The 46,947-nt window shown below is 74.0% G+C and carries 39 protein-coding genes, 1 tRNA gene and 2 pseudogenes; 18 read left to right on the plus strand and 24 right to left on the minus strand.

All coding sequences use genetic code 11. The features are described from left to right. The coding region (locus ACFY0I_RS38620) for a hypothetical protein (RefSeq protein ID WP_388904404.1) at positions 1 to 2,129 on the plus strand (2,129 nt) is incomplete at its 5' end. An 11-nt stretch (positions 2,130 to 2,140) separates the two neighbouring features. After that, complete coding sequence (locus ACFY0I_RS38625) at positions 2,141 to 3,001, plus strand: immunity 49 family protein (RefSeq protein ID WP_388904406.1); 861 nt, start codon at positions 2,141 to 2,143, stop codon at positions 2,999 to 3,001. 25 nt (positions 3,002 to 3,026) lie between these two features. Here the strand turns inward: ACFY0I_RS38625 and ACFY0I_RS38630 are convergent, their stop codons facing one another. From ACFY0I_RS38630 to zapE, 3 genes are all read right to left on the minus strand, one after another. After that, a complete protein-coding gene (locus tag ACFY0I_RS38630; protein ID WP_388904407.1) occupies positions 3,027 to 4,400 on the minus strand; it encodes an alkaline phosphatase PhoX in 1,374 nt (457 codons plus the stop codon). A 219-nt stretch (positions 4,401 to 4,619) separates the two neighbouring features. Beyond that, positions 4,620 to 5,045: an OsmC family protein gene (locus ACFY0I_RS38635; RefSeq protein WP_388904409.1), complete on the minus strand. Its 426-nt coding sequence runs from the start codon at positions 5,043 to 5,045 to the stop codon at positions 4,620 to 4,622. 61 nt (positions 5,046 to 5,106) lie between these two features. Further along, positions 5,107 to 6,210 (minus strand): cell division protein ZapE, encoded by a 1,104-nt coding sequence (gene zapE / locus ACFY0I_RS38640; RefSeq protein WP_388904411.1) that lies wholly within the window; start codon positions 6,208 to 6,210, stop codon positions 5,107 to 5,109. A 36-nt stretch (positions 6,211 to 6,246) separates the two neighbouring features. Between zapE and ACFY0I_RS38645 the strand changes: the two genes are divergently transcribed. From ACFY0I_RS38645 to msrB, 4 genes are all read left to right on the plus strand, one after another. Next, positions 6,247 to 7,029 (plus strand): pyrimidine reductase family protein, encoded by a 783-nt coding sequence (locus ACFY0I_RS38645; RefSeq protein ID WP_388904412.1) that lies wholly within the window; start codon positions 6,247 to 6,249, stop codon positions 7,027 to 7,029. Between the two features lie 149 nt (positions 7,030 to 7,178). Next, positions 7,179 to 7,646, plus strand: coding sequence for an indole-3-glycerol phosphate synthase (locus tag ACFY0I_RS38650; protein WP_388904414.1), 468 nt, complete (start codon positions 7,179 to 7,181; stop codon positions 7,644 to 7,646). Between the two features lie 69 nt (positions 7,647 to 7,715). Continuing rightward, positions 7,716 to 9,125 carry a UDP-N-acetylmuramate--L-alanine ligase gene (gene murC, locus ACFY0I_RS38655; RefSeq protein ID WP_388904415.1) on the plus strand — a complete coding sequence of 470 codons (1,410 nt, stop codon included), beginning with the start codon at positions 7,716 to 7,718 and terminating at the stop codon, positions 9,123 to 9,125. 15 nt (positions 9,126 to 9,140) lie between these two features. After that, the gene (gene msrB, locus ACFY0I_RS38660) at positions 9,141 to 9,557 is read left to right on the plus strand and encodes a peptide-methionine (R)-S-oxide reductase MsrB (protein ID WP_388904416.1); all 417 of its coding nucleotides are present in this window, start codon (positions 9,141 to 9,143) and stop codon (positions 9,555 to 9,557) included. Here msrB and ACFY0I_RS38665 read toward each other — a convergent pair. The 8 genes from ACFY0I_RS38665 to ACFY0I_RS38700 form a co-directional block, all read right to left on the minus strand. Next, the gene (locus ACFY0I_RS38665; protein ID WP_388904418.1) at positions 9,529 to 10,440 is read right to left on the minus strand and encodes an NAD-dependent epimerase/dehydratase family protein; all 912 of its coding nucleotides are present in this window, start codon (positions 10,438 to 10,440) and stop codon (positions 9,529 to 9,531) included. The genes msrB and ACFY0I_RS38665 overlap by 29 nt on opposite strands. Before the next feature lie 2 nt (positions 10,441 to 10,442). After that, positions 10,443 to 11,546 carry a cytochrome P450 gene (locus ACFY0I_RS38670; RefSeq protein WP_388904420.1) on the minus strand — a complete coding sequence of 368 codons (1,104 nt, stop codon included), beginning with the start codon at positions 11,544 to 11,546 and terminating at the stop codon, positions 10,443 to 10,445. Beyond that, positions 11,543 to 12,298 (minus strand): glycosyltransferase family 2 protein, encoded by a 756-nt coding sequence (locus ACFY0I_RS38675; RefSeq protein WP_388904421.1) that lies wholly within the window; start codon positions 12,296 to 12,298, stop codon positions 11,543 to 11,545. The genes ACFY0I_RS38670 and ACFY0I_RS38675 overlap by 4 nt, the downstream gene beginning before the upstream one ends. 121 nt (positions 12,299 to 12,419) lie before the next feature. Continuing rightward, positions 12,420 to 13,910 (minus strand): AMP-binding protein, encoded by a 1,491-nt coding sequence (locus tag ACFY0I_RS38680; RefSeq protein ID WP_388904422.1) that lies wholly within the window; start codon positions 13,908 to 13,910, stop codon positions 12,420 to 12,422. Then, positions 13,910 to 14,656 carry a glycosyltransferase family 2 protein gene (locus ACFY0I_RS38685; protein WP_388904423.1) on the minus strand — a complete coding sequence of 249 codons (747 nt, stop codon included), beginning with the start codon at positions 14,654 to 14,656 and terminating at the stop codon, positions 13,910 to 13,912. Before ACFY0I_RS38685 ends, ACFY0I_RS38680 begins: the two co-directional genes overlap by 1 nt. Further along, entirely contained in the window at positions 14,653 to 15,675 is a 1,023-nt protein-coding gene (locus tag ACFY0I_RS38690) for a 3-oxoacyl-ACP synthase III family protein (protein WP_388904424.1), read from the minus strand. The genes ACFY0I_RS38685 and ACFY0I_RS38690 overlap by 4 nt, the downstream gene beginning before the upstream one ends. Positions 15,676 to 15,778: 103 nt before the next feature. Beyond that, positions 15,779 to 16,249, minus strand: coding sequence for a pyridoxamine 5'-phosphate oxidase family protein (locus tag ACFY0I_RS38695; RefSeq protein ID WP_388904425.1), 471 nt, complete (start codon positions 16,247 to 16,249; stop codon positions 15,779 to 15,781). Positions 16,250 to 16,469: 220 nt separating this feature from the next. After that, complete coding sequence (locus ACFY0I_RS38700; RefSeq protein ID WP_388904426.1) at positions 16,470 to 19,193, minus strand: GTPase-associated protein 1-related protein; 2,724 nt, start codon at positions 19,191 to 19,193, stop codon at positions 16,470 to 16,472. 471 nt (positions 19,194 to 19,664) lie between these two features. Here ACFY0I_RS38700 and ACFY0I_RS38705 point away from each other — a divergent pair, with 471 nt between their 5' ends. Together ACFY0I_RS38705 and ACFY0I_RS38710 are read left to right on the plus strand one after the other, a co-directional pair. After that, positions 19,665 to 21,728, plus strand: coding sequence for a phosphocholine-specific phospholipase C (locus tag ACFY0I_RS38705; RefSeq protein WP_388904427.1), 2,064 nt, complete (start codon positions 19,665 to 19,667; stop codon positions 21,726 to 21,728). A gap of 179 nt (positions 21,729 to 21,907) precedes the next feature. Beyond that, a complete protein-coding gene (locus tag ACFY0I_RS38710) occupies positions 21,908 to 22,663 on the plus strand; it encodes an alpha/beta fold hydrolase (RefSeq protein ID WP_388904428.1) in 756 nt (251 codons plus the stop codon). 79 nt (positions 22,664 to 22,742) lie between these two features. On the opposite strand, the gene ACFY0I_RS38715 is transcribed toward ACFY0I_RS38710, so the two are convergent. Both ACFY0I_RS38715 and treZ read right to left on the minus strand, forming a co-directional pair. Beyond that, a tRNA-His gene (locus ACFY0I_RS38715) sits at positions 22,743 to 22,815 on the minus strand. A gap of 275 nt (positions 22,816 to 23,090) precedes the next feature. Beyond that, positions 23,091 to 24,842, minus strand: coding sequence for a malto-oligosyltrehalose trehalohydrolase (gene treZ, locus ACFY0I_RS38720; RefSeq protein WP_388904429.1), 1,752 nt, complete (start codon positions 24,840 to 24,842; stop codon positions 23,091 to 23,093). A gap of 110 nt (positions 24,843 to 24,952) precedes the next feature. Here treZ and ACFY0I_RS38725 point away from each other — a divergent pair, with 110 nt between their 5' ends. Both ACFY0I_RS38725 and ACFY0I_RS38730 read left to right on the plus strand, forming a co-directional pair. Further along, entirely contained in the window at positions 24,953 to 25,516 is a 564-nt protein-coding gene (locus tag ACFY0I_RS38725) for an FHA domain-containing protein (protein ID WP_388904430.1), read from the plus strand. Between the two features lie 70 nt (positions 25,517 to 25,586). Further along, entirely contained in the window at positions 25,587 to 26,048 is a 462-nt protein-coding gene (locus tag ACFY0I_RS38730; protein ID WP_388904431.1) for a GNAT family N-acetyltransferase, read from the plus strand. Here ACFY0I_RS38730 and ACFY0I_RS38735 read toward each other — a convergent pair. Together ACFY0I_RS38735 and treY are read right to left on the minus strand one after the other, a co-directional pair. Next, a complete protein-coding gene (locus ACFY0I_RS38735; protein ID WP_388904432.1) occupies positions 26,030 to 27,355 on the minus strand; it encodes a M14 family zinc carboxypeptidase in 1,326 nt (441 codons plus the stop codon). The two genes, ACFY0I_RS38730 and ACFY0I_RS38735, sit on opposite strands and share 19 nt — an antisense overlap. Positions 27,356 to 27,562: 207 nt before the next feature. After that, positions 27,563 to 29,854 (minus strand): malto-oligosyltrehalose synthase, encoded by a 2,292-nt coding sequence (gene treY, locus ACFY0I_RS38740; protein WP_388904434.1) that lies wholly within the window; start codon positions 29,852 to 29,854, stop codon positions 27,563 to 27,565. A gap of 82 nt (positions 29,855 to 29,936) precedes the next feature. Here treY and ACFY0I_RS38745 point away from each other — a divergent pair, with 82 nt between their 5' ends. Beyond that, positions 29,937 to 31,223 carry an MFS transporter gene (locus ACFY0I_RS38745; RefSeq protein WP_388904435.1) on the plus strand — a complete coding sequence of 429 codons (1,287 nt, stop codon included), beginning with the start codon at positions 29,937 to 29,939 and terminating at the stop codon, positions 31,221 to 31,223. Here ACFY0I_RS38745 and glgX read toward each other — a convergent pair. Then, entirely contained in the window at positions 31,208 to 33,322 is a 2,115-nt protein-coding gene (gene glgX, locus ACFY0I_RS38750; RefSeq protein ID WP_388904436.1) for a glycogen debranching protein GlgX, read from the minus strand. The genes ACFY0I_RS38745 and glgX overlap by 16 nt on opposite strands. Positions 33,323 to 33,628: 306 nt before the next feature. Between glgX and ACFY0I_RS38755 the strand changes: the two genes are divergently transcribed. The 3 genes from ACFY0I_RS38755 to ACFY0I_RS38765 all read left to right on the plus strand — a co-directional run bounded on the left by ACFY0I_RS38755 (position 33,629) and on the right by ACFY0I_RS38765 (position 35,900). Further along, positions 33,629 to 34,888, plus strand: a complete 1,260-nt coding sequence (locus ACFY0I_RS38755; protein WP_388904437.1) for an SAV2148 family HEPN domain-containing protein — start codon at positions 33,629 to 33,631, stop codon at positions 34,886 to 34,888. Positions 34,889 to 35,001: 113 nt separating this feature from the next. Further along, positions 35,002 to 35,187, plus strand: coding sequence for a hypothetical protein (locus ACFY0I_RS38760; RefSeq protein WP_388904438.1), 186 nt, complete (start codon positions 35,002 to 35,004; stop codon positions 35,185 to 35,187). After that, positions 35,187 to 35,900: a 3'-5' exonuclease gene (locus tag ACFY0I_RS38765; RefSeq protein ID WP_388904439.1), complete on the plus strand. Its 714-nt coding sequence runs from the start codon at positions 35,187 to 35,189 to the stop codon at positions 35,898 to 35,900. Before ACFY0I_RS38760 ends, ACFY0I_RS38765 begins: the two co-directional genes overlap by 1 nt. Positions 35,901 to 35,925: 25 nt before the next feature. On the opposite strand, the gene ACFY0I_RS38770 is transcribed toward ACFY0I_RS38765, so the two are convergent. Continuing rightward, a complete protein-coding gene (locus tag ACFY0I_RS38770; RefSeq protein WP_388904440.1) occupies positions 35,926 to 37,008 on the minus strand; it encodes an RNA-binding protein in 1,083 nt (360 codons plus the stop codon). A 140-nt stretch (positions 37,009 to 37,148) separates the two neighbouring features. Beyond that, positions 37,149 to 38,003, minus strand: coding sequence for a phosphotransferase enzyme family protein (locus ACFY0I_RS38775; RefSeq protein ID WP_388904441.1), 855 nt, complete (start codon positions 38,001 to 38,003; stop codon positions 37,149 to 37,151). Positions 38,004 to 38,249: 246 nt separating this feature from the next. Between ACFY0I_RS38775 and ACFY0I_RS38780 the strand changes: the two genes are divergently transcribed. Then, entirely contained in the window at positions 38,250 to 39,125 is an 876-nt protein-coding gene (locus tag ACFY0I_RS38780; RefSeq protein WP_388904443.1) for a helix-turn-helix domain-containing protein, read from the plus strand. A gap of 82 nt (positions 39,126 to 39,207) precedes the next feature. Here ACFY0I_RS38780 and ACFY0I_RS38785 read toward each other — a convergent pair whose 3' ends face one another. Then, positions 39,208 to 40,479, minus strand: a complete 1,272-nt coding sequence (locus ACFY0I_RS38785; RefSeq protein ID WP_388904444.1) for an MAB_1171c family putative transporter — start codon at positions 40,477 to 40,479, stop codon at positions 39,208 to 39,210. Then, the gene (locus tag ACFY0I_RS38790; protein WP_388904445.1) at positions 40,472 to 41,143 is read right to left on the minus strand and encodes a hypothetical protein; all 672 of its coding nucleotides are present in this window, start codon (positions 41,141 to 41,143) and stop codon (positions 40,472 to 40,474) included. Before ACFY0I_RS38790 ends, ACFY0I_RS38785 begins: the two co-directional genes overlap by 8 nt. A gap of 145 nt (positions 41,144 to 41,288) precedes the next feature. Here ACFY0I_RS38790 and mgt point away from each other — a divergent pair. After that, positions 41,289 to 42,559: pseudogene (gene mgt / locus ACFY0I_RS38795) on the plus strand (macrolide-inactivating glycosyltransferase). Positions 42,560 to 42,654: 95 nt separating this feature from the next. Further along, positions 42,655 to 43,230 (plus strand): DUF1697 domain-containing protein, encoded by a 576-nt coding sequence (locus ACFY0I_RS38800; protein ID WP_388904446.1) that lies wholly within the window; start codon positions 42,655 to 42,657, stop codon positions 43,228 to 43,230. Between the two features lie 36 nt (positions 43,231 to 43,266). On the opposite strand, the gene ACFY0I_RS38805 is transcribed toward ACFY0I_RS38800, so the two are convergent. Then, positions 43,267 to 44,115: an aldo/keto reductase gene (locus ACFY0I_RS38805; protein ID WP_388904447.1), complete on the minus strand. Its 849-nt coding sequence runs from the start codon at positions 44,113 to 44,115 to the stop codon at positions 43,267 to 43,269. 44 nt (positions 44,116 to 44,159) lie between these two features. On the opposite strand from ACFY0I_RS38805, the gene ACFY0I_RS38810 reads away from it, so the two are divergent. Continuing rightward, positions 44,160 to 45,161, plus strand: coding sequence for a ketopantoate reductase family protein (locus ACFY0I_RS38810; protein WP_388904448.1), 1,002 nt, complete (start codon positions 44,160 to 44,162; stop codon positions 45,159 to 45,161). Positions 45,162 to 45,179: 18 nt separating this feature from the next. Here the strand turns inward: ACFY0I_RS38810 and ACFY0I_RS38815 are convergent, their stop codons facing one another. The 3 genes and pseudogenes from ACFY0I_RS38815 to ACFY0I_RS38825 all read right to left on the minus strand — a co-directional run. Then, a complete protein-coding gene (locus tag ACFY0I_RS38815; protein WP_388904449.1) occupies positions 45,180 to 45,950 on the minus strand; it encodes a sirohydrochlorin chelatase in 771 nt (256 codons plus the stop codon). Positions 45,951 to 45,955: 5 nt separating this feature from the next. Next, entirely contained in the window at positions 45,956 to 46,858 is a 903-nt protein-coding gene (locus ACFY0I_RS38820; protein ID WP_388904450.1) for an ABC transporter permease, read from the minus strand. After that, a pseudogene (locus ACFY0I_RS38825) lies at positions 46,845 to 46,947 on the minus strand (ABC transporter ATP-binding protein); the annotation flags it as partial. The pseudogene ACFY0I_RS38825 and the gene ACFY0I_RS38820, both read right to left, overlap by 14 nt.

The raw sequence follows: 46,947 nt of genomic DNA on the forward strand, positions 1-46,947 counted from the left end.
GGTACAAGGGGGAGGACCTCAACAACGCGCAGGATCTGCCGTGGGGTTCGCAGTTGGAGGAGACCCACCGGGCGTGGGAGATCGGGTACTGGGTCCAGTCGTTCGTGTGGGACGGCCTGATCGTCGACGGTGTGTGGGGCACGATCAAGGGCCTGGGCACGCTGGTCGGTTTCGGCGGTCTGGACGCGATGGGTCAGGCCTGGACGGGACTGGCGAAGCTCGCGACGGGTCTGGCCCTGAGCATCAATCCGGGTACGGCCATTCAGTTCTGGACGGCCGACGAGGCGTCGTTGTCGTCCTGGGAGCGCGACTCGCGTAACGCAATGAAGGAGACCGGCAAGGCGCTGGTCGCGTGGGACGAGTGGGGCAAGAACCCGGCCCGTGCGGCGGGTGCGGTGACGTTCAACGTGCTGACGACGGTGTTCACCGGTGGCGCGGGTGCGGTGGCGAAGACGGGCAGTGTCGCGAAGGTGATCTCCGCGGCGGGCAAGGCCGGTCGGCTGATCGACCCGATCACGTACATCGGCAAGGCCGGCTCGTTGGCGAAGTTGAAGGTCGGCGATCTGTTCGCGAACTTCGGCAAGATGGACGGGGCGTTCCCGAAGGTCGATGACGTGGTGTGGAAGGACCTCCCCAAGGCCGAGGCGCCCGGGGGCGTCACCTTCCCGCATCCGGATGCCACGGTTCGTCTCCCCGACGACGCGTTGGGTCGCCCGCAGTACTACGACAGGACCACCCACCAGCTCCTGGACCACAAGGGCGTTCCGAAGCAGGACCTCACCTCGGTCCCCAAGGGCCCCGACCACCCCCTGGCGGAGGTTCCGGCCCGCCAGGAAGCCCCGGTCGGCGTGGGCGCCCACACCCCGGGCGGCGTCAAGACCCACACCCCCGGTGGAGCGGCGACGCACACCCCGGGCGGAGCGGCGACCCATGCCCCGGGAGGGGCCGCGGACAACACGATCCGCAACGGCCACACCGAACCGGGCGGTGGCGGAGCCGCCGGCGCAGGCCGGGACGCGACCCCCACGGGTGGTGCCGGGCACCACTCCGACGGCCCTTCCACGGGTGCTCACGGTGACGGGGTTCCGCACCAGGGCGCCGGCGCGGGAGGCGGTATCCCCCGGCAGGGTGGCGGAGGGAACCCGGACAACCTCGGCCACGAGCCGGGCGGCGGCGCGGGTCACGGCACCGACGGCACCGGGCCGGCGAGGCCCGGCCACGGCGAGCGGCCGCCGCTCCCGCCCCACCGGGACAACCCGCACGACTACACGATCGCCGAACGCAAGCAGATCATGGAGTACCAGGTCCACCGGGTGAACGACCCGACCGACGGGTACCGCCAGCAGTACCTGAACAAGCTCGGACACCGGCTTCGGCTCGTCCCGGACCACACCGGACTGGTCCCGCCGCAGATGATCGAGGTCACCCCGGGCCACTGGGTGCCGAAGTCGGAACTGCCGCCGCCGGTCCCCCCGAACTACCTGGATGACGCCAAGATGGTGGAGCACGACCACCCCACGGTCACCAAGGAGATGACCGAGTCCCTCGACCGTGCGGCGAAGGATCGCCACGACGCGATGGTGGCGGACCGCAAGCCGCACACGGACTACGCGGACGCCAAGGCGGCGCACAAGGCCGCCGGTACGGACGAGACCCTGGCCGCGATGGAACAGGCCAAGGCCCGCCACAGTCCCTTCCACCGCGAGCTCTCGGAGAGGAGCGAGGCATTCGGCGAAGCCGTCGCCCGGGAGCACGCGATACCGAAGGAGTTCCCGGGCGCCAAGGAGGAGCCGGTCTTCGGCCCGGCCAACGGCAAGGACCAGTTCGACCAGGTCTACCTGCACGGTGACCGTTACGTGGTGGTCGAGGCCAAGGGCAACGTCCGCACCGAGCTCGGGGAGCGGCGCGTCGGGGGCGACCGGGTGTCTCAGGGCACCCGTGCGTACTTCAAGGACATTCTTGAGCAGATGGAGAAGCGCGCCAGGAAGGACCCGCGGGAGCAGCCGCTCTACGACAAACTTTACGCCGCGTTCCAGGCTGGCAAGATCGACTACGTGGTGGTCAAGGGCGCCGACAACGCCGGTACGTACACCGGCCATACGATTCAGCGGTTCGACATCAGCAAGTGACAGGGGAAAACATGACGGTCATCGTGGAGAGTCATGCCGCTCCCGAGCCCGCGAGCGCGGACTGGGTGCGGAGGCAGGACGACCGGCTGGTCCGGAGTATCGAGCAGCTCGCCGAGCGCCCGGTCAACCTCGACCTTGTCTGGTCACAGGTCAACCTGCACGTGCAGTCGCGCACCCTCGTGGATCCGAGCGCGACCGAACTGACCACGTGGGAGACGGTGGTCGACGCCGCCCAGTTGGGTTCGGCGCTCTTCCGTACGGCGGGGATGACCGAGGGCACCACGCAGTGCCGCATCCACCACGCGATGCGGACCCTGCCCGCGACGGGTCCGAACCACGAGGCCCGCCCGTCGTCGTGGCTGCGCGCGTTCTGGTACGCGATCATCACGCGCGACCAGCCGCGGATGACGGAGCTGTGCGAGCTGCCCCTCGACGTGCTGCGGGCTTCGGGCGCGGACCACGACGACTACCTGTACCACTGGGTGGCGACGCTCCAGGCGTACTGGCTGAAGCGGCCGGAGCTGGTGGAGGAGCTGACGGCCACGTTCGACAGGTCGCACCCGGACGTCGCGGTGATCGCGGGCCGGGAGTACATCCAGCATCTGGCCTATCCGCCGATCAACCTCTTCTACAAGTTCCTGCGCAAGGACGAAGATGGATTCCACACGGCCCTCGTCGAGGCCCTGGAACTCCACAAGCAGTACTGGACGACCACGCCCGAGCGGACCGAGGACATCGATGGCCGGGTGCCCGTCGCGATCCTCGCCGTCGCCTGCCTGGCATACGACGGCGGCATCCCGGTCCGGGTGGAGTCCGCGTACCTGCCCGAGCACCTGCTCCGGCGTTCCTGGGTCGGGGAGTTCGAGGTCTGACGGGCCGGGCCGCGCGGGGTTCCGTTCAGCGCCAGGGGCCGGTCACCGCGAACGTCGTGCCCGGGGTGTAGGCGTTCACGAACATGGTGCGGCCGTCGGGGGAGAAGGTGACTCCCGCGAACTCCCCCCACTGCGGGTCGCCGGGCGGGCCCACGTCGTCCGCGTTGCGGGCCACCGGGTGGACCGCCCCGCCGGGGGTGACGCCGAAGACGTACTGCTCCCCGCCGCCGTCCTCGCACACCATCAGGCCGCCGTCCGGGGCCAGGCAGATGTTGTCGGGGGAGTCACCGGGCAGGTGCGTCCCGGCCGACGGGCCGAACAGGACGTCCAGCCGGAGCCGACGGCGCAGCGGGTCGTAGAACCACACCTGCCCCTGGTGATCGGCCGCGGAGCCCTCCCGACTGCGGGCGTAACTGGAGACGAAGTACACGCCGGTCCCGCCCCAGTAGCAGCCCTCCAGCTTCTGCGCGTGGGTGATGCCGCGCGGCCCGAAGTCCTGGAGCCGGACGGGCGTCACGCGGGCCGACGGATCCGGTACGGGCACCCACTCCACCGGGAACTCGGCCCCGGTCCGGTCCACCCGCGAAAGGTCGTCGAGCCCGGGCACGCGCAGCGCCTCCAGCACGCCGCCCGCGCGCAGTGAGCCGGGTCCGCGGAGGGGCCGGGCGGGCAGGAACCGGTAGAACAGGCCGAAGGGTTCGACGAAGGCGTCCTCGGTCTCGTAGACGACGCCCCGGTACGGGTCCACGGCGACGGCCTCGTGGGCGAAGCGCCCCAGCGCGGTCAGCGGCACCGCGCCGAGGCGGTGCGGGTCGACGGGGTCGACCTCGAAGACGTACCCGTGGTCGCGGGCGTATCCGGAGTCACCGGCCCGGTCCTCGGTCTCCTCGCAGCTCAGCCAGGTGTTCCATGGGGTCCGCCCGCCCGCGCAGTTGACCGCGGTACCGGCGAGGGCGACGCGCTCGGCGGTGACTCCGCCCGCCGGGTCCAGTTCCAGGAGGGTGCAGCCGCCCAGGGCCGCCGGGTCGTAGGTCAGGCCGTCGACGGCCGGGACGCGCAGCGCGGCGGTGGTGCGGTTCTCGTGGTTGCGGACCAGCCGGACGGATCCTGCATCCGCGCCGGCCCCCGCGCCGAAGGCGGCCATGCCGTCGCAGTTGGCCGGCGTCGTGCCCTCGCCGGAGCGCAGCGGCTGCCCGGCGCGCGAGAGGACCCGGTAGGAGAACCCGGCCGGCAGGTCGAGCAGCCCGTCCGGATCGGGCAGGAGCGGCCCGTAGCCGGGGGACACGGCGGGGCCGGCCGCGGCAGGGCCGGCCGAGGCACCGGTGGCGAACAGCGCGCCCATGGCCCCGGTGAAGGAGACCGCGCCTGCCGCCAGCAGGCTGCGTCGGGTGACGGACATCGGCAACTCCCCGCTGTTCCGCTGGAGATGTGACCGGCCCGTGGTACCACGCGGCGCCCGCCCGCGCCCGGCGGCGCGGGCGCCCGCGCGGGCCCGTCACCCCACCGGGCCCGTCACCCCACCGGGCCCGTCACCCCACCGGGCCCGTCACCCCACCGGGCCCGACGCGCGGGCGGGTCCCGGCCGGTGGGGCCGGACGGGACCCGGGTACGACGGGGATCAGACGAGCTCGGCGCTCAGGGTGATCGTCGTGCCGGTCAGCGCCTGGCTGACGGGGCAGTTCTTCTTGGCGTCCTCGGCGGCGGCGGCGAAGCCGTCCGCGTCCAGGCCGGGGACCTCGGCGCGCACGCTCAGGTGGATGCCGGTGATGCCCTCACCGGGCTGGAAGGTGACGTCGGCCTTGGTCTCCAGGCGGGTGGGCGGGGTGCCCGCGCCCGCGAGGCCGTGGGAGAGCGCCATCGAGTAGCAGCTGGAGTGCGCGGCGGCGATCAGCTCCTCCGGGCTGGTCTTGCCGTTCGCGGCCTCGGCGCGGGAGGGCCAGGAGACGTCGTACGAGCCGAGGCCCGAGGAGTCGAGGGTGACGACACCCTTGCCCTCCAGCAGGTTGCCTTCCCAGACGGTGTGCGCGTGACGCGTGGTGGCCATGGTGATCCCTTCGCAGATGTGGAAACGGCCGGGCCACGAAAGCGTCCCGGCCGTGCCAAACCTACTGGGAGACCAGGGGCTTCGCGTCGCGGGCGAGGGCGGTGAGCCGCGATATGGCTCGGAAGTATTTCTTCCGATAACCGCCGTTGAGCATTTCTTCACTGAACAACCGGTCGAAGGGCACCCCGGAGGCGAGGACCGGGACCTCCCGGTCGTACAGCCGGTCCGCCAGGACCACCAGGCGCAGCGCGGTCGACTGGTCCGGCACCGGGCCGACGTCGGTCAGGCAGACCGCGGCTATGCCGTCCGTGAGCGCGCCGTAGCGGCTCGGGTGGACCTTCGCCAGGTGGTCGAGCAGGCCGGGGAAGTCGTCCAGGCTCGCGCCCGGGGTCGCGTACGCGGCCTTGGCGACCTGCTCGTCCGAGAACGGGGCGGGGGCGTCGGGCAGGCCGCGGTGGCGGTAGTCCTGGCCGTCGATCCGCAGCGGTCGGAAGTGCGCCGACAACCCCTGGATCTCGCGCAGGAAGTCGGCGGCCGCGAACCGGCCCTCGCCGAGCTTGCCGGGCAGCGTGTTGGAGGTGGCGGCGAGCGCCACGCCCTGCTCGACCAGGCGGCTGAGCAGCGAGGACACCAGGACGGTGTCGCCCGGGTCGTCCAGTTCGAATTCGTCGATGCACAGCAGCCGGTGCCCGCCGAGGGTCTGCACGGTCTGCTGGAAGCCGAGCGCGCCGACCAGGTTGGTCAGCTCCACGAAGGTGCCGAACGCCTTCAGCGCGGGCTCCGCCGGGGTGGCGTGCCACAGGGAGGCCAGCAGGTGGGTCTTGCCGACGCCGTAGCCGCCGTCGAGGTAGACGCCGCGCGGGCCGGCGGGGGCCGCCTTCGGGGCCTTGGAGAACCAGCGGCGCTTGCCGGAGCCGCTCGCGTGCGCGCCCCCGAGGCCCGCGGCGAAGCCGCTGAGCACGGTGACGGCCTCGGTCTGGCTCGGCTGGGCGGGGTCGGGTTCGTAGGTGTCGAAGCGCACCGAGTCGAAGCGTGGGGGCGGCACCATCTCGGCCACCAGCCGTTCGGCGGGCACGCGCGGTTCGCGGGCGCACAGGGCCGACGGGCCGGCGTCGGCCGTCGGGTGCCCGGGGGCAGAACCGGAGGTGGAGAGAGATGTTGACACAGCTCTTAACTCTACGGGGCGTGGCACACTGCACCGATGCGACGCCTGTTCCCTGTGACCGATCAGACACCAGCCCCGTCCCAGGACCCGGCCGACCGCGAGTGGTCGCTCGACGAGCTCGCGGACGCCTACGCCTACCCGGAGCTGGCACCCGACGCGCACTGGCTGCGGGCGAACATGGTCTCCACCCTGGACGGGGCCGCCCAGCACGAAGGGCGCTCGCAGCCCATCTCGGGCGAGACCGACATGCGCATCTTCGGCACCCTGCGGGCGCTGGCCGACGTGGTGGTCGTCGGCGCGGAAACGGTTCGCCAGGAGGGGTACCGCCCGGCCCGGGCCCGCGAGGTCTTCGCGGCCCGCCGCGCGGCCGCCGGCCAGGGCTCCGCGCCCGCCATCGCGGTGATCACCGCGAGCATGGAGCTGGACTTCGACCTGCCGCTCTTCACCTCCCCGTTGGAGCCGACCCTGGTGATCACGGGAGCGGCGGCGCCCGCCGAACGGGTGGCCGCCGCCCGCAAGGCCGGCGCCGAGGTGATCATCGCGGGCGACGGGTCCGCCGTGGACCCCGTCCGGGCGGTACGGGAGCTGGCCGGGCGCGGGCTGCGCCGTCAGCTCACCGAGGGCGGGCCGCGGCTGCTGGGTCAGTTCGTGGCCGCCGACGTCCTGGACGAGCTGTGCCTGACGATCTCCCCCACGCTCACGGCCGGCGACGCCCAGCGGATCGCGGGCGGGCCCTCCGTCACGGTTCCGCACCGGCTCTCACCGGCCCGGGTACTGGAGGAGGCCGGGTTCCTCTTCACCAGCTACCGTCGGATCTGACAAAGAGGCGGAATTTGTCGTTCCGCTTTGCTTCCGCCGGGCACATACCTGGGCACACATATCTGCGCACGGCCCCGCGTGACAGCGGGGCAGGATGGTTTCCGCAGGGGCCGGCCGACCGGCCCCGGCCCATGAAGGAGAGGGCGTCCGTGTTCACGAGCGTATTGATGATCGAGCAGCCGCTGACCGCGGTGGACGTGGACTTCGTCACCACCCTGCACGGAGACGACCAGGTCTCCTTCGTCGTCCTCATGCAACCCCGGGGCGACCAGGACCGACTGCTCCGCGCCATCGACGACGTAGCGCTCGGTGAGCTCCCCGAAGCCCTCCACGAGGGCGACGAACCCGAGGGGGACCAGGCCAGGGGACCCGCCGAGACGGCCCTCGAACACTCCCTCGTCGCCCTGCGCACGAAGGGGGCCACCGCCGTCGGACAGATCATCGAGGACCATCCCCTCGACAAGCTGAAGGCCGTCGTCGACGAGACCGGCGCGGACGAGGTGATCGTCCTGACCGCCCCGCACTTCGTCGAGGAGTTCTTCCACCGCGACTGGGCCTCCCGGGCCCGGCACAAGGTCGGGGTTCCGGTGCTCAAGCTCTTCGCCCACAACGAATAGGCTGGTGCGGTCACACCGCACAGCCCGCCGCAGTCAGCTGCACCCGCACACGATCCAGGAGCGACCTGAATGAAGCCCGGCCTGCCGACCGCCATGGAACGGCCCCACTTCATCGGCATCGGCGGCGCCGGCATGTCCGGCATCGCGAAGATCCTCGCGCAGCGCGGCGCGAAGGTGGCCGGCAGCGACTCCCGCGACTCCGAGACCGCCCAGGCGCTGCGCGCCCACGGCGCGACCGTCCACATCGGGCACGCCGCCGACCACCTCGCCGACGACTCCTCCTGCGTGGTCGTCTCCAGCGCCATCCGCGCCGACAACCCCGAGCTCGCCCGGGCCGCCGAACTCGGCATCCCCGTCGTGCACCGCTCGGACGCCCTCGCCGGCGTGATGGAGGGCCTGCGCCCCATCGCCGTCGCCGGTACGCACGGCAAGACCACCACCACCTCGATGCTGGCGGTCTCCCTGTCGGCGCTCGGCCTGGACCCCTCGTACGCCATCGGCGGCGACCTGGACGCCCCCGGCTCCAACGCCCACCACGGCGAGGGCGACATCTTCGTGGCCGAGGCGGACGAAAGCGACCGCAGCTTCCACAAGTACACCCCGCAGGTCGCGATCATCCTCAACGCGGAACTCGACCACCACGCGAACTACGCGTCGATGGAAGAGATCTACGAGTCCTTCGAGACCTTCGTCGCCAAGATCGTGCCCGGCGGCACCCTCGTCGTCGCCCACGGCCAGGCGGGCGCCGCAGAGATCGCCGCCCGGGTCGCCGGCAACCCCGACCTCCACGTCGTCACGTACGGCGAGGAGGCCGACGCCGACGTCCGCATCACCAAGATCACCCCGCGCGGTCTGAGCAGCGAGGTCACCGTCGTCCTCCAGGGCCGGATGCTCACCTTCACCGTGTCCGTGCCCGGCCGCCACTACGCGCACAACGCCGTCGCCGCCCTCGCGGCCGGTGTCGCGCTCGGCATCCCGGCGCACAACCTGGCCTCCGCCCTCGGCAAGTACACCGGCGTCAAGCGCCGCCTCCAGCTCAAGGGCGAAGCGGCCGGCGTGCAGGTCATCGACTCGTACGCGCACCACCCGACCGAGATGACCGCCGACCTGGAAGCGATCCGCGGCGCCGCGGGCGACTCCCGCATCCTGGTCGTCTTCCAGCCCCACCTCTTCTCCCGCACCCAGGAGCTCGGCAAGGAGATGGGCCAGGCCCTGGCCCTCGCCGACGCCTCCGTGGTCCTCGACATCTACCCGGCCCGCGAGGACCCGATCCCCGGGATCACCAGCGAGATCATCATCACCGCGGCCCGCGCCGCGGGCGCCGACGTCACCGCCGAGCACTCCAAGGAGGCCGTCGCCGACGTCATCGCGGGAATGGCCAAGCCCGGTGATCTCGTTCTCACGATGGGAGCGGGCGACGTCACGGATCTGGGACCGCAGATCCTGGAAGCAATCGGCCTCGCCCGCCCGTCGAACTGAGGGAGCGGGAACGTCATGGAGTACGAGGTCCACAAGACGGACGAGCAGTGGCAGGCGGAGCTGACACCGTCCGAGTACCAGGTGCTGCGCCTGGCGGGCACCGAGCCGGCCTTCCGCGGTGAGTACACCGACACGAAGACGGAGGGCGTCTACTCCTGTCGCGGCTGCGGGTCCGAGCTGTTCCGTTCCACGGAGAAGTTCGAGTCGCACTGCGGCTGGCCGTCCTTCTTCGACCCGAAGGACACCGAGGCCGTCGAGCTGATCGCCGACACCACCCACGGCATGGTCCGCACCGAGGTCCGCTGCGCGACCTGCGGCTCCCACCTGGGGCACGTCTTCGACGGTGAGGGCTACCCGACCCCCACCGACCAGCGGTACTGCATCAACAGCATCTCCCTGCGCCTCACGCCGAAGGAGGCCGCAGGGAACTGAGGTGGTCCTCCAGGGTCCGGCGCGGGGTCCACCCCCGCGACCGGGCCCTGCTCACGTCCAGCACCACCGGACGCGAGAGCTGGTCCACCGCGTACCGGCTGAGGAACGGCTCGGAGCCCGTCAGCAGGGCCGCCGCCCGCGCCGCCCCGGCCGCCGCCAGGGCCACCGGCAACGGCAGGTGCCGGATCCGGGCCCGCACCCCGTGCGCCCGCAGCACCGCCCCGATCGCCGCGTCCCGCCCGTACGGCCGCGCGTCCGCGATGTTGTACGCCCCCGGCGGCCAGCCCGCCGCCGCCAGGCAGGCGTCCGCCAGGTTCTCCACCGCCGTCAGGCTCAGCCGCACGTCCGGACCGGGCAGCAGCAGCGTCCCCGCCCGGACCCGGGACAGCAGCCGGGGCAGCAGCTGCGTGTCGCCCGGCCCGTACACCGCCCTCGGTCGCAGCACCACGGCGCCCCCGGCCAGTGCCAGCGCCTCGCCCGCCGCCTTCGTCCGGCCGTACGCGTTCAGGTGACCCGCCCGCGGATGGTCCTCGTCGACCCGCTCCCGCGCACACCGCGGGTCGTACACGCTGGCGCTGCTCACCCACACCACCGGCCGCCCCGCGGCGGCCCGCAGCAGCCGCGCCGTCCCCGCCACGTTGACCGCCCGCATCGCCGCCTCCGCCCGCCGGCCGGGCGCCGGATCGCCCACGGCCGCCGCGCAGTGCACCACGAAGTCAGCCCCCGCCAGATCCGGCTCGCCCCGGGCCGCGTCCCAGAACCGGTGTTCCCCCACCGGCCCCGGCCGGCGGCCCACGCACACCACCGATGCCCCGGCCTCCGCCGCCGTCCGGGCCACCCGCCCGCCGCAGAACCCGCTCGCCCCCGTCACCGCGATCCGCATCCTCACACCCCCGCCCGCACCATCAGCGACCGCCAGCCCGGCAACGCCGCCCGCCGGTCCACCCGCGCCCGCGTCACCACCGGCCGGTACGGAGCGAGCTCCTCCAGAACGTCGCCCAGCAGGACGGAGGCCAGCCGCGCCCCCGGGCACGCGTGCGGTCCCGCGCCGAACACCAGCCGCGCCACCTCCGGGCCGGCCGGATCCCCCGCGTCCGGGTCGCGCCGGTGCGCCCCCGCCGCGTGCCGGGCCACCAGCACCAGCCGGTCCCCGCCGCGCACCGGACAGCCGCCCACCGACCCGGCCGCCGCCGCCACCCGGGGCAGCACCGGCGAGGCCGCCGTGACCCGCAGCAGCTCCGCCACCAGCCGCGGCCGCAGCTCCGCGTCCGCGGCCTGCTCCCACAGCCCCGCGTCCGCGCACCAGGCCACCGCCCGCGGCACCGCCGCCACGGTGGTGTTCACCGCGGCCACCGCCACCATCGAGGACAGCGCGTCCCCGGCCCCGGCCAGCTCGCGCAGCCCGGCCGCGGCGCGGGCCGCGGCGGCCGCCGCGCCGGGCCTGGGCGGGCCCGGCAGGTGGCTGCGCACGGACGTGGCCGCCGCCCGCGCCGCGGCCCGCGCCAACGCCGGCGGATCCGCGTCCGACCCCAGCAGGGCGCCCGCCACCCGCCCCGCCACCTCGCGCGCCAGCTCCACCACGTCGACCTCCCCGCCCCCGGCCGGCGGAGCGGACCAGCGCACCGGCAACGGCCGCCACAGCGACCGGAGTTCCTCCACCCCGGCCGACCCCAGCCGGCCCGCCAGGGACCGGCGGTCCGCCCGGTGCCCCGTACCCTCCTGATCGAACAACACGTCCCCGTCACCGCCCAGCGCGGCCCGCGCCGCCCCGCCCGTCGTCCCCGCCGCCGTACGGTCCAGCGGCAGTCGGGTCAGCGCCTCCCGGTACGCGTCGGCGTCGTGCACCAGCATCGTCCCGCCCAGCCGGCGCACGCCCCGCCCGCGCGTCGCGGCCAGCAGGGCGAACAACAGGGGATGGGCGCCCAGGTAGACCCGACGGTCGCGGCGCCGGGCCTTCGCGTGGGCGGGGTCCAGCATTCCACCGGTCATCGGACGTGGACCTCTTTCGTGTCGGCGGGCCGGTATCGCCGGTCCGCGTACCAGAGAAGGGTGCGGCGGGCGCCCCAGGACCGCAGCCGCCGCAGACTGTTCCCCACCACCAGCCGCTCGACCCGGACGATCCGCGCACTGTGCTCCCGGGCCCGATTGAGCAGCTCCACGTCCTCCGAACCCGCCTCCAGCGGCTCCCGCACCGTCCCGCCGCAGCGCACGTACAGGTCGGCGGTGATCCCGAGGTTGTGGCCGTGGCACAGCACGTACGGGGCCAGGAAGCGGGGATCGCGGTGCGCGGCCCGCCACCGCCCGTACAGCGACAGCAGCCGGACCAGCGCGGGCAGCAGCCGGGCCTCGGCGAAACCCGGGCGCTCGTCGGCGCGCGGCACGCTGCGCCCGCACAGCATCTCGGCGCCGCGCCCGAACTCCGCCCGGGCGACGGCCGTCCAGTCACGGGCGGGCAGACAGTCCGCGTCCGTACGCAGCAGCAGCCCCGCGCCGGCGCCCACCGCGTACCGGAACCCGGTGTCGGCTGCGGTCCCGGCGCCGGGCTCCGGCTCGGTCACCAGCGCCACCGGGAAGGGCGCCGTGCGCGCGAACTCCGCGACGATCCGCGCCGTCCCGTCCGTGGAGGCGTTGTCGACGACGACCAGCGAGAAGCCGGTGTCGTCCTGGCCGGCGAGCGCGGCCAGGGTGGCCCCGATCGACAGCTCCTCGTCGTACGCGGGCACGATCACCCACAGGCTCACCGAAGTTCCTTCCTTGCCGGGCATGGCGAACATGCCGAGGTCGCCCCGGCTCGCCGGGCGTGCTGAGGTTCCGAGCTCTCCGAGTCGTACGTCGCGGCCCGCCCGCCCGGCGGCGAGGGCGTCAGCGCCGCCGGCGGGCCGCGCCGGCCAGGCGGGTCGCCGCCAGGGCCGAGGCCGCCGCGCGGTCCGGTTTGCGGGAGCGGCCCGACAGCGGGATCCGGGCGAACAGCAGCGCGTCCGGCCGGGCCGTGCCCATTCGGCGCAGCGGCACCGACAGGGCGGCGCGCAGGGCCGCTTCGGGGACACCGCGCCCCGGCTGCACCAGCGCCACGAGCCGTTCGTCGCCGTCCCCCGCCGGGACCCCGACGAGCACGCCCAGCTCCACCCCCGGCACGTGCAGCGCCGGCTCGTACAGGCCCGGGTAGATGTTCTCCGCGCGCCGCAGCACCATGTCCTTGCAGCGTCCCTCCAGCACGATCCGCCCCGCCGGGTCCAGCCGCGCCCGGTCCCCCGTACGCACCCACGGATCGGGTTCCTCCCCCAGGTAGCGGTGCCGGGCCGCGGGCCCGGCCAGCAGCAGCTCGCCGGTGGCGTCCCGTACGGCCCGCACCCCGGGCAGCGGGGCGCCGACCAGGTCCCCGGCCCCGTCGAAGGCGGCCTTCTCCCGGGACTCCACCGCGGCCGCCGGGAACAGTTCGGTCAGCGCGTACACCCCCCACGCCCGCTCCGCGCCCGCCTCCCGGACCCGACCCAGCAGATCGGCGCTCGCCGGAGCCGAACCCGTCCACACCCGGCCCGTGAACCGGGCGCCCGCGTCGAGGGCGTCCCGCAACTGCGGCGGCGTCAGGTAGGTGTCCCGCGGACGCAGCCGGTCCAGTTGCCGGGCCAGCGCCCGTGGCCGGCGGGCCGGCAGGGCCACCGGGGTCCCGCGCGTCAGGGAGGGCACGAGCACGAAGAAGGTGCCGCCCAGCACGGGAGCGCCGTCGTCACCGGCGTCGAACAGCGAGGCGACCGTCCCCATGCCGGCGGCGAGGCCGGCCCGGGTGTGCACGACCGCACGCGGCCGGGACGTGGTCCCCGAGGTGAACACGATCACCGCGTCGCCGTCCTCGTCCCGGCCGGCCGGCACCCCGACCCGGGACGCGCCCGTCCCCAGGGCGGGCGCGCACCCCGGCAGCCGGGGCCCGACCGTCGCCACCGGCCCCAGCCCGGACAGCTCCGGCAGCTCCAACCCGGACCGGCGGGCCAGCGGCCCGGCCCATCCCGCGACCGCCTGCGCGGCGGCGTCGGCCAGCACCAGCGCCGGCCGGGCCAGCGCGAGCCGGGCCCGCAGCACTTCGGCGCCGGCCCCCGGGTCCAGGACGGCGCCGCGCAGCCCGAGCCGCCACAGCGCCAGCAGCACCGCGAGCGCGCGCGGCCCGGGCCGCACCGCCACCCCGACGGTGTCCCCGGCCCGCAGGCCGCGCGCGTGCAGCGCGGCGGCGTAGGCGTCCGCCAGGTCGGCGAGTTCACCGCGGGTGACGCGGATCCGGGTGGCTCCCGTACGGGTCGCCGTCAGTACGGCCGGCCGCTCGGGCCGGGAACGCAGCGCGTCCGCGAGTCGGTCCAGCATCAGCGCGGGTCCGTTCCGTGCGCGCCGCTGCCCTGGTCGAGGTACCAGCGGGCCGTCCCGGCGAGGCCGTACGCCCGCAGCCGGCGCGTGGAGTTCTCCACGACCATCGTCCGGCAGCGGCTGATGCGGTCGGTGTGGCGGCGCACCGCGTTCAGGAACAACCGGTCCGTGGGCGAAGGCCGGCGCGGCATCCCGCCGACCGCCAGGTACAGGTCCGCGGTGATCGCCATGTTGTTCCCCGCGTGCATCCGGTACGGGGCCCGGTAGCCGTTGCGGCGCGCGTGCTCCGGCCGCAGCCGGCCGAACAGCGCGGCCACCGCGACCAGCCCCGCGAACACGCTCCGGCCCAGCGGCCCGTGCTCATCGCCCCGGGCCACGATCCGGCCGCACACCAGGCCCGGCCGGGCCAGCAGCGCGGCCCGCGCGGCGCCCGCCCAACCGGGTCGGGGCAGGCAGTCGGCGTCCGTCCGGGCCAGTAGGGTCGCCCCCCGGGCGATCGCGTACCGGAATCCGGTGTCCACGGCGGAGCCGACCCCCTTCTGCGGCTCCTCGATCACCTCCACCGGGAACGGCGCGTGCGCCGCGAACGCCCGGGCGATGTCGCCCGTCCCGTCCGCCGAGGCGTTGTCGACCACCAGCAGGGTGAAGTCCCGGTCCCGTTGCGCGGCGAGCGCCCGCAGCGTGCCGGCGAGCCGTGCCTCTTCCTCGTGCGCGGGCACCACCACCCACATGCGGGGGCCGCTCACGACTTCTCCCAGACCATCGTCATGATGCTGATCCCGCCGCCGAGACCGACGAACAGCACCCGCTCGCCCGGCGCCAACTCCGCGAACACCCGGTCCAGTTGCACCCCGATGCTCGCGCTCGCCACGTTGCCGAGCTCCGGGACGGTCACCACCAGCTTCCGCGCCGGGACTCCCGTCAGCTCCGCGAACCGTTCCAGGTAGGGCACCGTCACCTGGTGCACCAGCACCTTCGCGAAACCGTCCCAGTCCAGGCCCGTCCGGTGCAGCGTCCGGTCGATGACGGCCGTGCCGACCTTCTCGAACACCCCGCGCAGTTCGTGCCCGTCACCGTGGAAGTAGGTGTACGCGTCCCCGCGCGGGTGCCGCGACCCGCCGCCCGGGATGCCGCCGACCTCCCAGTGCTCCGAATGCGTCTCGGTGTCCACGTCCAGGATCCCACCCGCCTCCACCCCCTCCAGGACGACGGCCGCACCCGCGTCGCCGAACGTGTAGCCGGCGAAGGCTTCGCGGAACTCCGCGAAGTCCGCGGGAGCCCTGCGCACGGCCCGACTCGGGGTCTCCCCGGTGACCACCAGGGCCCGGCGGGAGCGCCCGGCGAGGATCATCGTCCGGGCGAGGTCGATGCCGTTGACGAAGCTGTTGCAGGCGTTCGTGACGTCCAAGGCATGTGCCCGGGAACCGAGTTCGGCCTGCACGATGTGCGCGGTGGCCGGCTCGACCAGGTCCCGGGACGCCGAGGCGAAGACCAGCAGGTCCACGTCGTGCGAAGTGAGCCCGGCGGAGGCCAGCGCCCGACGCGCGGCGCCGACGGCCAGCGTGGACGCGTACACCCCCTCGGCGGCGACGCGCCGGGAGACGATCCCGGTGGCCCGGGTCAATACCCCCGGCGGCAGGGCGAACCCGCCGGCGCCGGCCACGTCCCGCTGGAGGTCGTCGGAGGTCAGGACCTCCCCGGGCAACAGGCTGCCGACGGCGGTTATCCCGACGCGCGGGGGCGGATCACACGGCTGTAGGGGCATGCCCTCACGATGACAAGCCGGCCGCGCCGGGTCCTGAGTACGGATGCTCAGATCCGGCACGCACGGCTTGAGTAGGACCCCCGCCCGCAGACCTCCGGACGGCCTAGACCAGCCACTTCCCGTCGCGCATCAGGGTCCGTTCGGCCAGTTCGGGAACGGTTCCCCAGGCCTGGAGCACCTGCGGGGTGATCTGGTAGAAGACGTACGAGGGCCCGCTCTTGCGCGGGTCCCAGCCGTCCTTCGCGGCGAACGCGTCCCCCACCCCCGCCGGCAGCTCTTCCCGGGGCACGGTGCGCGAGGTGCCCTGGACCAGGACCACGTCACGGGTGTGGCCGAAGGACAGCCGGACCCGGCCGGAGGCCGTCAGGTTGCGCCCGGTCGGGTTGGTGTCGCGGGTGGCCAGCCACACCGCCTCGCCGTCCCACCAGAAGGTCAGCGGCACGAGGCAGGGCTCGCCATCGGCGTCGGCCGTGGCGACCCACACGTCCACGTCCCGCGCGAGCCGCTCCAACGCCTCCCGCTTGCGCTGCTCGGGGCTGCGGGGTCCGTCGGGGAGAGAGTCAACTTCCGTCATGGGGTGAGGTTATGACCTGGGTCGCCCGTCCGCATCCGGCGTCGGACCTAGGCCGAGAGGCGGAGGATCGAGGGATCGAGGGATCGTCGACGTGCTGCGGTCGGTCGCCCCGCTTCCGCCCGAGCGAGGTCACGCACGCGTTGGACGTGGGGGACGGGGCGCCGTGCCGAGGGCACGCGTCCGATGGAGCGCCGGGCCGTCCGACCGTCGGCGGCGGGGCTCAGTGCCCCCGGGGCGGATCGTCCGGCGGCGGGGGCGTCACGCGGCGGCGGGTGACACCGGCCCAATCGGCGCCCGCCGGGCGGTCGGGGGCGGTGGGCGTCGTGCCGCGTCCCGGAACCGGACCGGGAGCAGGCGGGAGCGGGCGGCGGCGCAGGGCGTCCGACAGACGGTCACGCAGCCGCGCGAGGGGTGTGGGCCGCCGCCAGGCGCGGAACTCCTCCGCCCGGCGCGCCCCGAGACCGGCCAGTTCCTCCTCGGCCTCCAGGAGCCGCTCGGGCGCCACGTCCCGTACGGCGGGCCGGAGCACGCCCTCCAGCAAATCGGTCCGGGTCTCCTGCCACAACGGGCCCGCCTGCGGGTGCGAGGACCAGAGCGCGAAGCAGTCCGCGAGGTAGCGCGGCGAGCGGCGCAGCAGATCCCCGACCCGGGGGTCGTGCGCCGCGTGCCGGTACGCCGCCAGCAGCTCGGCGTCCTCGCTGTCGATCAGCGCCCGCAGCCCGGCCGCGCCGGACCGGTCCGGCGCGAGCAGCCGCGCCGCCGTCGCCGCGAGTGCGCCGCCCCGGGGATCCGGGTCCTGGTCGGGGCTCCGCTCGGGGCTCGGCTCGGGATCGTGGCCTACGGAGCGGGGTTCGTCCGCGCGCGCCCCGACCGACGGCCGGATGTCCCACCCGATCGCGGGCGCGCCCCGCCGGGCGTCCGGCCGTGCGGTCGGGGCCGGGTCCGGCCGCACGGCAAGGCCGTCGACCCCAGGGGTGCTCCCGCGCGCCGCGTCCCGACCGTCCGGCTCGGCGTCGTCCGGCCCGGGGCCCGCCTCCACCCGCAGGAGTTCCCGACGCAGCCGCTCGGGAAGCTCCGCCGCGAACCGGCCCAGCACCTCCCGTGCGAGGTCCGCCGCCGCCGGATCCCCGGCCGGGGCCCGGGTCGCCGCCAGGGCGAGCAGGTCCCAGGTACCGGCGTCGCGGTGCACCGGCGCGCCCGTCGTCGCCAGCACCAGGCGGGCTTCGTCCGCCGGGAGCGGGTCCCCGCCCCACACCAACCGCATGCCGGTGCGCAGCACCAGCGGCTCCGCGTACAGGGAGACACCGCACTCCTTGAGGAGCGCGTCCAGCGCGACGACCCGATCCGCCTCCGCGCGGGCCACCTCCGAGGCCCCCGCGCACATCCGCAGGTGCGGTACCGCCTCCGCCGCGCCCAGCCGCAGCCCGGTGTGCTCGAACAGGCGGATCCCGGCCGCGGGATCGCCGGCGGAGAGGGCGTCCAGCCGGTCGAGCACGAGGATCCGGAGGGCCGGCAGTTCGGCCAGCCCGTCCCGTACGTCCTCCCCGTACGCCCGTTCCGGATCGGCCAGCAGCGCGAGCGCCAGCCGCCGCGCCACCTCCGGCAACGGCGCGGCGGGGCCCACCCCGAGGGCGACGGCCAGCCGCGCGAGCCGGTCCGGCACCTGGTGCGGGTCGCCGGCGCCGGACCCGGGGCCGGGCGGGACGGCCCCCGCGGGCTCGGGCGCGGCGGGGCGGCGCGGTGTGTCGTCGCGTACGTCGTCCCGTGCGGGCCAGGCCCCGGCGGTCGGCGCTTCGGCCGGTGCCGGCCCCGGTGCCGGTGCCGTTGGCCCCCGGCCGGGCGCGGCCACCCGGAGGCCGGGCGCCGCCGTGTCCCGCGTCGACGGTGCCCGACGGGGCGCGGGCGCGCGGGGCGGAGCTTCGGGGCGTACGCCGGCCGGCGCGTCCCCGTGCTCGGCGGTCCACTCGGCCGCCTCCGCGTGGGCCACCGGGTCCAGCGGAAGCCCGGCCGCCAGGGCGAGCGCGGCCAGCGGGCCCGCGTCGTAGGGGTCGCCGGGCAGTCGGCGTACCTCGGCGAACAGGTGGGGCAGGCCCGCCAACCAGACCAGCGCCGCGGTCCGTGCCCACGGGCCGGCGGACGCGCCGGTGTCGGCCGGCGAGACGGGCTCGTGTGCGGGGTCGAGGATCCGGTAGCGGTGTTCCCGCCCGGGGAGCGCGGCGAGTTCCGCCTCGTCGCCGGGCCGTACGCCGATCAGCTGCTGCGGGGCCCGGTCGGGCCGCCGCGTGTAGGTGGTGAAGGTGAGCCACTGCCCGCGCTGGTGCGGCAGCACGCTGCACGCCAGCATCACCCAGCGCGCCACGTCCTGGCTGTCCCGCTCCACGAGCACGATCCGCGGGGCCCCGGGATCCTTTCCGAGCCTCCGCACGTCGGCGAAGAACCCCGGGAGCCACGCGCCCCGCGCCGCCACGAACGCGGCCAAGGCCGCCGCGTCGTGCCGTCCCGGGGCGGGAACCTTGGCCAGCGGGGCGGGCGGCCCGCCCGCCGGGGTCCACGAGGCCCACTGGGGGGAGCCCCAGGCCGTGATCGGCAGGGCGCCCTGGACCGCGCCGGAGCCGGCGGCCCCGGGCAGGTGCACGGCGTGCGCGTGGAAGGCCGGACCCTCCCCGGCGCCGTCCGGGCCGGCTTCCGTCCCGCCGCCGGTGCCCACCGACCGCGCCAGCAGTCGGCTCCCGTCCGAGAGGATGCTCAGGCTCAACGTCACCGGCAGGCCCGCCAGTTGCTCTTCCGTCGGGTGGCGGGGGGCGTCGTCGGGCGACTCGTACCCGATCAGCTGCCCGGCCTCGTGCAGCAGCGCGGCGGGCACGCCCGGGGTGACCGCGGTGAAGCGCGGGCCGGAAGCGCCCGGGCCGGAGCCCGAGGAGTAGTGGAGCTGCGCGAGGTTCATGCGTCCCCCTCCGACCGGGTGGCTGCCCCGCCGGATGTTCGTGCCCGCCCGCCCCGCGGCGCGGACGCCCACCGTGAGGCACGAGCCCGCCCGTCCCGCGACGCACCGTCCCGCGACGCACCGTCGCGCCCCGGCCAGGAGCGCGCCCCGAACTCCTGCACGTACAAGGACTGTTGTCCCGCCCCGGGGTCCCCGTACCGTTCCATCGGTGCGCCGGCCGGGCGGTCGGTGGGTGTGCCGGAACGGCCCACGGCGTGCCCGCGCTCGGTCCCCGCCATACGTCTGCGCCCCCCGTGCAGTGTGTGAAGGTCATTCCAGCAGATGCGGGAGCCGGGCGGGAGCCATTTCACGGGGCTTTCCGTTCGCCCGCTGTACGGCTCGACGTCGGACGGGGATCTCCGCCCGGTACCCCGGGGCGGCTGTCCTTGGGGCGCCCCTCGACTGCCCCCTCACCTCCAGAGGTCGTCACCCATGGCTGAACTCAACCGTCGCAGGTTCCTCCGGATCGCCGGCGGGACCGCCGCCGTCGCGATGCTGAACGAGAGCATCGCGCGCGCCGCCGCGATCCCGGCGGCGCAGGGCGGCACCGGGACCATCCAGGACATCGAGCACGTCGTCGTCCTGATGCAGGAGAACCGGTCCTTCGACCACTACTTCGGGGCCATGAAGGGCGTCCGCGGCTTCGGTGACCCGCGTCCCGTGGTCCAGGACAACGGGAAGTCGGTCTTCCACCAGTCGAACGGGACGAAGGACGTCCTGCCCTTCCACCCGCAGATCGAGAACCTCGGGATGCAGTTCCTGGAGGGCTTGAACCACGACTGGGCCGGAGGCCACCAGGCCTACAACAACGGCAAGTACGACAAGTGGGTTCCGGCGAAGACGGCCACGACCATGTCGTACATGACGCGGAACGACATTCCGTTCCACTACGCCCTCGCCGACGCGTTCACCGTCTGCGACGCCTACCACTGCTCTTTCATCGGCGCGACCGACCCGAACCGCTACTACCTGTGGACGGGTCACACGGGCAACGACGGCACCGGCGGCGGCCCGGTCCTCGGCAATCAGGAACTGGGCTACGGCTGGAAGACCTACCCGGAGCGCCTGGAGTCGGCCGGAGTCTCCTGGAAGGTGTACCAGGACATCGGCGACGGCCTCAACGCGGCGGGCCACTGGGGCTGGATCAACGACGCCTTCCGCGGCAACTACGGCGACAACTCGCTGCTGTACTTCAACTCCTACCGCAACGCCCAGCCGGGCAGCCCCCTGTACGAGAAGGCCCGTACCGGCACGAACGCGGCTGCCGGCGAAGGCTACTTCGACCGGCTGCGCGCCGACGTCGTGGGCGCCACCCTGCCCCAGGTCTCGTGGATCGCGGCGCCCGAGGCGTTCAGCGAGCACTCCAACTGGCCGACGAACTTCGGTGCCTGGTACATCTCGCAGGTGCTGGACGCGCTGACCGCGAACCCGGCCGTCTGGGCGAAGACCGCCCTGTTCATCACCTACGACGAGAACGACGGCTTCTTCGACCACGTCGTCCCGCCGTACCCGCCGACCTCCTCGGCGTGGGGCCTGTCCACGGCCGACGTCACCCGCGACCTGTACGCCGGCGGTGGCGGCTACGCGGCCGGCCCGTACGGGCTCGGCCCGCGCGTCCCGATGATCGTGGTCTCGCCGTGGAGCAAGGGCGGCTACGTCTGCTCCGAGACCTTCGACCACACCTCGGTGATCCGCTTCATGGAGAAGCGGTTCGGCGTGCTGGAGCCGAACATCTCGCCGTGGCGTCGGGCCGTGTGCGGAGACCTGACCTCGGCGTTCGACTTCACCCGGGCGGACTCCGCGCCCGCCGCGCTGCCCTCCACGGCCGGGTACGTACCGCCGGACAAGGACCGTCACCCGTCCTACCACCCGACCCCGCCGGCGACCGGCGCGCTGCCCCGGCAGGAGGCGGGCGGCAAGCCGACCCGCGCCCTGGGCTACAGCCCGTACGCGGACGGCAGGGCCACCGTCTCCACCGGAAAGTTCACGCTGACCTTCTCCTCCGGGCCGTCGCTGGGCGCCCACTTCCACAGCACCTCGGGCAACCGCACCGACGGCCCCTGGCCCTACACGGTGGAGGCGGGCAAGACCCTGTCCGACACCTGGAGCACCAGCGCGTCCACCGGCAACCAGGTCGACCTCAGCGTCTGGGGCCCCAACGGTTTCCTGCGCACCTGGAAGGGGCCGGCGAAGAAGGCCGGCCCTGAGGTGACGGCCCGGCACGTGGCCGCGACCGGCAACCTGGCCCTGACCCTGTCGAACGGGGGCACGACCGCGGTGAACCTCACGGTGACCAACGCCTACGGGGGCGCCGCCCAGACCTTCAAGGTCAACGCGGGGGCGAGCGTCTCCCACACGGTGGACCTGCGCGCCACGGGCCGCTGGTACGACGTGTCGGTCGTCTCGGACGCCGAGGCGACGTTCCTGCGCCGGTTCGCCGGCCACGTGGAGACGGGCGCCCCCGGCGTCTCCGACCCGGCGATCAGGACCGTCTGACCGGCCGGACCCGGGGGCTCCGCAGCCGGCGGGGCCCCCGTCCGCGCAGGTGGGAGCCGGTATGGGAGGGATCCCGGCGTTCGTGGGGAGTGAGGTCCCTCCCGACGCGCGGTGTGACGGCGGGCCGGATGGGCAGAGGTACCGCGTCGCTTTCTTCGCCCGTCACCGAGGGGGAACGCATGGCCATCGCCCATCGCAGGATCGGCACCGGACCCGTCCGCGTCATCGTGCTGCACGACTGGTTCGGGACCTCCGCGAACTGGGGCTCCGTACTGGAGCACCTGGATCCGGAGGAGTTCTCGTACGCCTTCCTCGACTACCGCGGCTACGGTGAGCGGCGGGACATCCCCGGACGCTACAACCTGCCCGAGATCGCCGACGACGTCCTCGAACTCGCCGACCAGCTGGGCTGGGACACGTTCTCCCTGCTCGGGCACTCCATGGGCGCCAAGGCCGCGCAACAGGTGCTCGTCCGGGCGCCCGAGCGGATCGAGAAGCTGATCGGCACGGCCCCCGTACCGGCCGGGCCCTACGCCATGGACGACCGCACCCACGCCCTCTTCTACGGGGCCGCCGAGGATCCGGACAAGCGCGGCGCCATCCTCGACCTGGTCACCGGCCACCGGGTGAGCCGGCACTGGCTGGACCGGATGGTCTCGCACTCGCTCGCGATCTCGCGCCCCGAGGCCTTCGCCGGGTACCTCGCGAGCTGGCAGCCGCTCGACCTGTCCTCGGCCGTCAAGGGCAGCACGGTACCGGTGCTGCTCCTGGTGGGGGAGTACGACCTGGCGCTGACGGCCGACGTGATGCGCGCCACGTGGCAGGTCTGGTACTCCAACTGCCGCATCGTCACGGTGCCGGGCTCCGGCCACTACCCGCCGCACGAGACCCCGGTCGCCTTCGCGACCGACATCGAGGCCTTCCTCCGCGGCTAGGCGATCACCGCCGGATCCGGCCGGAACGTGAAAAAACCCGTGGGGTACGAGGAAACCTCGTACCCCACGGGATCAAAAGGGTGAGTGACGGGACTTGAACCCGCGGCCACCTGGACCACAACCAGGTGCTCTACCAACTGAGCTACACCCACCACGAAGGGCGGCGGAACCACCCGTTCGATGTGCAAGCACAGCATAGCCGATCAGAGGGGTGGTTCCGCGACGCGTTATCGCGGGTGCGGGGTGTGACGTGCGAGGACCGATCGGGTACGGCCTCGTCCCGCCGGCGCCCGGGTGGCCGGCGTCACCGCACTGCGCGTAGCGGTGACGCCACGGACCGTGAGGAGGGTGGTCGCTCCGGCCGGCGCCCTCCTCCTCGCGCCGACGGCCGGCGGTTCCGCCACCCGTCGTCGCGTGCCCCGGCCGGTCAGTGACCCAGGATCAACGCCGACTCGCCCGGTACGTGGATCCGGCCGTCCGGCCCCGGATGCTCGGCCGGCTCCCAGGAGGCGAGCACCCGTACCCCGTTGCGCCCCAGCGCGATCGTCACCGGTTCCGGGGCGAAGTTCACCGCCACCCGGACCTCCCCCCGGCGGAACGTCAGCCAACGGCGCTCCTCGTCGTGCGCGACGCGGACCGCCGCGAGGTCCGGGTCGCGCAGGTCGGGCTGGGTGCGGCGCAGCGAGACCAGGGTCCGGTACCAGGCCAGCAGCCGGGCGTGCGCGGCCCGTTCGGGCTCCGCCCAGTCCAGGCAGGAGCGGTCCCGGGTCGCCGGGTCCTGCGGGTCCGGGATCTCCTCGGCCTTCCAGCCGTGCGCCGCGAACTCCCGGCGCCGCCCGGTCCGTACCGCCTCCGCGAGTTCCGGATCGGGGTGGTCGGTGAAGTACTGCCAGGGCGTGCCTGCGCCCCACTCCTCGCCCATGAACAGCATCGGTACGAACGGCCCGGTCAGCGCCACCGTCGCCGCGCAGGCCAGCAGGCCGGGGGAGAGGGAGGCCGAGAGGCGGTCGCCCAGCGCCCGGTTGCCGATCTGGTCGTGGGTCTGGGTGTAGCCGACGAACCGGTGCGCGGGTGTGCGCCGCCGGTCGACCGGGTGGCCGTGGGTCCGGCCGCGGAAGGAGGACCAGGTCCCGTCGTGGAAGAACGCCCGGGTCAGGGTCTTGGCGAGGGCGCCGAGCGGGGCTTCCGCGAAATCGGCGTAGTAACCCTGGGACTCACCGGTCAGCGTGCAGTGCAGGGCGTGGTGGAAGTCGTCGTTCCACTGCCCGTGCAGGCCCAGTCCGCCCTGGGCGCGGGCAGCCGTGGTGCGCGGGTCGCACCGGTCGGACTCGGCGATCAGGAACAGCGGTCGGGCCGTCTCGGCCCCCAGTGCGTCGACGGCCGCGCCCAGTTCCTCCAGGAACGTCAGGGCCCGCCCGTCGACCAGCGCGTGCACCGCGTCCAGCCGGAGGCCGTCGATCCGGTAGTCCCGCAGCCAGGCCAGCGCGCTGCCCAGGAGGTACGCCCGGACCTCGTCGGAACCCGGCGCGTCCAGGTTCACCGCCGAGCCCCACGGCGTTTGGTGGGTGTCGGTGAAGTAGGGCCCGAAGGCGGGGAGGTGGTTGCCGGAGGGGCCCAGGTGGTTGTGGACCACGTCCAGGACGACGCCCAGTCCCGCCGCGTGCGCGGCCTCCACGAACCGGGCCAACCCGGCCGGCCCGCCGTACGGCTCGTGCACGGCCCAGGGCGCCACCCCGTCGTAGCCCCAGCCGTGCCGGCCGGGGAAGGAGCAGACCGGCATCAGCTCGACGTGCGTCACCCCCAGCGCCGTCAGATGCTCCAGCCGGGCCGAGGCCGCGTCGAAGGTGCCCTCGTGGGTGAAGGTCCCGACGTGCAGTTCGTACAGGACCGCGTCCTGCAGCGGGGTGCGCGGCGCCGGGCCCCGCGGAGTGAGCGGCTCGAAGTCGACGACCGCGGACAGGCCGTCGGGCCCGTCCGGGAGTCTGCGCCCGCGCGGATCGGGGCGGACCACCGGATCGTCCCCCAGCAGGAACCCGTACCGGTCGCCGTCGGCGGCCGGTACGTCCAGGATCCACCAGCCGGCGCGGGCGGGATCCCGATCCGGTGTCATCTCGTAGTCGGCGTCGTTCAGTCGCATGGCGACCCGACCTGTCAGCGGTGCCCATACCTCGAACTGCACGGACGGTCCCCTCGTCTCCGGCGGTGTCCAGCATGCGTATCGTGCCCATCATTCCGGGCCTTCCGGAGGACTTCTGGACACTCCGCACCCGACGGGCCGACAATCACCCTGTGACATCGAGTTTCGAGTTCCCTCCCTTTCCCGCGCCGCGGCTCTCGGACGCCGAGCGCGACCGGGCGCTGGGCCAGCTCAGAGAGGGCGCGGCGCTCGGCCGGCTCTCGCACGACACCTTCCTGCGCAGGATGGAACTCGCGCTCGCCGCCCGCCGGGTCGAGGACCTCGCCGTCCTCACCGCCGACCTCCAGACCCGGGAGGAGTCCGAAGCCCCCTGGAGCCGTCGGCTGTTCGGCTGGGTGGGTCGCGCGTCCGCCGTGTCCGCCGGGGTCCGCCGGGCCTGGCAGGTCGAACGTCTCCCCCGACTGTTGCTCCCGCACCCGGGTGCCGGACCGCTGCGGATCGGCCGCGACCCGGGCAACGGCCTGCGGCTCAGCCACGACACCGTCTCGCGGGCCCACGCCGAGCTGAGCATGCGCGACGGCCTGTGGGTGATCAGGGACCTCGGCTCGACCAACGGAACCACCGTCAACGGCCGCCGCGTGTCCGGCTCCGCGGTGGTCCGCGACGGCGACCAGATCGGCTTCGGCACGATGAACTTCCGCCTCTCCGCCACCTGACGGGTCCTTCGACCGACGGCGCGGTGGCCCCCGCGGCACGACGGTCCGGCCCGGGGCGCAGGATGACGGCATGAACGAATCCGCACCCGTGGTGCGCCCGGCGCGCCCCGAGGACCTGCCGCGCCTCGTCGAACTGATCCACGAACACATCGCCTACGAGCGCTCCGCCCCGCGCCCGCCCGGTCTCGCCGCCCGGCTCGGCCCGCAGCTCTTCGCGGCGCAGCCGCGGCAGTGGGTGCTGCTGGCCGAGACGCCCGCGGGCGCCGTGGCCGGATACGCGGCCTGCTCCGCCGAGTTCGCCTTCTGGGACGCCCGGCACCACCTCCACATGGACTGTCTCTACCTGGCCGACGGAGCCCGGGGCCACGGCCTCGGCCGGGCCCTCATGGAAGGCGTCGCCGCCCTCGCTCGGGAGCAGGGTCTGGAGCACGTCGAATGGCAGACCCCGGACTGGAACGAGGGTGCGATCCGCTTCTACGACCGCCTCGGCGCGAGCGGCCTGGCCAAACGCCGCTACGCCTGGCCGGTTTGAGCGGAGACGGCGTCCGCGCCGGGGGGCTGCACCCGTTCGGCGCAGGAGGCGCGGGTGAGGCGGTCGTACGTGGCCAGGGTCGTGCGGCACTGGTGTTCCACCTGGGTGGCCACCGGGACGCGGCGGGCCTGGAAACGGGCCGAGAACTCCTCGCACCAACCGGTCACGAGCCGGTCCAGGGCCGGGGCGGCCGGATGGGCCTGGGTGCGCAGGACCCGTAGGAGCATCGCGGCGGCGCGCAGCGACAACCGCCGCCCGAAGGCGTCGATGCTGCCGATGGCCGCCGCCGTGGCGTCGACGGGAGCGCCGGGCCCGGTCCACTCGGCGGCGATCCGGGGGATCAGGGCGAGGGTCCAGTCGACGGCGCGCAGCAGGGCGGCGGAGGAGGGATCGCCGCCCCCGACCGCGCCCCGCGGCCCGGCCACCCGCGCCGCGTCCTCGGTGAGGCGGGCCGCGAGCACGCGCAGGGCGTGCCGGGGGTCCGGGTGCGGGGCCGGATCGTCCACCAGGTCGGACGCCCACATCGGGACCTCGACGATCGCGGTGGTCCCGTGGTGGCGGTGGACGCGGTACCAGGTGCTGAGCCGGGTGTCCTCGGGGTGGAACGCCCCGCCGGGTCCGGTGCCCGGCTCCGGCATGACGTAGATCCCCGGCCCGGGGGAGGGCCACCCGGCGGCGTCGGAGGCCCCGGTCTCGACCGGGATCCGCAGGTCGGCGGCCGATGCCCCGAACGGTTCGGCCAGCCCCGGTATGTCCCGGGTGAGCTGCACCCAGGACCCGCCGAGGTCCGTGCCGTGGAGGGAGACCTGGAGGACGGGCCGCAATTCGTCGATGAGGGCGGTCAGCGCGAGCGTCTCGGGCGGCAGACGGTCGGGGGCCAGTAAAGACGGCGCCCACTCCGGTTGTTCGGGCCCGGGCGGCCGGAAGAAGTTCCGGTGGTAGTCGAGCAGGGAGTGCGGGCGGGGTGTGCGGTGCAGCTCCGCGCCGTCCGGGTCGGCGCACAGCAGGAAGTGCCAGCCGGCGCCGGCGCCGAGGCCGGGGTCCCGGACGATCCGACGGGCGAGGGAGAGGGCCGTGGCCCCGCCCACGGGCTCGTTGGCATGGGCCCCGGCGACGACGAGGACGTCGCGGGCGCCGTCGCCGGGATCGACGGAGAGCAGCCAGAGCGGCGCCCCCGCCCGGGAGGCGCCGGCCCGACGGAGCCGGACCCGGGCGGGGTGCTCGTCCGCCAGCGCGCGTGCGGCCAGGGCGAGTTCGTGAGGTGTGGGGTAGCGCATATCGCGGAGGAGGTTCACATGGGATGCCATGCCCGCCGCGCACGCCCCCTACTGCTCCACGCGCCCCGCACTTCGCCGAATCCTCTCCGAAAAGCCCTGGCCAACGCCTTGCGCCACCCCGGCCCCGCCCCTCGGCCGGCCGGGGGAGGGGCCGGGATCCGTCCGCGACCGCGCCGGGCCGGGACCGTCCCCGCCGGGCCGGGACCGTCCCCGACCGCCCTACCCCGCGCCCCCGCCCTACCCCGCGTACGCGTCCGCGCGGATCAGGGCCAGCGCCGGGTGCGGGCCCAGCAGGCCCGCGAGGTCGACCTCGCCCTCGTACGGGGCCCGCGCCGCGCCGGGCCCGCAGCCCGGCGCCACCGTCCAGCGGCCCGGCGGCAGGGCCAGGGTGGTGCCCCGCCAGCCGCCCGCGCCGGCCAGCCGGTGCGAGAGGCGGGTGGCCACCGCGACGAGTCCGCCCGTACGCGCGAAGGCCACGCAGTGCTCCGCCGCCGGACCCCGGGCCTCCAACGGGGCGTACCCGGTGAACAGGGCGGGCCTCTCGCGGCGCAGCCGCAGCAGGGCCGCGGTCAGGGCGAGCTTCTCCCGCGACACGCCGTCGGGGACCGCACCCGCGTCCAGGGCCGCCAGCTCCCGGCGGGCGAAGTGCGCCGGGCGCCGGTTGTCAGGGTCGACCAGGGCCCGGTACTCGCTCTCCGCGCCCTGGTACACCTCGGGGACCCCGGGCATCGTCAGGTGCAGCAGGGTCATGCCGAGCAGACCGGCCCTGGCGGCGTCCTCCAGTTCGGCCGGCAGTCCGGACGCCCCGTCCGGGACCAGCTTCGGGACCCCCGCCTCGTACGCCTCGTCGGGATCGGTCCACGAGGTCCGCAGCCCCGCCTCCCGGGCGGCCTTCAGCAGGGCCGCAGCCAGCCGCTCCGCCCGCTCGGGCACCTCTCCGAGCCCCAGCGCGCTCTGCCGCGCGACCCAGGCGAGCTGGGGGTCACCCTCCAGCGGCCCCGGTCCGGCCATCAGCTCCGGCGCCTGGGACAGCACCGCGATCCGCGCCCGGACGTCCGCGCTGCGCTTCGTGTCGTGCGTGGACAGCACGGTTCCCGAGGCGGGCCAGTCCCGCTCCAGGTCGGCGCAGTACGCGTGGAACTCCCCGAGCGGCACCGCCGGCGAGCCCGGCTCCCCGCCGACCTCGGTGGCCGACAGCAGCGGGGCCCAGCGGTAGAAGGCCCGGTCCTCCAGGGACTTGGCGCGCAGCGCCGCCGAGGTCTGGGCGAAGCGGGCGGCGAACGCCGGATCCCGCAGCAGGAGGTCCCGTACGCCGTCCACCGCCGGCCCGCCGGCCCGCCCCGCCGCCTCCGCCAGGGCCCGCGGGTCGGGGCCCGGGCCGTCGGGGTAGGGGCGGTAGACCGGGTAGGCGATCAGCAGTTCCCGTACGGCGGGGGCCGAGGCGGGGCCGGCCCGGTGCTCCAGGAGGGCCAGTTCGGCGGCCAGGTCCACGGTCAGCACCTCCCGAGACGCGGTCGCGGCGGTCTCCTCCCAGGAGGGCAGGCCGGTGGCGCGGCCGTAGGCGCGGGCCAGCTCGGCCGCGCCCGCCGGATCGGTGAAGAGCCCGTCGACGCGGTGCAGCGCGTCGTACCCGGTGGTGCCGGCCACCGGCCAGCCCGACGGGAGCCGTTCGTCGCGGGCCAGGATCTTCTCCACCACCACCCAGCAGTCGTCGCCGGCGGCGGCCCGCAGTCGGCGCAGGTACTGCCCCGGGTCGGCCAGGCCGTCCACGTGGTCGATCCGCAGGCCCTGCACCACCCCGTCCCGCACCAGCTCCAGCACCTTCGCGTGGGTGGCGGCGAACACGGCGGGGTCCTCGACCCGGACCCCGATCAGGTCCGAAATGGTGAAGAAGCGACGGTAGTTGAGGCCGGTCCGGGCCTCGCGCCAGCACGCCGGTCGGTACCACTGGGCGGCCAGCAGCTCCGGCAGCGGCAGCCCGGCCGTCCCGGCCCGCAGCGGGAACTCCTGCTCCCCGTAGCGCAGTACGTCGCCGCCGACCCGGACGTCGTAGGTGTCGGCCGGCTCGCCGAGCACCGGCAGCAGCAGCTGTCCGCCGCCCGCCTCCCAGTCGATGTCGAACCAGCGCGCGTACGGGGAGTGCGGCCCCTCCCGCAGCACTTCCCACAACGGCCGGTTCAGTCTCAGCGGCGAGGGCACCGCCATGTGGTTCGGGACGATGTCCAGGACCAGGCCGAGTCCGTGCGCGCGGGCCGTCGCGGCCAGGGCGCGCAGGCCCGGCTCGCCGCCGAGCTCGGCCCGTACCCGGGCGTGGTCGGTGACGTCGTACCCGTGCGAGGAGCCGGGCGCCGCCTCCAGGACGGGGGAGAGGTGCAGGTGCGACACGCCGAGCGCGGCGAGGTACGGCACGGCGGCCCGGGCCGCTTCGAACGGGAACTCCGGGCACAGCTGGAGGCGGTAGGTGGACGCCGGAGTGACAGGTTTCGGAACATCAGGTTCCGTTCGGGTGCTGTGCTGCGGCAGGCTCATGAGAACGTACGTACCCAGCCTGCCGGATTCCGTGCCATGACCCAATGCATCCGGGTGACTGCACCGGGTTAGTGTTGATCAGGTGGTTGGAACCGTCAACACCTATCGACAAGTCATCGCCCTGACCGGGCCCCTACTTCCCCTCGTCTCGTTCTTCGCCCGACTGCCCGTCGCGATGTCCCAGTTCGGGAGCGTCCTGCTGGTCGCCCAGACCAGCGGCTCCCTCGCCACCGCCGGCATCGTCGGTGGCACCCTCTCCGCGGGCCAGGTCGTCTTCGGCCCCGTCCTCGGCCGGCTCGCCGACCGCCACGGGCAGCGGCCCGTCGTCCTCGCCGCGGCGGCCGTCAACGCCGTCGCCACCGCCGCCCTCGTCGCGGGGGCCCTCGGCGGCCTCGCGACCGTTCCGCTCGCCGCGATCGGCGCGGTCACCGGCGCCTCCGTCCCGCTGATCGGCCCGCTCGCCCGCACCCGCTCCGTCGCGCTCGCCCACCGGGCCAAGTCCGACGAGGGCGTCATCGGCGCCGTCCACTCGCTCGAAGGCACCCTCGACGAGGTCTCCTTCGTCCTGGGCCCGGCCCTCGTCGGACTCGCCGCACTCGTCGCGCACCCCGCCGTGGCCCTGGCCGGAGCGGCCGGACTCGTCGTCGTCTTCGGCACCGCCTACGCCCTGCACCCGACCGCCGCCGTCACGCCCGGCGCCCCCGCACGGCCGAAGGTCCCGGCGGGCGGCCGGAGCCGGCATCCCCGCGTCGTGCACGCCGTCCGCGGCTCCCTCGCCCTCCAGGGCGCCATGTTCGGCGCCTGTCAGGCCGGAATCGCCTCGCTGACCGCCCAGTTGGGCGTCCCCGGCCAGGCCGGGATCGTGTACGCCGCGATGGGCGTCGTCAGCGCCTTCGTCGGCCTCGGCATGGGCGCGCTGCCCGCCCGCTTCGGACTGCGGCTGCGCTGGCGGGTGGCCACCGCCGCCGCGCTGGTCCTGTCGGTGCCGCTGCTGTTCACCGACGCACTGTGGCCGCTCTACGCGGTCGTCACCGTCCTGGGCGCCGCCTACGCCCCCCACCTGATCACCGCGTTCGCGCTCACCGAGCGGGTCGTGGAGCCCGCCCGGCTCGCCGAGGCCATGGCCTGGGCCGCCAGCTCGTTGGTCGCCGGGCAGGCCGCCGCCCTCGCCGTCTCCGGGCGGCTCGCCGAGGCGTACGGGCCGTCCGGGGCGTTCGCCGTCGCGGTCGGGGCTGCCGCCCTCTGTCTGACCCTCGCGCTCGTCACCCGGGTCCCGTCGGCCCGTACCCACGCCAAGCCCTTCATCCCGGCCCAGCGCGGCACCTCCCCGGCCGTCGGGGAGGGCAGCACCTCCTACGCCGGGCGCTGAAGCACGACCAGACACCGTCCTGTCAGAGCCACCCGGTCACCGGCCGCGTACTGCGGACCGGTGCCGGGTGGCAACACGTCCGCCCGTGCCGTGTTCACCACCAGGTGCCAGCGCGCGCCGTGCCCGGCCGGGATCGTGAAGTCCTGGTGTTCCGCGCCGGCGTTGAACATCAGCAGGAAAGAGTCGTCGGTGATCCGCTCCCCGCGGGTGCCCGGCTCCGAGATCGCCTCCCCGTTGAGGAACACGGTCAGCGCCCGCGCGCTCTGCGCCTGCCAGTCCCGGGCCCGCATCTCCTCGCCGTGCGGGGTGAACCAGGCGATGTCGGAGAGCTCGTCGTGCGTGCCCTCGACCGGCCGGCCGTGGAAGAACCGGCGGCGCCGGAACACCGGATGGTCGCGGCGCAGCCACACCATCCGCCGAGTGAACTCCAGCAGGGCGGGCGGCTCCTTGCCCGGCTCCGGCCATGCCACCCACGCCAACTCGTTGTCCTGGCAGTAGGCGTTGTTGTTGCCGCCCTGTGTCCGGGCGAACTCGTCGCCGTGACTGAGCATCGGTACGCCCTGCGAAAGCATCAGGGTGGCGGTGAAGTTGCGCATCTGGCGCTCGCGCAGCTCCCGGACCTCGAGGTCCTCCGTCGGGCCCTCGACGCCGCAGTTCCAGGACCGGTTGTGGGTCTCGCCGTCCCGATTGCCCTCCCGGTTGCCCTCGTTGTGCTTCTCGTCGTAGGAGACCAGGTCGTGCAGGGTGAAACCGTCGTGGCAGGTGGTGAAGTTGATCGAGGCCAACGGCCGCCGACCGTCGTCCTGGTAGAGGTCCGAGGAGCCCGTGAGCCGGCCCGCGAACTCCGCGAGGGTGCGCGGCTGGCCGCGCCACAAGTCCCGTACGGTGTCCCGGTACTTGCCGTTCCATTCGGTCCACAGCGGCGGGAAGTTGCCCACCTGGTAGCCGCCCTCGCCCAGGTCCCAGGGCTCGGCGATCAGCTTGACCTGACTCACCACCGGGTCCTGCTGCACCAGGTCGAAGAACGAGGACAGTCGGTCGACCTCGTGGAACTGCCGGGCCAAGGTGGCCGCCAGGTCGAAGCGGAAACCGTCCACGTGCATCTCGGTCACCCAGTACCGCAGCGAATCCATGATCAGCTGGAGTACGTGCGGGGACCGCATCAGCAGCGAGTTCCCGGTACCGGTGGTGTCCGTGTAGTGCCGGGGATCCTCCCCGAGCCGGTAGTACGAGGCGTTGTCCAGGCCACGGAACGACAGGGTCGGACCGAGGTGGTTCCCCTCCGCCGTGTGGTTGTAGACCACGTCCAGGATCACCTCGATCCCGGCCTCGTGCAGCGCCCGCACCGCCGACTTGAACTCCAGCACCTGCTGCCCGCAGTCACCCGAGGCGTAGCCGTTGTGCGGGGCGAAGAAGCCGATGGTGTTGTAGCCCCAGTAGTTGCTCAGCCCGTCGTTCGCGAGCCGGTGGTCGTTGACGAACTGGTGCACCGGCATCAGCTCCAGCGCCGTGACGCCCAACTTCGTCAGGTGCCCGATGACCGCCGGGTGCGCGAGCGCCCCGTAGGTGCCCCGCAGCTCCTCCGGGAGGTCGGGGTGCCGCATGGTCAGACCCTTGACGTGGGCCTCGTAGAGCACCGTGTGGTGGTACTCGTGGCGCGGCGGGCGGTCGTTGGCCCAGTCGAAGTACGGGTTCACCACGACCGAACTCATCGTGTGCGGAGCCGAGTCGAGGTCGTTGCGGGAGTCGGGCCGACCGAAGTGGTAGCCGTACACCTCCTCACCCCAGTCGACCTTCCCGCTGATGGCGCGCGCGTACGGGTCCAGCAGCAGCTTCGCCGCGTTGCAGCGCTGCCCCCGTTCGGGCTCGTACGGGCCGTGGACCCGGAAGCCGTAGCGCTGTCCCGGCATGATCCCGGGCAGGTAGGCATGGCGGACGAACGCGTCCGTCTCGCGCAGCTCGATGGCGGTCTCCGAGCCGTCATCGGCCAAGAGGCACAGCTCGATGCGGCGCGCGGCCTCGGAGTAGACCGCGAAGTTGGTGCCGGCGCCGTCGTACGTGGCACCGAGGGGATACGCCTGTCCCGGCCAGACTTGCATGGATAACGACTCTTTCCTCGGGGTCGGAGGATGTCCCGGCTGATCCGGCGTGGACCACGTCACTGCCAGATCTTCCCCGAAAGAGGGTCTCCACGCGTGGACTTGGGATGCTCCTACCGGGTGACCCGGAGAGCTGATAGGCGGGTCAACGGACAGTCCGCGCATCACATAATGAGTCAACGGACTGCCGGAGCAAGGGGCATGGGCTCACCCGGCGGCCGCTTCGGGCTGCATCGGACCGCGCGCGCGGAGTACCCTTCCGTGATCACTGGAGACGGGCGTCCAGACGCAGAAGGCGGTGCACGGGTGAGCTCGGGAGGTCTGGAGCTGCCCCCTGGTGACGGTGGTCACGAGGGTGGCCCGGCGGATGCCCCAGGAGGGGCCCCCGCGGGGGTGGCGGCCGGGACGGTGTCACTGGCCCCGCCGGAGGCCGGGAGCGTACGGGCCGGCGCCGAGCTGGACTGGGGCGCCGACGAGTGGAGCGAGGTCCGTACCCGCGCGCAGCGCGCCGGACGCGCCTACATCTGGCTGAACCTGATCGAGCAGCGTCTGCGGTCGGTCGTCGGCGCGGTGCTGCGGCCCGTCTACGAACCGGTGCACGGCGGCGACGACTGGGTGGTCGCCGCCGCAGGGCCCGCCGGCCAGGAATGGGTGCAGCGGGCCGTCGCCGTGCGCGAGGTCAGCCGCCGCAAGGGCTACCTGCTCGACCCGGCCGACGACAACGTACTGAGCTTCCTGACGCTTCCGCAGCTGCGCGAGCTGATGGTCCAGCACTGGCCCTGCTTCGAGCCCTACTTCGACGACCGGCGCGAGATCGAGCTGGCGCTCGACGAGCTGGAGGTCACCCGGAACGTGGTCTCCCGCAACCGGGCACTGTCGCGGCCCGTGCTGGAGCAGGCCGAGCGCGCCTCGGCGCGGCTGCTGGAGGTCCTCGGCGCGGGCGCGGGCAGCCCGGCGGCGGACCGGCTGCCGATCGACGCGGTCGAGGGCCTCGTCGGCGACCGGTACGCGGACGTCATCTCGGTCCACCCCGACCGGGTGCGGCTCCAACGACAGCTTCCGGCGGAGGACCTCTTCGGCGGCGCGCGACGGCTGGACGCCATCGGCATAGGCCTGAACCTCCTGGTGCAGAACTTCTCCGGCCGAAGACTCGTCCGGCTCACCGAGGCGGGCTGCCGGGTCCGGCTGCTGTTCCTGAACCCGGCGAGCAGCGCCGTCAAGCGCCGCGAACGGGAGCTGGGACTGCGCAAGGGCGAGCTGAGCCGTTCGGTCGAGATGAACATCCTGCACGTGCGCAGGGTCCGGGCGGGGTTGCGGGACCCCTCGCGCTTCGACATCCACGTCTTCGACGAGACCCCGCGCTTCACCGCCTACCTGGTGGAGGGCGAGACCTCGGGCATCGCGGTCGTCCAGTCGTACCTGCGCCGGGCCCGGGGCATGGAGGCCCCCGTACTGGTGCTGCGCGGCGGCGGCCGGGGCGTCCCGAAGGACGCCGATCACGGTCTCTTCACGACCTACCGGGAGGAGTTCGAATCGGTGTGGGAGGACTCCCGCCCGGTCTCGTGACCCGCAGGCCGTACCCGGAGCACGTTCCCGCCGCGCGGCCCCCGGCGGCGGCGGTGTCAGTGGGCCGTGTCAGGCTGAAACCCGTTGACCGGATAAACGGGGGAGGGCGCGTCATGGTGGCGTGGCACGGGGGAGCACGGGTCGGTTTCGACCTGGGGACGACCGGTACGGAGCGGGGGGAGTTCCGGATCGCGGCGGCCGCGGTGAGCGGGGTGCGGGGCGGCGAGGACGCTTCCCCGGTGTCCCCGGGCGCGGTGCGGAGCCGACCCGAAGCCGACGCCGGAACGGCGGCCGCGTGATGGGCTGGATCAGCGGGCCGTTGGTGGCCTTCGACCTGGAGACGACGGGCACCGACGTCGAGACCGACCGCATCGTGACCGCGGCGGTCGTACGCCTGGATTCGGCCGGGGACGTCTGCGCCGAACGGACCTGGCTGCTCGATCCGGGGGTGGCGATACCGGAGCAGGCGTCGGCGATCCACGGCATCTCGACGGAGCACGCCCGCGAGCACGGCGCGCCGGCCGCGTCCGCCGTGGAGGAGATCGCGCGGGCCGTCGCCGAGGAACTGCGCCGGGGGACGCCCCTGGTGGTGATGAACGCACGCTACGACCTGTCCCTGCTGGACCGTGAGTGCCGGCGGCACGGGGTCGAGTCGATCAGCGAGCGGCTGGGCGGCGTCCCCTCGCCCGTCATCGATCCGCTGGTGATCGACAAGCACGTGGACAAGTACCGGAAGGGCAAGCGGGCCCTGCACGCGTTGTGCGCCCACTACGGGGTCTCGCTCGACGACGCGCACAACGCGAGGGCCGATGCCGTGGCCGCCGGCCGCGTGGTGCGCCGCATGGGAGAGAAGCACCAGCCCGTCGGCCTGATGCCACTGGCGGACCTGCATGAGCTCCAGGTGCGCGCGGCGGCCGACCAGTCGGTCTCCCTACAGGCCTACCTGCGGCGCACCGCGGATCCGACGGCGGTCGTCGAGCCGGCCTGGCCGCTCATTCCCCGGAGGCGATGAGGCGGGGACGACCTCGCCGTGAAGATCATGGACGTCGACCTTCGCCGGGAACCGGGTCAGCTCTCCCCGGGCGCGAGGGCCCGCAGGTGGGAGAGGGCGATCCGACGCGGGTCTTCAGGAAGGTCCAGTCCCGGTCGCTCGGCGTCGGCTCGGTCCGCCACCGGGCCCGCAGGACGCCGTCGCTGTCGGGCAGGACCGCGGTGAACAGCGGGTGGCGTTCGTCGAGACTGATGGACAGGGCCGTGGCGGCGCGGGCGCCCGCCACCCGGACGGCCAGTTCCCCGTACTCGGACTCGTCGACCGTCGTACTGGAAACGGCCCCGTTCCCGTCCTCCCACACGAACTCCACGGGACCCTCGTCGGGAAGCGAGGCGAGGACGGCGTCGACGTCGGTGGACAGATCCGGCCATACGGTCAACATGGCGCGAGGGGCGAGCCGGGCGCGGACCGCGTCGAGGGTGTCCTCGGTGAGGCGGTGCCAACGGGAGGCGTTGTGGACGTACCCCTCCTCCAACATCGCTGCTTGCCGCATGGCGACGGACCGGCGCAGGCGGGCCCAGAAGTCCTCGTCGGCCGGCCGCTGCACGCCGGGCTCGTCGAAGTCCGCGTCGTAGGGCGAGGCTTCGCACCGCTCCGGGAAGAGGCCGAGGGTCCGGGTGAGGGCGATGGCGCGCTCGCAGGGCCGGTCACTGCTGACGTAGACGTACTGGTCCCACCCGACGTGCACGGTGAACCTGCCCTCCACTTCCAGCCGGCACCAGCCACCTTTGGCGCGGAGCATGCCCCTGACCAGCTCCAGGCCGACGGGGACGGACACCCGCGCACCGTCGTGGTACCCGCTGAGGTCGGTGGGGAAGAGCCCCGCAAGACCGTGTCCGTCGGGCGCCGGCTCCAGGCCGAAGCGGACGTGGACCCAGGCGGCGATCTCGGGCTCGCGGATGACCAGATGGTCGATGCCGGTGTCCTCGGCGAAGGCGGCGATCGTTCGCAGGTACGCGGCCTCCACCGGCCCGTGGTCGCTGATCGAGTCCTCGGCGCCGACGTAGCGGCCGTGCCCGTCGCGGTCGGCAGGGTCGTACTTGGTGATCCGGTGGACGAAACGCGGCACGTGGCTCCCCGTGGTGGTCGATGACGCGCCGCTCAGCTGTCGATCGCGTGAGCGGGAGCGTAGGGGACGGCGCATCGCCGCCTTCGGGGCGGGGGCGTGCGGAGCATGAGCAGTCGACGAGGAGGGGCGGGCGGGCCTGCTCAGAAGGGGTGCCAGCGGGTTTCCGTGTCGCCCTCGCGCAGGGAGGTGATCCGGCGGCGGAACTCGTCCAGCGCCTTCGGGTTGGCCGGCGCGTGTTGGGACACCCAGGCGCAGCTGGCCGTCTCGCGGGCGCCGCGCAGCACCCGGCAGCCCTCCCACTCCCGTACGTCCCACCCGTACGCGGACACGAACGCCTCGTAGGCGTCGGCGGGCAGCCCGTACCGGTCGCGGGACAGGGCCATCACCACCAGGTCGTGCTCCCGCAGGTCGGTCGAGACGGTCTCCAGGTCCACCAGGACCGGCCCGTCGGGGCCGACGTGGACGTTGCGCGCCAGGGCGTCGCCGTGGATCGGACCGGGCGTCAGGTGCGGCGTGAGGGCGGCGACTTCGCCCGCGTAGGCGTCGCGCCGGCCCCGCAGGTACGCGGCGTCCTCGGGGTCGATGGAGTCGCCGGCCAGCCGGAGCCAGCGTTCGACGCCGCCCAGCAGCTCCCGAGGGGGCAGGGTGAACGGCGGCGCGGGCAGGGTGTGGAACAGGCGCAGCAGCCCGGCCAGGTCCTCCGGTCCGGCCGGGCGGACCGCGTCCGGGAGCCGGTGCCACAGGGTCACCGGGTGTCCGGCGACCAGGCGGGGCTCCGCTTCGGCGGCGGTGACCGCCGGGATCCCGGCCTGCTCCAGCCAGTGGGCGACGGTCAGTTCGTGTGCGGCGCGCGCGGCGAGCGCCGGGTCGGCGCGACCCACCTTCACCACCAGGTCGCCGGCGGTGAAGACCGCGTTCTCGCCGAGCGCCACCAGGGTGGCGCCGGCGCCCAGGCCCACTGCTTCCAGTACGTGCCTGGCCTGCGCCTCGTCCATCTCGTTCTCCGGGTCCGGACCGTCGTGAATCCGCCCAGTCTCGCATCCCGCGTGAAATCCCCGGACCCGTGGACCGACGCGTCCCCCCACACGTCGGCCCACGGCAAGGCCCTGCGCCGCAACGCGGTGCCAGGCCCGGAGGAGCGACCCCCGTTCGCTGAAATGAAGTTATCTAAATTTGGAGAACCGATCAAGGGGTGCACTCGTTAGAGTTGACGCACCTGCCGAGCCAGCCCAGGAGAGCCCATGCCGGTTCGTCACGTCGACGGACACCTGCTCCGCAAAGTACGCCGCGCCGCCGACCTGACCCAGGGGGAGGTCGCGGACCGGCTCGGAGTCACCGTCCCGGCCGTCGTCGGCTGGGAGAACGGCAAGTCGCTGCCGGACGGTGAGAAGCTGCCGGCCCTGGCGCAGGCCCTCGGGGCGGACCTGGACGAGCTGTTCCCCCGCCCGCTGCCCCCGGACCTGGCCGACCTCCGCTGTGACGCCGGGTACTCCCAGTACCAGACGGCGGCCATCACGGGGACGCGCAGTGCCGGTCCGGTGGCCAACGCGGAGCGGGGCCGGCGGCGGCTCTCGGAGAAGTTCCTGCCGCTCCTGGCGCAGGCGTACGGCGTGGACGTCGAGGAACTGCTGGCCGCGGAGGAACGCTCCTTCAGCCCCGCCCCGCCGGACGCCGCCGCTCCCGTACGGGTGGCCGAGCCGGAGCCGGGCGCCGCACCGGCGGAGCCGCGGGCCGGGCTGCCCGGCACCCTGTCGGAGAAGCTCGCCCACCTGCTGGCGGAGACCTACACGGCGCCGCACCCCACCGACGCCCAGATCGCCGCGCACGGCAACGCGAAGGCGGGGGCCGCGGTGCTGAGCGAGGACCTGGTCCGCGGACTGCGCACGGGCGAGGTGGAGGCGGCCTCCGAGGAAGTCCTCGACGCGCTCGCCGCTGCGCTGGCCGTGCCGCCGCTCTTCTTCCGGAGCGACGACGCCGAGGTGCACCGGATCATCAGCGGCATGCGGCTGGTGCGGGGTGGCCTGGCCGGCATCGCGGCCCGTGGCGGGGACGACGGCCTTCCCGCCGAACTGCTGGACTTCATCGGCGGCGTCGTCGACGGCATGCGCCCGAGGTGACGAGCCCCGCCGGCGGGTGGGGGGCGGTGACGGGGCCCGGTCGGGACGCGGGCCCCCATCCCCGAGCCGTCCGCGACGGCCCCTACACGCGGGAGTCCTCCAGGACCTCCTCCGCGACCGCGGGGTCGGCCTTCGCGTACGCCTCGCCGACGCGCAGCAGCCACGGGACCTCGTCCGCGAAGAAGTCCTCCCCCGCGGCCGGGAACTCGGCCGGTACGCCGGGTTCGCGGACCGGGTCCCGCATGTTCAGGCGCGCGGACAGGATCCAGTACGCCTGCGCGACGGCCTCCGCGTCCCGACCCTCATGCCCCTCGCTCTCGGCGAGTTCGAGCGACACCTGGTACAGGTCGTCCGGGGCCCGGCGCCGCATGGCGTGGATGACGTCGCGGATCTCCGTGACGTACCGGCCCAGCCGCACCTGGGGGGACGCGTCGTGCGCGAACAGGTCGCGCAGGGTGTTGAGGCGGTCGGCCGCCGGGAGCCCGGGCGGCAGCCGGCTCGGCGCGCGGCGCACCAGGTTCGGGGCGGTCAGCGCCAGGTCCCGCCACAGCGGGTGGAGTTCGGCCAGCGCCCGGTACGCCCGTGCCCGGTTCACCGCCGCCTGACTGGCCGGGGCGATGACCCCCAGGGTCCAGCACAGGAAGGACGTGTACAGCAGGACGTCGGTGGCGGTCTCCTGGAAGTCGGCCGCGGCGCCCGGGACCGGGTGGAAGGCGACGACGACGGCGTACGCGGCCCGGACCGTCGCGTACAGCGCGCCCGCCACCATGCCGAAGGCCATCACCGCGAGCCCGGTCCGCAGCGTCCGGCGGCCGGCCCCGCGGGCGGCGCCCGCCCACTGGTAGCCGCACAGTCCGATGACGGCGCCGCTGTATCCGTAGAAGAGCGGCATGTAGAGGGCCAGGCCCGGTTCGCCGGCGTGCCGGGCCATGAACTGCGAGCCCTCCGGCACCGGACCGCGGTTCAGGACGAGCAGGAAGACCGCCACCATGACGGCGATGACCACGACGGCCGCGGTGACGGCGTGGCGCTGGACCGCCACCGTCACGCGCGCCCGCCGGGAGGACGGCCCGTCGTCCGAGGCCCCGCGGTAGACGGCGGCGACGTAGCGCAGCAGCACGCACATGCCCGCCACCACGAAGCAGTGCTTGAGCAGCGTCGACAGGTCGTGCACGCCGAGGCCGTCGACCAGGTGGCGGCCCAGGTCGGTGCGCAGCAGCCAGGCACAGGCGAGTACGGCGAACGCGCCCCACAGGGAGCGCTCGCTGGTGCGGCCGCGCAGGGCGGAGGGGATCCGCCAGAGTGCCTGTACGAGCAGGAGGAGCACGATCGCGTAGGTCAAGACGTCAGACAAGTCCACTCCTGGCCGGTCGGGAGAAGGGGCGGGAGAGGGTGTCGTCGAGGCCGCGCAGGGTGCCGTCCTCGATCCGGTCGGAGGCGAAGGCCTCCTCGTGGAGCAGGTCGGCGATCATCTCGGCGCGGCGTTCGACGTGCGTGTCGTAGCGGTGGCGGGCCATGAACGGGCCCGCTTCGGTCAGGCGGGCCGTCAGTTCCGGTGAGAGCTCGGGCAGGAGGGCGGCCGCCCGGCCGGGTTGTGTCGTCGGGTCGTCGCACCACAGGTGGGCGAGCTCGTGGAAGACGACCCGCTGCCGGTGGTACCCGGAGATGCTCTCCGGGATGAAGATCAGGTCCAGGAGCAGTCGCTCGTGGTGCACCCACAGCCCGCAGACGTCGCTCTGTCCGAGCAGCCTGTCCGGGGCGGACACCAGCTGGATCCGGCGCCCGCGTTCCGCCTCGATGGCGCGGACGAGCGCGGCGAGGCTGAAGGGACGGGGCAGCGGCATGGAACGGACTGCGCGGCGGGCCTCCTTGCGGACGGCCCGGTTGCCGACGCGGGTACGGACCCGATCGGCGGTGCCGGAGCCGGTGCTGTCGTCGACCCGGTCGCCGGTGCCGGTGCCGGTGTCGACCCGGTCGTCCGTCCCGGCTCCGTTGCCGGCACGGGCCGATCGACGCATGAACGTTCCTCCCGGCACCTCGCGGCACCTCCCCGCATTCTCCCCGGAATACCCGGACTTGACCCCGCCACCATCGGACCGAAGTTCGAAATCCTAGGCCAGTGCGCGCGGCCGGGCGCACCCGGGGACGGATGAATGGACGCGGATGATCCGGATCCGGTCCCGTCAGGTCTCTTGGTTGCACGAGACGTCTCGTCTCGTTATGCTCGTGCCATGACCTCAGCCAAGCCCGTACACATCGCCATGTTCTCGATCGCCGCCGCCGGCCACGTGAACCCGAGCATCGAAGTGATCCGGGAGCTCGTCGCACGGGGCCACCGCGTCAGCTACGCCATCCCGGCCCGGTACGCCGACCGGATCGCGGAAACCGGCGCCACCGCGGTGATCTGGAACTCCACCCTCCCCACCGAGGAGGAGCCCGAGGCCTGGGGTACCGAACTCATCGACAACATCGAGCCCTTCCTGAACGACGCCGTCCAGGCCCTGCCGCAGCTCGCCGCCGCCTTCGAGGGGGACGAGCCCGACCTCGTCCTCCACGACATCACCTCCTACCCGGCGATCGTCCTCGCGCGCCGGTGGGGCGTCCCCTGCGTCTCCCTCTCGCCGAACCTGGTCGCCTGGAACGGCTACGAGGAAGAGGTCGCCGCGCCGATGACCGCCTCCCTGCGCGCCACCGAACGCGGCAGGGCCTACTACGCCCGCTTCCGTTCCTGGCTCGACGAGAACGGCATCGCGGACGACCCGGACGCCTTCGTCGGCCGCCCCCGCCGCAGCGTCGTCCTCATCCCGCGCGTCCTCCAGCCCCACGCCGACCGCGTCGACACCACCGTGCACACCTTCGTCGGGGCCTGCCAGGGCGACCGCAGCGCCACCCAGGGCACCTGGACCCGCCCGCCCGCCGCCGAGGGCAGGAAGCTCCTCCTCGTCTCCCTCGGCTCCACCTTCACCCGGCAGCCCGCGTTCTACCGGGCCTGCCTCGCCGCCTTCGCGGACCTCCCCGACTGGTACGTCGTCCTGCAGATCGGCCGGTTCACCGACGAGGCCGAACTCGGCCCGATCCCCGCGAACGCGGAGGTCCACCGCTGGGTCCCCCAGTTGGACATCCTGCGCCGGGCCGACGCGTTCATCACCCACGCGGGCGCCGGCGGCAGCCAGGAGGGCCTCGCCACCGGCACCCCGATGGTCGCCGTCCCCCAGGCCGTCGACCAGTTCGGCAACGCGGACATGCTCGCCTCCCTGGGCGTCGCCCGGCACCTCCCCATGGAGCAGGCCGACGCCACGACCCTCCGGGACGCCGTCCTCGGCCTGCTCGCCGACCCCGAGGTCGCCGCGCGAGCCGAAGCCGTCCGCGCCGAGATGGCCACCGAAGGCGGCACCCGCCGGGCCGCCGACCTCATCGAGGCCGAACTGCGGTAGCGGGGCCGCCCGGCCCCAGCCCGGCAGCCGTGGCCGGGCGGCCGTACCGGAACGGCCGTACCCGAAGTGTCGTACCCGGCGCCTAAGGTGCCGCCATGACGAACAGGACGGGCACCCCGCAGACCCCCCGCAAGTACGCGGCGCTGCTGCGCGGCATCAACGTGGGCGGCAGCAAGAAGGTCCCCATGGCGCAACTGCGCCCGCTCATCGAGGCGCTCGGTCACGGCGACGTGCGGACCTACCTGCAGAGCGGCAACGCCGTCTTCACCAGTGACCGGCAGGACCCCGACGCGCTCGCCCGCGAACTGGAGGCGGCCATCGAGGCCCACTTCGGCTTCCGGGTGGCGTGCCTGGTCGTGGACGGGGACCACCTGAAGGCCGTCGCCGACGCCTGCCCCTTCCCCGCCGCCGAACTGGAGGGCAAGCAACTCCACGCCACCTTCTTCTCCGCACAGCCCGCCGAGGACCGCTTCCGCTCCGTGGACCCGGCCGCCCACCTCCCCGAGGAGTACCGGATCGGCGACCGCGTCGTCTACCTCTACGCCCCCGACGGCCTGGGCCGCTCCAAACTGGCCGAGGCCCTCGCCAAGCCCGCCGTCGTCAAGGGGCTCGACGTGACCACCCGCAACTGGAACACGGTCGTCAAACTCGTCGAACTCACCCGGCCCTGACCGCCGGCCGTCGACCGGCCCCGTACGTCGCCCGCCCTACGGGGCCGACGCGTCGAGCAGCGCCAGCTCCCGCGGCTCGAACCGGATCGCCCCGGCCGCCAGGTTCTCCGCCAGGTGGACGGGCGAGCCGGTGCCCGGGGTCGGGCACAGCACGGGCGAGTGGTGCAGCAGCCAGGCCAGCGCGATCTGCCCCGGCCCCGCGCCGTGCGCGGCGGCCACCGCCGTCACCGCCGCCGCGCTCTCCCGGGTCAGGGCCCCGCTGCCCAGCGGGTAGTACGGCAGGAAGGCGATCCCGTGCGCCTCGCACAGCGCCAGCACCTCGGCCGACGAGCGGTCCAGCAGGTTGTACGGGTTCTGCACCGCGGCGATCGGGGACAACTCCAGCGCCGCCCGCAGCTGTTCGGGGGAGACCGTGTCCAGCCCGACGTGCCGGATCTTGCCCTCGGCCCGCAACTGCTCCAGCGCGCCCAGCTGATCGGCCATCGGGACTTCCGGGTCGAAGCGGTGCAGTTGGTAGAGGTCGATCCGCTCCACCCGCAGCCGCCGCAGGCTCGCCTCGCACATCTCCCGCAGCTGCTCCGGACGCCCCGCCACGTGCCACCGGTCCGGGCCGGTCCGGACCACCCCGCCCTTGGTCGCGATCACGAGCCGTTCCCCGTACGGGTACAGCGCCTCCGCGATGAGCTCCTCGGCCAGCGCAGGCCCGTAGTTGTCGGCGGTGTCGATCAGGGTGACCCCCGCCTCCACCGCCGCCCGCAGCACCGCGTGCGCCTCGACCCGCCCGCCCCGGGGACCCCAATAACCGGACCCGACCAGACCGCCCGTGCCGAGCCCCAGGCGCCGTACCGGCAGGTCCCCACCCACGTCGAACACCGTGTCCACCATGGGCCGACGGTACCGCGCGACGCCCCGTGTGCCAGGCTCTGGGCATGCGTTACATCATCATCGGCGCCGGAGCGGTCGGCGCGACCATCGGCGGACGCCTCGCCGGAGCCGGCATCGACACCGTCCTCGTCGCACGCGGCGCGCACGCCGAGGCGCTGCGCGCGGACGGCCTGCGGCTCACCACCGCCGACGGGACGCGACAGCACCGGCCTCCCGTCGTCACCGCCCCTGGAGAACTCGGCGCCCTGCGCCCGGACGACGTACTGCTCCTGACGGTCAAGACCCAGGACGCCATCGCCGCGCTGGACGCCTGGGGGGACGCCGAGGTCGAGGGCGGCGGCACCGCGGCCCAGCGGCTGCCGTTGCTGTGCGCGCAGAACGGCGTCGAGAGCGAACGCCTCGCCCTGCGCCGCTTCGCGCGCGTGTACGGGGTTTGCGTGTGGCTGCCCGCGACGTTCCTGGAGCCGGGCGTCGTCTCCGCGCTGTGCGCCCCGCTCACCGGGATCCTGCACCTCGGGAAGGCGGCCGGTGGCGCCGACCGGCGGATCCGGGACATCGCCGCCGACCTGGCGCGGGCCGGCTTCGGCGCGCCCGTCGTCGAGGACGTCATGCGGTGGAAGTACGCGAAGCTGCTCGGCAACCTGGGCAACGCCATCCAGGCGATCACCGGACCCGACCCGGACCCGGCGAAGGGCGCGCTGATGCTGCGCGCCGTCCGTGAGGCGAAGGCCGCCTTCGAGGCCGCGGGCATCGACCACGCCTCCGAGGCCGAGCAGGCGGCGGCCCGGGACGGCAAGGTCGAACAGCCCGCCGGGGTGCGCGGCGGGTCGTCCTGGCAGAGCCTGGCCCGGCGCACGGGTTCGGTGGAGGCCGACTACCTCAACGGGGAGATCTCGCTCCTGGGCCGCCTGCACGCCGTGCCGACCCCGGTCAATGACGTACTGCGCCACGCGGCGAACATCTTCGCCCGCGAGTCCCTGCCGCCGGGCGCCATGTCCGTGGAGGACCTGACGGCCCTGGCCGACGAGGCCGCGACCCGGGGCTGACCCCGCCCCCGGGCGGCGTCAGGCCGTCTGGGCGGCGCGGGAGGCCGGCGCGGTGCGGGCGGAGACGGCCGCGTCGAAGCGGTGCAGCAGGAGACGGGCCAGTTCCGGGGCGGCGCCCAGGACGTCGGCCACCACGTCGGCGCCGGACTCGGCCGCGCCCGCGGCGATGCGGTCCGGGAGACGGCCCGGCGCGATGACGTACGGGGCCACCGCGATCCGGCGGACCCCCTCGGCGCGCAGGGCCCGTACGGCGTCCTCGGTGCGGGGGAGAACAGCGGAGGCGAACGCAGGCCGCACGGCGCACCAACCGGTGTGCCGCCACTCCCGCGCGATTTCAGCGATCACTGCGATCGCCTCCGGGTCGGAGGATCCGGCGGACGCGAGCACCACAGCGGTGCCGGCGCGGTCCGCCGGGGTGAGGCCGAGCCCGGCCTCGGCGAGGCGGCGTTCCAGGGCCGCGACGAGGAGCGGGGACGGCCCGAGGACGTCCGCGACGCGGACCGAGAGGCCCGGCAGGCGGGTCGTGGCCTCGGACAGTACGGCCGGGATGTCGGCCTTCGCGTGGAAGGCCCGCGTCAGGAGCAGCGGCAGCGCCACGACCTCCCGTACGCCGGACAGGTAGAGGGAGGCGAGGGCCTGCGAGACGGTCGGGCCGTTGAAGTCCAGGAAGGACGTCTCCACCCGCAGCCCGGGCCGCAGCTCCCGCGCCCGCCCGACGAGGGCGTGCACGGTCGCCGCGTGCCGCGGGTCGCGGCTGCCGTGGGCGATGACCAGGAGTGCGCGGGACATGGGACTCAGCTCTTGACCAGCAGGCCGCGGCTGCGGAGTACGTAGCGCTCGATCGGGCTGAAGATGAGCAGGTCGATGGCGATGCCGACCACGAGGATCAGGATGATCGCGAGGAACACGCCCGGCAGGTCGATGTTGTTGCGGCCGTTCTCCAGCAGTTGGCCGAGGCCGAGGCCGAGGTCGGGGGAGCTGGCGATGATTTCGGCGGCCATCAGGGAGCGCCACGAGAAGGCCCAGCCCTGCTTCAGGCCGGCCAGGTAGCCGGGCAGCGCCGCGGGCATCACGATGTGGCGGGCGCCGCGCAGGCCGGTGGCGCCCAGGGTGCGGCCGGCCCGCAGGTACAGCGGCGGGATCTGGTCGATCCCGGAGACGAGGCCGTTGGCGATGGACGGGACGGCGCCGAGCAGGATCACCGTGTACATCATGGCGTCGTTCAGGCCGAACCAGAGCACGGCCGGCGGGACCCAGGCCACCGAAGGAAGGGACTGCAGGCCCTGGAGGATCGGTCCGATCGCGGCGCGGACGAACTTCACCCGGGCGACGAGCAGGCCGAGCGGGGTGCCGATGGCCAGGGCCAGCAGGAAGCCGAGCAGACCGCGCGACACGCTGGTCCAGACGACCTCCAGCAGGGTGCCCTTCGCCCACATGTCGGACAGGCTGTCCCAGACGGCGGACAGGGCCGGGAGCTTCGTCTCGTCGGTGACCTCCGTCGCGACGAGGATCTGCCAGACCACCAGCACGAGGCCGACGGCCAACAGCGGGGGCAGGACCTTCTGGAGGAGGACCTCACGGACCGGCGTACGGCGGATCTGGACCGCGTCGAGGGCGTCGAGGCCCGCTTCCAAGCCGGCCAGGTCGTCGCCCTTCCGCCGGGCGGAGGCCTCGGAGGTGGTGTCAGTGCTGGCCATGGCGGCGGATCTCCCCACGCAGGTGTTCGGTGATCTCAAGGGACAGTTCGGCGACGTCCGCGTCCTCGATGCGGCGCGGCTGCGGGATG

This window comes from Streptomyces sp. NPDC001568 (assembly GCF_042893755.1).
In the GTDB taxonomy this organism is placed as follows: Bacteria; Actinomycetota; Actinomycetes; order Streptomycetales; family Streptomycetaceae; genus Streptomyces.

Bases quoted from the DNA above. Each gene is read 5' to 3' on its own strand.
- ACFY0I_RS38820 (WP_388904450.1), bottom strand. From the start codon at position 46,858: ATGGCCAGCACTGACACCACCTCCGAGGCCTCCGCCCGGCGGAAGGGC.
- murC (WP_388904415.1), top strand. From the start codon at position 7,716: ATGAAGCCCGGCCTGCCGACCGCCATGGAACGGCCCCACTTCATCGGC.
- ACFY0I_RS38665 (WP_388904418.1), bottom strand. From the start codon at position 10,440: ATGCGGATCGCGGTGACGGGGGCGAGCGGGTTCTGCGGCGGGCGGGTG.
- ACFY0I_RS38625 (WP_388904406.1), top strand. From the start codon at position 2,141: ATGACGGTCATCGTGGAGAGTCATGCCGCTCCCGAGCCCGCGAGCGCG.
- ACFY0I_RS38765 (WP_388904439.1), top strand. From the start codon at position 35,187: ATGGGCTGGATCAGCGGGCCGTTGGTGGCCTTCGACCTGGAGACGACG.
- ACFY0I_RS38705 (WP_388904427.1), top strand. From the start codon at position 19,665: ATGGCTGAACTCAACCGTCGCAGGTTCCTCCGGATCGCCGGCGGGACC.
- ACFY0I_RS38700 (WP_388904426.1), bottom strand. From the start codon at position 19,193: ATGAACCTCGCGCAGCTCCACTACTCCTCGGGCTCCGGCCCGGGCGCT.
- ACFY0I_RS38635 (WP_388904409.1), bottom strand. From the start codon at position 5,045: ATGGCCACCACGCGTCACGCGCACACCGTCTGGGAAGGCAACCTGCTG.
- treY (WP_388904434.1), bottom strand. From the start codon at position 29,854: ATGAGCCTGCCGCAGCACAGCACCCGAACGGAACCTGATGTTCCGAAA.
- glgX (WP_388904436.1), bottom strand. From the start codon at position 33,322: ATGCAAGTCTGGCCGGGACAGGCGTATCCCCTCGGTGCCACGTACGAC.
- ACFY0I_RS38815 (WP_388904449.1), bottom strand. From the start codon at position 45,950: ATGTCCCGCGCACTCCTGGTCATCGCCCACGGCAGCCGCGACCCGCGG.
- ACFY0I_RS38800 (WP_388904446.1), top strand. From the start codon at position 42,655: ATGACGAACAGGACGGGCACCCCGCAGACCCCCCGCAAGTACGCGGCG.
- ACFY0I_RS38810 (WP_388904448.1), top strand. From the start codon at position 44,160: ATGCGTTACATCATCATCGGCGCCGGAGCGGTCGGCGCGACCATCGGC.
- ACFY0I_RS38780 (WP_388904443.1), top strand. From the start codon at position 38,250: ATGCCGGTTCGTCACGTCGACGGACACCTGCTCCGCAAAGTACGCCGC.
- ACFY0I_RS38730 (WP_388904431.1), top strand. From the start codon at position 25,587: ATGAACGAATCCGCACCCGTGGTGCGCCCGGCGCGCCCCGAGGACCTG.
- ACFY0I_RS38695 (WP_388904425.1), bottom strand. From the start codon at position 16,249: ATGACGGAAGTTGACTCTCTCCCCGACGGACCCCGCAGCCCCGAGCAG.
- ACFY0I_RS38680 (WP_388904422.1), bottom strand. From the start codon at position 13,910: ATGCTGGACCGACTCGCGGACGCGCTGCGTTCCCGGCCCGAGCGGCCG.
- ACFY0I_RS38760 (WP_388904438.1), top strand. From the start codon at position 35,002: ATGGTGGCGTGGCACGGGGGAGCACGGGTCGGTTTCGACCTGGGGACG.
- ACFY0I_RS38670 (WP_388904420.1), bottom strand. From the start codon at position 11,546: ATGACCGGTGGAATGCTGGACCCCGCCCACGCGAAGGCCCGGCGCCGC.
- ACFY0I_RS38690 (WP_388904424.1), bottom strand. From the start codon at position 15,675: ATGCCCCTACAGCCGTGTGATCCGCCCCCGCGCGTCGGGATAACCGCC.
- ACFY0I_RS38735 (WP_388904432.1), bottom strand. From the start codon at position 27,355: ATGGCATCCCATGTGAACCTCCTCCGCGATATGCGCTACCCCACACCT.
- ACFY0I_RS38775 (WP_388904441.1), bottom strand. From the start codon at position 38,003: ATGGACGAGGCGCAGGCCAGGCACGTACTGGAAGCAGTGGGCCTGGGC.
- ACFY0I_RS38805 (WP_388904447.1), bottom strand. From the start codon at position 44,115: ATGGTGGACACGGTGTTCGACGTGGGTGGGGACCTGCCGGTACGGCGC.
- ACFY0I_RS38710 (WP_388904428.1), top strand. From the start codon at position 21,908: ATGGCCATCGCCCATCGCAGGATCGGCACCGGACCCGTCCGCGTCATC.
- ACFY0I_RS38645 (WP_388904412.1), top strand. From the start codon at position 6,247: ATGCGACGCCTGTTCCCTGTGACCGATCAGACACCAGCCCCGTCCCAG.
- ACFY0I_RS38630 (WP_388904407.1), bottom strand. From the start codon at position 4,400: ATGTCCGTCACCCGACGCAGCCTGCTGGCGGCAGGCGCGGTCTCCTTC.
- msrB (WP_388904416.1), top strand. From the start codon at position 9,141: ATGGAGTACGAGGTCCACAAGACGGACGAGCAGTGGCAGGCGGAGCTG.
- ACFY0I_RS38790 (WP_388904445.1), bottom strand. From the start codon at position 41,143: ATGCGTCGATCGGCCCGTGCCGGCAACGGAGCCGGGACGGACGACCGG.